This is a genomic window from Allobosea sp. CS1GBMeth4 (assembly GCF_900185715.1).
Classification (GTDB): domain Bacteria; phylum Pseudomonadota; class Alphaproteobacteria; order Rhizobiales; family Beijerinckiaceae; genus Allobosea.
Map to the genome: position 1 here is coordinate 112445 of NZ_FYAS01000014.1, position 54392 is coordinate 166836.

Consider the following 54392-nt stretch of genomic DNA (forward strand, 5'->3'; position numbering starts at 1 on the left):
CGGCGGCAGGGTGACCACGGCGGCCGGCGCCGAGGCGCGCGACGAGGATCTGGAGAAGATCGCCAGCAACGGCCTGATCCACGAGGAACTGCTCGCGGCGATCCGCGCGGCCTGACCGGCTCAGCGCAGGGCGAGCACGGCGGCCGCCGCCTGCTCGTCGGTGATCAGCACCGTGGCGAGCCCACCCCTCAGCGCGGCGGCGATGACCGCGGCCTTGTTGGCGCCGCCGGACGCCAGGATCGTCGTCGGAATGCGCGCGAGCGCCTCCAGCGGCAACGCGATGGCGCGGCGGTTGATCGGGTGGTCGAGCGGTTCGCCGCCGGCGTCGATGAACTGCCCGAGCAGATCGCCGACGGCGCCGCGCGCCGTCAGTTCGGCGATGTCGACATCGCGCGGCAGGCCATAGCGCACCAGCAGCGAGCGCTCGCTCATGTCGCCGGCGCTCAGAATGGAGACGTCGGTGGCGCGGATGCGGGCGAAGGCGGCCTCGAACACGTCCTGCGCCAGGATGGTGTCGCGCGATTGCGGCGTGCCGGCATAGATCGGCGCGGCGAGATAGTGGCACTGCGCCTGCCAGAGCCGCGCGAACTGGCTGGCGATCTCGAAGGTGTTGATCTCGATGCCGTAGGTCAGCCCGCCCATCATCGCGGTGACGGCGAGGTCGCGGAACTGCCCCGGCCTGACATGCCGGATCGTCTCGCGCAGCGTGCTGCCCCAGCCGACGCCGAAGACGCCGGAGGGCCGCTCCTCGACGATGCGCGAGACGAACTCGCCGGCGGCCCGGCCGATCTGGGCCGGCACCTGGGCCGGGTCGTCGGGCGTCGGCACCACCATGGCGGCCTGGAGCCCGAATCTGTCGGCGAGGGCATGCTCCAGCCGCACGCAGCTTTCGAGCCGGGAATTGATCGTGATGTTGACCAGCCCGCTGCTGCGGGCCTCGACCAGGAGGCGGTTGACCCTGAGCCGCGTCATCTTCAGCCGGTCGGCGATCTCCGCCTGGGTCAGCCCTTCCATATAGTACAGCCAGGCGGCTCTGACCTGGGTCTGGGCATCTTCCGGCATCGCGGATCCTTCAATCGGCTGCCGAGCGTTATATCGCGCCGGCCGGCCCCTACAACCGAAGGCTGTCGGCTCGCCGTTTTCGCCTTGACCGTAACTGATGTAAATAAGAGAATACATTTGTTGAGATGAGTGCTGGCCGAGCCGGAGCGCCGCCCCGATATGTCCCATGCCGTGTTCCTGCATGCCGCGGGCGATGCCCGCGTCGCGCCCTTCAACCTGCGCGAGGGCGCGCCCGGCGAAACGCTGATCGACGTCGCCGCCGTCGGGCTCTGCGGCAGCGACCTGCACTATTACAAGGATGGCGGCATCGGCTCCGCGGTGATCGCCGAGCCCTTCGTTCCCGGGCACGAGTTCAGCGGCTGGCTGACCGAGGACCTGCCGGAGCTCGGGCTGGCGCGCGGCGCGCTCGTCGCGGTCGATCCGAACCAGGCCTGCGGCCATTGCCGGCATTGCCGCGCGGGGCATCCCAATCTCTGTCCCGAGGTCGTCTTCATCGGGGCGCCTCCGAACGACGGCGCCATGACCGAACGGATCTGGGTGCCGAAATCGCAGATCGTGCCGGTACCCGGGGATTTCACCCCGAGCGATGCGGTGATGCTGGAGCCGCTCGGCGTCGCGATCCACGCCGTCGACCTCGCGAGGCCGCGCCTGCTCGAGCGCGTCGCGCTGCTCGGCTGCGGGCCGATCGGCCTGTTGATCCTGCAGGTGCTGCGGACGGTCGGCGCCGGCGAGATCCTGGCATGCGATCCGCAGCCGCACCGGCGGGCCCTGGCGCTGAAGCTCGGCGCCAGCAAGGCCGGCGAGAGCGTCGCCGATATCGCCGCGTGGACGGAGGGCGAGGGCCTGCCTCTCGTCATCGAGGCGACCAATGCCCCGGAAGGCTTCCGCGACGCGGTGCGCGCCGCGCGCATCGGCGGCCGCGTCGTGCTGGTCGGGATCCCCGACGGCGACAGCTATGTCGTGCCGGCGGCGGAGGCGCGCCGGCGCGGCCTGACGATCAAGTTCTCGCGCCGCATGGGCCATGTCTATCCGCGCGCCATCGAATTGGTGGCGCTGGGCAAGGTCGATGTCGAGGCCGTGGTCAGCCATCGCTTCGCACTGGCCGAGGGGCCCGACGCCTTCCGCCGCCACGCCGCCAACGAGGCCGGCATGGTCAAGAGCCTGATCTATCCCGGAGGGGCCGAAGCGCGCCGGCGCTGAGCACCTCGCCGCGACCAGGGGCTGATGCGTTTGACAGGATTCCGAGCAGATGCTCTCTATCGGAGCATCTGACCACAATCCTGTTGCGCCAATGACCCGCTCGTCCCCGCATTTCGATCTCGTGATCCTCGATTGCGACGGGGTCCTCGTCGACAGCGAGACGATCAGCTGCCGGATCCTGGTCGAGCTTCTCTCGCCTTTCGATCCCGCCTACGATCTGCGTCACGTGATGCGGCGCTTTCTCGGGCGGCCGGCGAGCGCGGTGATCGAGGACTATGAGCGGATGAGCGGCGGCCCCGCCCCGGACGGCTTCACGCGGGACTGGCGCGCCAGGCTGTTCGCTGCGTTCTGCGCCGAGCTGCGTCCGATCGCGGGCGTGCGCGAGGCGGTCGAGGCCTTCGCCGCCGATTACTGCGTCGCCTCCTCCAGCGACGAGGAGCGGATCGAGCTGAGCCTGCGCCAGGCCGGCCTGTGGGACCTGTTCGACGGGCGGATCTTCAGCACGACGCGGGTGGCGCGCGGCAAGCCGGCGCCCGATCTGTTCCTGCTGGCGGCGGCCGAGCGCGGCGCGGCGCCGGAGCGCTGCCTCGTCGTCGAGGACAGCGTCAGCGGCGTGAAGGCGGCCAGGGCCGCGGGGATGACCGCCTTCGGCCTGGCGGCCGGCAGCCATTTTTCCGTGCTCGACCAGCGCGACGCCCTGGCCGAGGCCGGCGCCGAGCGGGTGTTCGGCTCCTGGCGCGAACTCGCTCTGCAGGAGGCCGGCTGAGCATGGCGGAGAACGACAGCGCCCGCCTCGACGATGCCGCCCGCGCCGGCTGGCTCTACTACATCGCCGGCCGCACCCAGGAGGACATCGCCCAGATCCTGAACATCTCGCGGCCGGCGGCGCAGCGGCTCGTCTCGCTCTGCCGGACGGAGGGGCTGATCAGCTTCCGGATGAATCATCCGATCGCCGACTGCATGGACCTGGCGGCGCGCCTGCGCGATCGCTTCGAATTGCAGCATTGCGACATCGCGCCGGCCGATGGCTCGGACGAGACGGCGGCCTCCGGCGTCGCCTCGCTGGGCGGGTTGCTGATCGAGCGCTGGCTGCGCTCGCGCAAGTCGCTGGTGATGGCGCTCGGCACCGGCCGCTCGATGCGCGCCAGCATCGAGCGGGTCTCGCCGATGTCCTGCCCGCTGCACCGGCTGGTCTCGCTCGTCGGCACGATCTCCCCGGACGGCTCGGCGAGCCGGTTCGATACGCTGGTCAAGCTGGCCGAGCTCACCAAGGCCCAGCATTTCCCGATGCCGCTGCCGCTTTACGTCTCGAGCCCGGAGGAGCGGGCGCAACTGATCGAGATCGAGTCGGTCCGGCGGATCCGCGCCATCGCCGGCGAGGCCGATCTCTGGCTGATGGGCATCAGCCAGATCGGCGACGACGCCGTGCTCTATCGCGACGGCTTCATGACCCGCAGCGAACTGCTCGAACTGGTCCGTCACGGCGCCGTCGGCGAGGTGACCGGCTGGGCGTTCGACGGCGAGGGCAGGGTGCTCGACCGCGGCCTGAACCTGCGTGTCACCAGCGTGCCGCCGGAGCCTGGCAGCAACCGCCTGCGCATCTGCATCGCGCACGGCGCCGCGAAGGTGGCGCCGCTGCGGGCCGCCCTCGCCGGGCGCATCGTCAACGGCCTGATCATCGACGAGGACACGGCGCGCGCCCTGCTCGCCGGCTGAGCGCGGCAGTCTCCGATCCGCTCGGCGGCCGTCCCTGGCGCGCCGTCATCGCCCTGTCACGGGCGGTTGACATAAGGAGGCGATGTGCGAGCATATGCTTCAATAAAGAGCATATGCTCGCATAACGTCATGACGGGAGGCTTCGATGCGACCTATCCATGCGGTGTTGGCGGGCGTGGGTGCCCTGGTGCTGGCCGGCCTGTCGCCGGCCCGGGCGGCGACCGAGATCGAGTTCTGGCACGCGATGAGCGGCGCGCTCGGCGAGCGCGTCGAGGAGATCGTCAGGAAGTTCAACGACTCGCAGAAGGACTATGTGGTCAAGGCGATCGCCAAGGGCAGCTATGACGAGGTGCTGAACGGCACGATCGCGGCCTACCGGGCCAAGCGGCAGCCGGAGATCGTGCAGTCGAACGAGCGCTCCTTCCTGACCATGGTCAATTCGGGCGCGATCATCCCCACGGCCGAGCTGATGGCGCAGCAGGGCTACAAGGTCGACTGGTCGAACTTCATCAAGCCGGTGGTCAGCTACTACGCGGTCGACGGCAAGCTGCAGGCGATGCCGTTCAACTCGTCGACGCCGATCCTGTTCTACAACCGCGACCATTTCAAAGCCGCGGGCTTCGACAAGCCGGGCGCGACCTGGCAGGAGCTCGAGCCGCAGCTCGACGCGATCAAGGCCAAGGGCGTCTCGAAATGCGCGATGGTTCTGCCCGGGGACTACGAATGGAGCTTCCTCGAGAACTACAGCGCCGTGAACGACATCCCGTATGCGACCAAGCGCAACGGCATGGACGGGCTCGATACGTCCTTCGTCTTCAACAAGGGCAAGCTCGTCGGCCAGGTCGAGCGCATGAAGCGGCTGGTCGGCTCCGGCGTGATGCAGATCGCCGGGCAGGGCGTGATCCCCGTGCAACTCTTCACCTCCGGCGAATGCTCGACGATCATCGCCTCGACGGCGGCCCATGCGGCGGTGGTCGCCGCGGCCAGGTTCGAGTGGAGTGCGGCCGAACTGCCCTATGAGCAGGGCGTTTCGCCGAAGAACAGCGTGATCGGCGGCGCGGCGCTCTGGACCCTGAAGGGGCATACGCCGGAGAAGTACAAGGCGGTCGCCGCCTTCTACAATTTCCTGGCGCAGACCGACACGCAGGTCTGGTGGCATCAGGCGACCGGCTATGTGCCGGTGACCGTCGCCGCCTATGAGGCGGCCAAGGCGCAGGGCTATTACGACAAGAACCCGACGCGGGCGCTCGCCGTGCTGCAGCTGATGCGCGGCACGCCCAGCGACAATTCGCTCGGCTTCCGCATCGGCAACAGCAACCAGATCAATGTGGCGATCATGGAGGAGGTCTCGGCCGCCTTCCTCGGCCGCAAGCCGGTGCAGCAGGCGCTCGACGAGGCGGTCAACCGCGGCAACGAGGCTCTGCGCCGCTACGAGCAGCTCAATGCCGGCAAGAAATAGCGGCAGCCTGGCGGTACCGGCCGGCGCCGGAGCCCTGGCTCCGCGCCGGCCTGCGACCCGCCGGCCTCTGCCCGCGGCGGGGACGGGCGAGGCGGAGAGCGGCCTGAAGCGCGCCCATTTCGACGATTGGCGCCTGCCGTTCTGGCTGCTGGCGCCGCAGCTCTTCATCCTGCTGCTGTTCTTCTTCATCCCGTCGGTGCGGGCGCTGCTCCAGGCCTTCCAGCTCACCGACCCGTTCGGCGCGACGACACAGTGGGTCGGTCTCCAGAATTTCGAGCGGCTGTTCCGCAGCGGGGTCTACTGGTCCTCGGTGCAGGTGACGCTGGCCTTCACCCTGGCGCAGAACATCCTGACGCTGTCGGCCGCGCTCGTGCTCGCCTTCGCCACCAACCATATCGCGCGCGGCCGCGGCGCCTATCGCACCATCCTGCTGCTGCCCTACGCCATCGCTCCGGCGATCGCCGGCATCATGCTCGCCTTCCTGTTCAATCCGCGGGTCGGGCCGGTCGCGCATCTGCTGCAGGGGCTGGGCCTCGACTGGGACCCGAACCGCAATTCCGGCCATGCGCTGGCGCTGATCGTCATGGCCGCGTCGTGGAATCACATCTGCTACAATTACATTTTCCTGGTCGCGGCGCTGCTGTCGGTGCCGCAATCGATCCTTGAGTCGGCCTATCTCGACGGGGCGGGGCCGATCCAGCGCTTCCTGCGCATCTCGCTTCCCATGATCGCGCCGACCCTGTTCTTCCTGGTGGTGATCAACTTCGTCTACGGCCTGTTCGAGACCTTCGCGATCGTCGACGCGACGACCCGGGGCGGCCCGGCCGGCGCGACCTCGATCCTGGTCTACAAGGTCTATCAGGACGGCTTCGTCACGCTCGACCTCGGCTCCTCGGCGGCGCAGTCGGTGGTGCTGATGGCGCTGGCGCTCGCGCTCACCTTCGCGCAGTTCCGCTTCATCGAGCGGCGCGTGAACTACAGCGTCTAGGGGCGGGGATGAACGAGCGCACGCCGGTCCTCGACCTCGCCTGCCACGCCATCCTGGTGCTCGGGGCGGCGATCGTCTGCCTGCCGATCTATTTCGTCCTGGTCATCGGCTCGCAGTCGCAGCAGGAGATCATGCAGGTGCCGCTCTCCTGGCTGCCGGGCGACCAGTTCCTGGCGAACATGCAGAGCGTGCTGAGCAGCGCGAAATTTGGCCGGCTCCTGCTCAACTCCTTCATCGTCGCCTGCGGCATCACCTTCGGCAAGCTCGCGGTCTCGCTGATCGCGGCCTTCGCCGTCACCTATTTCCGCTTCCCGTTCCGGCTCACCGCCTTCTGGCTGATCTTCATGTCGCTGATGCTGCCGATCGAGGTGCGGATCGTGCCGACCTATGAATCGGCGGCCAATGTGGCGCTGCCGCTCAACATTCTCGGCGGCTGGCTCGGCTGGCAGGCGCTGGTCGATCTCGACTGGAACCTGGTCAACAGCTATTCCGGCCTGATCCTGCCGCTGATCGCCTCGGCGACGGCGACCTTCCTGTTCCGGCAGTTCTTCCTGACCGTTCCGGACGAGCTCTGCGAGGCGGCGCGCATCGACGGCGCCAGCCCCTGGCAGTTCTTCCGGCTGGTCCTGCTGCCGCTGTCGCGCTCCAACATCGTGGCGCTGGCGATCATCCTCTTCCTGATGGGCTGGAACCAGTATCTCTGGCCGCTGCTGCTCACCACCGATCCCGACATGGCGACCGCCGTGATCGGGCTGAAGAAGCTGATGCCGCAGAGCGACTCGCTGCCGACCTGGCACGTGCTGATGAACGCGGCCTTCCTCACCATGCTGCCGCCGACCATCGTCATCCTCCTGCTCCAGCGCTGGTTCGTGAAGGGGCTGGTCGACAGCGGCAAATAGGTCATCGCACTCGGATAACGGGACTTCCCTCATGCGGATCATCGGGCATCGCGGCGCACGCAACCTCTGGGCCGAGAACAGCATCTCCGGCTTCCGGAATCTCTGCGGCCTCAAGGTCGATGCGGTCGAGCTCGACGTGCACCTCTCCAGCGACGGCGAGATCATGGTGATCCACGACCCGCTGCTCGAGCGCACCACCGATCACAGGGGGCCGGTCGGCGGGCTCGACCGCGAGGCGCTGCGCCGGGTGAAGCTCAACGACACGCTCGGCGAGACGATCCCGACGCTGCCGGCCGTGCTCGACGTCTTCGGCCCGACCGGGATCGAGCTCGAGATCGAGATGAAGATGGACGCTTTCGGCAGCCCCTATCCCGGCCTGCTCGACAAGGTGATCGCCCTGGTCGAGGAGCGCGGGCTGTCCGCGCGCGTCGTGCTGACCTGCTTCGTGCCGGAGGTGATCGAGGAGATCCGGACCAAGGCGCCGCGGCTGCGCCGCCTCGCCTCGGTCGACCGGCGCTCCTGCGAAGCGTATGGCGGCGTCGAGCGGACGCTGAAGCGCTTCGCCGATCTCGGCTGCATCGTCGCGGTGGAGCAGTCGCTGCTGCGCCTTACGCTCGACCGGGCGCTCGCCATCGTCGGGCGCGAGCGCCTCGGCGTCTGGGTGCCGAACACGGTCCGCGACATCGCCTTCTGGCTCGGCCAGCCGGTCTCGCAGATCACCAGCGACCGGCCCGACCTCGTCATCCAGCTCGCGGCGGCGCGGGCGAAGTGACGCCGATGGCGGTCAGGCTTTCGCGCGCGACTCTGGCCGCCGTCGCCGGCTCCGCTGCCGTCCCGCAATACCGGCCGCAGCTTCTCTCGCCCGGCATCGTCCATATCGGCGTCGGCAATTTCCACCGCGCGCATCAGGCGGTCTATCTCGACGAGCTCTTCGAACGGGGGCTCGACCGCGACTGGGCGCTGATCGGCACCGGCATCCGCGAGGACGACGCCAGGATGCGGAGCGATCTCGCGGCGCAGGACTTCCTCACCACGGTGGTGACGCAGGAAGCCGGTTTCTCGCAAGCCCGCATCATCGCGCCGATGCTCGATTTCATCGCCCCGGGAGAGAGCGAAACCGTGCTCGCGCGCCTGGCCGACCCGCGCATCCGCATCGTCTCGCTGACCGTCACCGAAGGCGGCTACCATGTCGACCCGGCGACCCAGGCCTTCGCTGGCGACGATCCCGACATCGCCGCCGATGCCGCCGACCGGCTGCGACGCCCGAAGACCGCCTTCGGGCTGATCGCCGCGGCACTGCTGCGGCGCCGGGCGGCCGGCGTCGCGCCCTTCACGGTGATGTCCTGCGACAATCTCCCCGGCAACGGCCATGTCGCGCGGGAGACGGTCGCCGGCCTGGTCGAGCTGGTCGACCGTTCGGACGCCGCCTGGATCCGCGAGACCGTCGCGTTCCCCAACGGGATGGTCGACCGGATCACGCCGGCGACGACGCAGCGCGAGCGCGAGCGGCTGCTGGCGGATTTCGGCATCGACGATCGCCGCCCGGTCTTCTGCGAGGATTTCCGGCAATGGGTGCTGGAGGATCGGTTTCCGGCCGGCCGCCCGCGGCTGGAGGAGGTCGGCGTCCAGTTCGTCGCCGATGTCGCCCCGTTCGAGCTGATGAAGATCCGGATCCTGAATGGCGGGCACGCCGCGATCGCCTATCCGGCCGGCCTGCTCGGCATCCGCTTCGTCCACGAGGCGATGCAGGACCCGCTGATCGCCCGTTTCCTGTCACGCCTGCTCGCCGAGGAGGTGGTGCCGCTGGTGCCGCCTGTGCCGGGGACCGATCTGCGCGCCTACAGGCGGACGGTGGAGCGGCGGCTCGCCAATCCGACGATCGCCGACACGATCGGGCGCCTGTGCCGCGACGGCTCCGACCGCCAGCCGAAATTCATCCTGCCGACGCTCCGCGACGCGCTCGCGACCGGGCGCGGGATCGACGGGCTCGCGCTCGTCTGCGCCTTCTGGTGCCGCTATTGTCATGGCGAGAGCGAGAGCGGCGCGCCGGTGACGGCCGAGGACCCGATCTGGCCCCGGCTGCGCGAGCGGGCCCGGATGGCGAAGGCCGAGCCGGCCGCCTGGCTCGGGATGCGCGACATCTACGGCTCGCTCGCGCAGGAGCCGCGTTTCAGCGCCGCGTTCGGCGCGGCGCTGCGCGCCATCTGGGCCGAGGGGACGAGAGCGGTGCTGGAGCGCTACTGCGCGGCGGAGAGCACGCCGCCGTGAGGCCAAGGCCAGCGCCCAGCGCCGGAGCCTCGACAGGTCGGCCAAGACGCGCGCCACAGCGCCCAAAAAGCAAAAAGCGCCGGGAAACCCGACGCTTACGTGCCTCTCAAACCTTGAGAAATGTCTGGAGCGGGCGAAGGGATTCGAACCCTCGACCCCAACCTTGGCAAGGTTGTGCTCTACCCCTGAGCTACACCCGCATCCGAGACAGTCGCGCCGGTGGCGCGGCCGGGTTATTGCCCCAAAGCGACGGGAAGCGCAAGCGCCTTGTTGCAATTTTCTGATGGTGGCGTGTCGGCCCGGCGAAACCGGCGTGAAAACCGCGTTGCGAGCGGGATGCCGGCCCGCCTCCCGCCGGGAGCGTGGCACGACGGGGAGAGGCCGGGCGCCAGAGCCCGTGGGTCGCGCTCCGAGTCGGGGCATGCCGGGGCCGGCTCGCCGCCGGCCGGGCCGCCAGCGAGCGGCTCGATCGCCGGCCGCCTCGCCTGCGGCGCTTGCCTGCGCCGGCCGGCGGGCTTAGAGCCGAACCGATCGGGCTCAGCCGGCCCGATCGGTGAACCCGTCCCGCCTCCCGCGCCCGGGGCCGTCCTGCCGATCGGCTTGCGATGCAGGCGGGCCGGGCGGCTTCGTTTCGCGCGTCCTGCCTGCTCCGGTCGACCATGCCGACACCGCTCTCTCCCGACGCTCTCATCGCCAAGCTCGAAGGGCTCGGCATCGCGACGACGCGCCTCGACCATGTCGCGGTGTTCACGGTCGCCGAATCGAAGGAACTGCGCGGCAAGGTGCCGGGCCATCACACCAAGAACCTGTTCCTCAAGGACAAGAAGGGGCGGCTCTTCCTGGTCTCGGCGCTGGAGAGCACGCGCATCGACCTGAAGCGGCTGCACGAGCGGCTCGGCGCCAGCGGCCGGCTCTCCTTCGGCTCGGCCGAGCTGCTGATGGAGAAGCTCGGCGTGACGCCGGGCTCGGTGACGGCCTTCGCCGTTGCCAACGACCATGCGGGGGAGGTGACCATGGTGCTCGATGCCGCGCTGATGGACGGCGAGCGCCTGAACTTCCACCCGCTGGTCAACACGGCGACGCTCGGCATCGCACGCGACGACATGCTGGCCTTCCTGCGCGCGACCGGGCACGAGCCGATGATCGTCGCGCTGCCGGCGCCGCCGGACGATGGACAGAACGGCTGAAGCCACCCATGTAAGAGGCGGCGCGCTGCGGCGGCCATCCGGTTTCCAGATTTCCAAGACCGACAGATTGCTAGGTGAAGGACGAGCCATGCTGGTCAACGGCGACGCGGCCCCGGCCAAGGGCCTGATCAAGGACACGACGACGCAGGGCTTCCGCCAGGACGTCATCGCCGAATCGATGAACCAGCCGGTGCTGGTCGATTTCTGGGCGCCCTGGTGCGGCCCGTGCAAGCAATTGACCCCGGTGATCGAGAAGGTGGTCGGCGAGGCCGGCGGCAAGGTCAAGCTGGTCAAGATGAACATCGACGAGCATCCGGCCATTCCGGGCCAGCTCGGCATCCAGTCGATCCCGGCGGTGATCGCCTTCCAGCGCGGCCAGCCGGTCGACGGCTTCATGGGCGCGCAGCCGGAGAGCCAGGTGAAGGCCTTCATCGAGCGCCTGGTCGGGCCGATGGGGCCGGGGCCGGTCGAGGAGGTGCTGGCCGCGGCGGCAGAGGCGCTGGAGGCGGGCGACGCCGCCGGCGCGAGCGAGCTCTATGCGCAGGTGCTGGCGGCCGAGCCGGAGAATGTCGCGGCGATCGCCGGCATGGCGCGGCTGCATCTCGACGCCGCCGACATCGAGGGCGCCAAGGGCTTCCTCGCCATGGTGCCGGCGGCAAAGGCGCAGGATCCGGCGGTGGCGGCGGTCAGGGCCGCGGTCGAGCTCGCCGAGCAGGCCGCCTCGCTCGGCGACACGGCCGAGCTCGAGGCCAGGGTCGCGGCCAATCCGCGGGATCATCAGGCCCGGTTCGACCTCGCTTTGGCGCTCAACGCGCGCGACAGGCGCGAGGAGGCGGTCGACCAGCTGATCGCGATCATCAAGGCCGATCGCGCCTGGAACGACGACGGCGCCCGCAAGCAATTGCTGCAGTTCTTCGAGGCCTGGGGGCCGATGGACGAGCACAGCGTCGCCGGGCGGCGCAAATTGTCGGGCCTGCTGTTTTCGTGAAGGGAGGCGCGCCATGGGCATGAACGCGGTCTATTCCGGGCCGGAGGACTGCCCGGCGGTGATTCCGCTGTTCCCGCTCGCCGGCGCGCTGCTGCTGCCGCGCGGCCAGATGCCGCTCAACATCTTCGAGCCGCGTTACCTCAGCATGATCGACGACGCGCTGCGCTCGCACCGCGTCATCGGCATGATCCAGCCGGAGCCGGAGACCGGGCGCCAGTCGCAGGTGCCGGCGCTGCTCCAGGTCGGCTGCCTCGGCCGGATCACCCAGTTCGCCGAGACCGGCGACGACCGCTACATCGTCACGCTGACCGGGATCTCGCGGTTCCGCCTGGAGGAGGAGCTCTCCGTCGCGACCCCCTATCGACAGGGGCGCGTCGCCTATGACGGCTTCGCGACCGATTTCCAGGCGCGCGCCGGCGAGGAGGAGGTCGACCGCGCCGGCCTGCTCAAGGCGCTGCGCAGCTTCGCCAAGGCGAACGAGCTCAAGATCGACTGGAAGGGCGTCAACGAGGCGCCGAACGAGGCGCTGGTCAACGCACTCTCGATGATGTGCCCGTTCGGCCCGCGCGAGAAGCAGGCGCTGCTCGAGGCCCCCAGCCTGAAGAGCCGGGCCGAGGTCCTGGTCGCGATCACCGAGATCGAGCTCGCCCGCGGCGGCTCCGACCCGGACACCACGCTGCAGTGAGCGCGGTTTCCCCGCCTGCCGCCGGCGACCAGCCGGCGAGCTATCCGCCGCGGCGCTCGGTCGTCGCCTGGATCTTCTTCGACTGGGCGGCGCAGCCCTTCTTCACCCTCGTCACCACCTTCGTCTTCGCGCCCTTCTTCGCCGCGGCGCTGGCCCGCGACCCGGCGCAGGGCCAGGCGCTGTGGGGTTACGCGACCGGCCTCGCCGGGCTCGCCATCGCGCTGCTCTCGCCCCTGCTGGGCGGCATCGCCGACAGGACCGGCCCGCGCAAGCCCTGGATCGCGGTGTTCGGCGCGATGCTGGTCGCCGGCTCGGCGATGCTCTGGTACGCCAGGCCGGGCTCACCCTGGGCGGTGCCGATCGCGCTCGCCGGCTTCGTCGTCGGCACGATCGGCGCGGAATTCGCGACGATCTTCAACAATGCGATGATGACGCGGCTGGTGCCGCCGGAGCGGCTCGGGCGCCTGTCGGGCACCGGCTGGGCGGTCGGCTATCTCGGCGGGCTGGTCTCGCTGGCGCTGACCCTCGGCTTCCTCGCGGCCGATCCGCATACCGGCAGGACCCTGGCGGGGCTTGCGCCGCTGTTCGGGCTCGACGCGGCCGCGCGCGAGGGCGACCGCTTCTCGGGGCCGCTCACCGCGCTGTGGTTCGTGATCTTCGTCACGCCGATGTTCCTGCTGACGCCGGATTCGCCGCGAACCGGCATCCCGCTCAGGCGGGCGGCGGCCGGCGGCTTCGCGCATCTCAGGGCGACGCTGGCCGAACTGCCCTCGCTGCCGGGGCTCGGCCGCTTCCTCCTCGCCAACATGATCTATCAGGACGGGCTCGTCGCGCTCTTCGCCTTCGGCGGCATCTACGGCGCCGGCGTCTTCGGCTGGCAGACGATCGAGCTCGGGGTGTTCGGCATCCTGCTCACCGTCACCGGCACGCTCGGCGCCTGGGCGGGCGGCAAGCTCGACGACGCGATCGGCGGCAAGCGGGTGATCCTCGGAGCGATCGCCTGCCTGCTCTTCGCCTGCGTCGGCATTCTCTCGCTCGGGCCGGACCGCGTCGCCTTCGTCGTCGCGGCGGCGCCGGCCGTGCCGGGCGACGGGCTCTTCGCCTCGCTGCCGGAGCAGGTCTATCTCGGATTGGGGCTGCTGATCGGCCTGGTGGCAGGCCCCCTGCAGGCGTCCTCGCGCAGCCTGCTCGCCCGCATCGCGCCGCCGGCCAGGATCGGCGAGTTCTTCGGCCTGTTCGCGCTCGCCGGCAAGGTGACGTCGTTCCTGGGGCCGACCCTGGTCGCGCTGGCGACGAGCCTGTTCGCCAGCCAGCGCGCCGGGCTCGCGGTGCTGATCGGATTCTTCCTGACCGGGGCCTGGCTGATCGCCGGGGTGAAGGTGAAGCGGGGCGGTTGATCGAGGGCGCGGGGAACCCTCTCCTGTAAGGAGAGGGCAGGGTGAGGTGTAGGCCATCCGACCAGTTCCGCGAGCGCTGACCGCGCGTCCAGGTTCAGGCCAACGTTTCCAGTCCGAACACCTCACCCCTGCCCCTCTCCTTCCAGGAGAGGGGTTCTACGTCGCGCCCTAAGGCAGCGCCTTCAGATACCGCACCGGCCGGCCCGGCGCGGCCGCCTGCGCCGCATGGACGATGGCGTTCGCGTCGATGCCGAAATGGCGGTAGAGGTCGGCGACCGTGCCGGTCTGGCCGAAATGCTCGACGCCGAGCGCCTTCTGGCGGTGGCCGTGGACGCTGCCGAGCCAGGCGAGCGTCGCCGGGTGGCCGTCCAGCACCGAGACGATGCCGCAATCGCGCGAGAGCTCGCCGAGCAGGCGCTCGACATGGCTGGTCGCCGCGTGGTTGCCGCGCTGGCGCGCCCGCTCGGCCGCCTGCCAGCCGGCATTGAGCCGGTCGGCCGAGGTGATGGCGAGCAGGCCGACATCGCGCCGGTCCTCGGCGAGCAGGCCGACGGCCTCGATCGCCTCGGGCGCGACCGCGCCGGTATAGGCGATGACGACCGAGGCGTTCGGGCCGGGTCTGCGCAGCCAATAGGCGCCGTCGATGATGTCGCGCTCCAGCTCCGGCGTCATCGGGCGCTTGGGCTGCTCGACCTGGCGGGTGGAGAGGCGCAGATAGACCGAGCCGCCGGTCTCGTCGCGCAGCCAGGTGCGCTCGTCCGGGTCGCCCTCGCCATCCTTCTGCAGGTAGTCGAACGACCAGCGCATCATCACCGCGAGCTCGTCGACGAAGGCCGGCTCGAAGGCGCAGAGCCCGTCCTGGCTCATGCCGATCAATGGCGTCGCGATCGACTGGTGCGCGCCGCCCTCGGGCGCCAGCGTGACGCCGGCCGGCGTCGCGACGACCATGAAGCGGGCGTCCTGGTAGCAGGCATAGTTCAGCGCGTCCAAGCCGCGCGAGATGAAGGGGTCGTAGAGCGTGCCGATCGGGATCAGCCGCTCGCCGAAGACCGAATGCGACAGGCCGAGCGCCGAGAGGTTGATGAACAGGTTCATCTCGGCGATGCCGAGCTCGATATGCTGGCCCTTCGGCGAGAACTCCCATTTCTGCATCGAGGGGATGCGCTCGTCCTTGAAGGTGTCGGCCAGCGAGGCGCGCGCGAACAGGCCGCGCCGGTTGACCCAGGGGCCGAGATTGGTCGAGACGGTGACGTCGGGCGCGGTGGTGACGATGCGGTCGGCCAGCGGCCCGCCGGTTTTCGCCAGCTCGTCGAGCACCTTGCCGAAGCCCATCTGCGTCGACATCACCGGCTGGATGCCGGCCTCGAGCTTGGCCGGGACGGGCAGGGCGGGCGCGGAATGGCGCCGGCGGCCCCGCGAGAAGAAGGGCACCTCGTCGAGGAAGGCGCGGATCTCGCTCTCGGGCAGCGTCAACCCCTCGAACAAATCCCATTCATGGCCGGGCCGGATGCGGTTGGCGGCCTTGAAGCCCTCCATCTGCTCCTTCGTCATCAGGCCGGCATGGTTGTCCTTGTGGCCGGCGAGCGGCAGGCCGAAGCCCTTGACCGTATAGGCGAGGAAGCAGACCGGCCGGTCATGCCCGATGCCCTCGAAGGCTTCGAGCAGCGAGGGCAAATCGTGGCCGCCGAGGTTGCACATCAGCGCCGAGAGCTCGGCGTCGGAGCGGCTTTCGATCAGCTTCGTCACCGGGCCCTGGTCGCCGAGATCGTCCATCAGCCGCTTGCGCCAGGCGGCGCCGCCCTGAAAGGTCAGGGCCGAATAGAGCTGGTTCGGGCAGGAATCGATCCAGGCCTTCAGCCGCTCGCCGCCCTTCTCCTTGAACGCCGCCTGCTGGAGCGAGCCGTATTTCAGCGTGACGACGTCCCAGCCGAAAGCGCGGAACATCTGCTCGATCCGGTCGTAGAGGCCTTCGCGCACGACGGCGTCGAGCGACTGGCGGTTATAGTCGATCACCCACCAGGTGTTGCGCACGCCGTGCTTCCAGCCCTCCATCAGGGCCTCGAAGATGTTGCCCTCGTCGAGCTCGGCATCGCCGATCAGCGCGACCATGCGCCCTTCCGGCCGATCCTTGGCCCAGCCATGCGCCTTCACATAGTCCTGGACCAGCGAGGAGAACAGCGTCTGCGCCACGCCGAGGCCGACCGAGCCGGTCGAGAAATCGACGTCGTCGATGTCCTTGGTGCGCGATGGGTAGCTCTGCGCGCCCTTGTAGCCGCGGAAGCTCTCGAGCTTCTCGCGCGTCTGCAGCCCCATCAGGTAGTTGATGGCGTGGAAGATCGGCGAGGCGTGCGGCTTCACCGCGACGCGATCCTGCGGCTTCAGCGCGGCCATGTAGAGCGCCGTCATGATGGTGGCGAGGGAGGCCGAGGAGGCCTGATGGCCGCCGACCTTCATGCCGTCCTCGTTCGGGCGGATATGATTGGCGTTGTGGATCGTCCACGAGGCGAGCCAGAGGATCTTCTTCTCCAGCTCGGCGAGGATGGGCAGACGGGGATCGGACATGAAAAGCCTCCAGCGCAGGCCATCATGCATGGTTCGCGTGGCGAAGGCAGCTAAAGATCGGCTGCCACGTCGGCGGTTTTAGCGGAAACCGCCAAGATCGGGGGCGATCCCTATTGAGGCTGCTGCTGTGGCAAGAGCCAGTCCCTGAACTCCATGGCGAAGTTGACCGTGAGCCGGTCGATCGGCTCGGCGAGGAAGGCCGCGTCGATCAAGGTGCCGCCGATGCCCTCGCCAGCGCGCGCGATCACCCGCAGTCCGGTGCGGACCAGGACCGGCGCGCCACTCTTTGCATCGACGATCGTCACGTCCGCCGTCATCTCATGCGGGCCGCCGACCAGGATGCGCTGAATGACCGACGTCAGACGGAGATTGCGCAGCGTCACCAGGATCTTCACCGGCCGCTGGCCGGCGAGGAGCGGCCTGAGCTCGTGTTCGAGCGCCTTGGAGATCTTGTCCGAGGCGGCCTTGGCGATGAAGGCGCGCGCCTCGGGCGTCTTCGAGAGCTCCTCCGCGTCCTGCTCCGGCAGGCCCTTGCTGCGGGCATAGGCCCGATCGCCATCGCCCCACCACAGGACCGCCGCCGGATCGACCTCGACGGCGACCGCCGTCAGGCGGAGCGCCTCGACCTGCTGCGGCGTGAGCGGGTTCGGGACGGTGACGCAGCCGGAGAGGGCTGCCGCGAGCAGGCAGAGCGAGAACAGGCGGTTGAGCATGGCGGGATCCGGAAGGCGGGAGCCCGACTAGACCTGAGTCGAGCCCGCAAGCCAGCGCGCGCCAATGCCGAAAGCTGAGCAAATCTGCAACCGTGGCGGGAATGTCACGATCGTGGCCCCAGCTCTTCCGCTTTTGGAGGCTTCCGCTAAGTTCGGCGGATCGGGTGAGGGAAAATGCCGGAATTCAAGCTCGACGACATCGACCGCCGCATCGTCCAGATCCTGCAGGCGGACGGGCGCATCAGCGTGCAGGAGCTGGCCGGCAAGGTCGGGCTCTCGCCGAGCCCCTGCGCCCGGCGGGTGCGCCTCATGGAGGAGGCCGGGATCATCGAGGGCTACGTCGCCATCGTCAGCCAGGAGAAGCTCGGCCTGCCGGTCTCGGTCTTCGCCTCGATCAAGCTGGAACGCCAGCGCGAGGAGGAGCTCGACCGTTTCGCCGCCGCGGTCTCGCGCTGGCCCGAGGTCGCCGACTGCTATCTGATGACCGGACAGCGCGACTATCTCCTGCGCATCATCGTCAGCGACCTCGCCGCCTATGAGCGTTTCCTCAAGGACAAGCTGACCCGGCTCGACAATGTCGCCTCGATCGAATCGAGCTTCGCGCTGGGGCGGGTGAAGCGCTCCTATTCCGTGCCGGTCGCGCTCGGGCGGGGCTGAACGCTCGCGCTGTCCCGAGGACCGGCGCGGCGGCTCCCGAGCCGGCCGGGACGTCAGTGCTTGCGTTCCAGGCTCCGGCTCCAGCGCGAGAGCGCGAAGCAGATCAGCCAATAGAGGCCGCCGGCAAAGGCATAGGCCTCCATGTTCATGCCGACCCAGTTCGGATCGGCGAGCGAGGCCTGGGCGATGCCGAGCAGATCGAGGATCGAGACCACGAGCACCAGCGTGGTGTTCTTGACCAGGGCGATGAACTCGTTGGTCATCGCCGGCAGCGAGATGCGCAGCGCCTGCGGCAGGATGATGAACCAGGTCGCCTTCCAATAGGAGAGGCCGAGCGCGGTCGCTGCCTCGCGCTGGCCCTTCGGCAGCGCCTGCAGGCCGCCGCGCACCGCCTCCGCCATATAGGCGGCGATGCAGAAGCCGAGGCCGATCACGGCGCGGGCCAGCCGGTCGACACCGATGCCGGCCGGCATGATCAGCGGCAGCAGCAGCGAGGCCAGGAAGATCACCGCGATGATCGGCACGCCGCGCCAGAACTCGATGAACAGCACCGAGACCAGCTTGACCACCTTGAGCTCGGATTGCCGCCCGAGCGCGAGCAGGATGCCGAGCGGGATCGCGATCAGGCTGGCGTAGATCGAGATGAAGACGGTCAGCATCAGCCCGCCCCATTCGCGCGTCTCGATGGCGCGCAGGCCGAAACCGCCGCCGAGCAGCCAGATTCCGAGCGGCGGCAGGATCACGAGCGCGGCGAGGCCGAGGCCGAGCTTCAGCCGTTGTGGCGCCAGGACGATTGCGGCGCCGGAGAGCGCGAAGACGAGTCCGGCGAGGTTCGGCCGCCAGCGCTCCTCGGCCGGATAGAAGCCGTACATGAACTGGCCGAAGCGCGCCTTGACGAAGACCCAGCAGGCGCCGGTGCCGGTGCAGTCGTTGCGGGTCTGGCCGCTCCAGCTCGCGTCGATCAGGGCCCAGCGGATGATCGGGACGGCGATCCAGGCGATCAACGCCGCGAGCACCAGCGTCACCACGGCGATGGTCGGAGTGCCGAACAGGCGCTCGCGCCAGCTGTTGGGGAGGGCGGCGGCGCTCATCGGGTCACCAGCGCGATGCGGGCGTTGTACCAGTTCATGAAGGCCGAGACGGCGAGGCCGATGACGAGATAGACCGCGAGCGTCATGGCGATGATCTCGATCGCCTGGCCGGTGTTGTTGAGCGCCGAGCCCATGAACAGGCTGACCACGTCGGGATAGGCGATGGCGGCGCCGAAGGACGAGTTCTTCAGCACGTTGAGGTACTGGTTGGTCATCGGCGGCGTCATCACCCTGAGCGCCTGCGGGATGGTGACGAGCCGCAGCGTCTGGCCGGGCCGGAGCCCCAGGGCCGACGAGGCCTCGATCTGCCCGTGCGGGACCGACTGGATGCCGCCGCGCACGATCTCGGCGATGAAGCCGGCGGTGTAGGTGACGAGCGCCGCCAGCAGCGCCACGAATTCCGGGATGACGACGAAGCCGCCGCGATAGTTGAAGCCGCGCAGCACGGGGATGTCCCAGCGGGTCGCCAGCGTCGCCCAGGCCAGGGCGAGGGCCGGGACGAGCAACAGCAGGACGAGCCCGACGCGCAGCACCGGCGCGTCGCGCCCGGTCGCTTCCTTGCGCCGCCTGGCCCAGCGCAGGAAGAGCCAGTGCAGCAGGACGGCGACCGCGATCGCGATGACCGCGCATTTGAAATTGGCGCCCGCATCGGGCAGCGGGATGGTCAGGCCGCGATTGTTGAGGAAGGCGACGCCGAAGACCGAGAGGCTCTCGCGCGGGGCGGGCAGCGCGGCGATGACGCCGAAATACCAGAACAGCACGAAGAACAGCAGCGGGATGTTGCGGACGAACTCGACATAGGCGCCGGCGATCGCCTGCACGAGCCAGATCGAGGAGAGCCGGGCGATGCCGATCAGGAAGCCGAGCAGCGTCGAGAGCACCAGCGCGATGGCGGTGACGAGCAGCGTGTTGGCGACGCCGGCCCAGAACAGGGCGAGGATGTTGTCGGACTGGGTATAGTTCGTCAGGACGAAGGGCACCTCGATGCCGGAGGTGCGCCAGAGGAAGTCGAAGCCGGAGGCGATGCCGGCCTGGACCATGTTCTGCGAGGCGTTGCGGATGAAATAGACCAGCAGCGCCACGAGCCCGATCAGCAGCGCGCCCTGGTAGAACACGTCGCGGACGCGCTTGTCGTTGATGAAGGCGAGGGCCCTGGCCACGATGCTCGATCTCTTAAGCGCTGAAAACGCGGCCGTCATTCCGGCCGAAGCGAAGCGGAGGGCCGGAATCCATCGTAGGGGACTGCGCTCCACGATGGATTCCGGAGCTGCGCGGCTTCGCCGCTTGTCCGGAATGACGGCGGTTCAGGTGCCGAGGCGGAACCGCCGTAGTGCTCTCACTGGAACGGCGGGGTGAAGAGCAGGCCGCCCTTGGTCCAGAGCTGGTTCTGGCCGCGCTCGAGCTTCAGCGGCGAAGCCATGCCGACGGTGCGCTCATAGCTCTCGCCATAGTTCCCGACCTGCTTGATCGCCTTGTACATCCAGTCGTCGGGCAGGCCCATCATGGCGCCGAAGCCGCCCTCGGCGCCGAGCAGGCGGCGGACTTCCGAGTTCTTCGAGCTCGCCTTCATCTCGTCGACGTTCTTGGAGGTGACGCCGAGCGCCTCCGCTGCGATGGTGCCGTTCAGCACCCAGCGCACGATCAGCTGCCAGCGTTCGTCGCCCCAGCGCGTCACCGGCCCCTGCGGGTCGTTCGAGATCGGCTTGGTCAGGATGATGTGGTCGTCCGGGACCTTGAGCTTGACGCGCTGGCCGGCGAGCGCGCCGACGCCGGCGGTGTAGGCGTCGCAGCGGCCGCTGTCATAGGCGGTGATGGCGTCGTCGTTCTTCTGGAAATTGGTGATGGTGACCTTGAGGTTGCGCTCGCGGAACCAGTCGGCGGCGTTCTTCTCCTCGGTCGAGCCGGCGGCGACGCAGACCGAGGCGCCGTCGAGCTCCTCGGCCGACTTCACATTGGCCTTCTTGCGGACGATGAAGGTCTGGCCCTCGTAGAAGTTGATGCCCTGGAAGTTGAGTCCGAGCGTGGCGTTGCGCGAGAAGGTGATGGTCGAGTTGCGCGAGAGCACGTCGACCTGGCCCGATTGCAGGATCGGCCAGCGCTGCTGCACCGAGGTCGGCGTGAACTTGACCTTGGTGGCGTCGCCGAGGATGGCGGCGGCGAGCGCCCGGCAATAATCGACGTCGAGCCCGCTCCACTCGCCCTTGTCGTTGGCGAAGGAGAAACCCGGCAGGCCGAGATGCACGCCGCATTCGAGATGGCCGCGCGCCTTGATCGCATCGAGCGTCGGGCTCGGCGCGAGCTGCTGCGCCGAAACGGCGAGGGTGCCGGCGGCGACGAGCGCCGCGGCGAGAGCAAAGGTCTTCATGTCCGTTCCCCAGTCTTGCGGCGCCGTGACGCCGCGTCGCGGCGACTATGCAACAGCGGAGCGGGGGAAGGTAAGGGGGGTGCCGCGCTTTCCTGGCGGGCCCCCGTCCGCCGTCAGGCACAGGCTCTGCCGCTTCTCGCGGAATCGGGCCCGGCCGGAGCGATTCAATCTCGCTGATCGGCGCGGGGCGAATGGCTGCAGCGGAAGGGCTTGATGTCGAGGAGCGGCGTGCCGTCGAGGCAGTCGAGCCCGCGCACCAGCAGGGTGCCGTCCGCGACGCCCTCCAGCTTCACCCGCGACAGCGCGATCGGGTTGGGCCGCACCGGCGAGCGCAGCGCGAAGGTGCCGAGCGTGCCGCCGCCGCGCGGGCTCTGCGTCAGCAGATCGCGCCTGGCCTCGTGCATCCAGTAGAGCAGGTCGAGCTCGTCGAAGGCCTCGATGCCGGCGAGCGCCGGCCGCCAGAGCGGGTCGACCTCGACGCGGCAGAGCGGGCCGTCCCGCCGGCCCTGGCGCGGGCAGTCGTCGCGCGTCGCGAAGGGCGTGCGGATACGGCCGATGAAGACGAGGCGGGCATCGCTCCGCTCGGGCAGCGGCGCTTCCGTCTCGCCCGGCCGGGCCGCCTGCCAGTCCATCGTCTCGCGCGTCATCGGATTCTCCGGAGATCGGAGCCATCCCCATGCGGCGGGGAGGGCAGGCTCATGGTTCCGTCCGCGGCAGGCCGGGCGCGGCGAAACCATGGCTCGCGAGGATCGCCTGCCCGCGCGGCGAGAGGATGAACATGGCGAGCCGGTAGCCGTTCGGCGAGGCCCGGTCCAGCACGCTCAGACCGTAATCGGCGCCGACGGCGAGCCGGTCGGGCAGGCGCAGCATCGCGATGCCCGGCTGCTCCTTCGCCAGCGGCCGGGCATTGGTGCAATAGGCCAGGAAGATGTCGGCCTCGCCGTTCGCGAGCTTGTGGCCGTAGACGTTGAGCCCGTCCGGCGCCGGCGTGCTGTCCGGCCCGCCGGTGAGCTTCAGCGCCTTGGCTTCGAGCGCCGCCCTCGCGCCGGGCTTCATCGCGTCGGCCCTGGCGAAGACGGCGAAGGCGTAATCGCCCGAAGGGTCGGCTTTGGGCGTCGAGGTGCCGAGCCTGACTTTCGGATCGAGCATCAGGTCGAGCAGGGTCGCGCCAGTCGCCGCCATGCCGGGCCGCAGGAAGGCGCAGAGCTCGTTGCGGGCGAAGAGCACGGTCGGCCCGGCGAGGCCGGCGCGCCCGAGCGCCTGCGGATGCTCCATGTTGGCGGAGGCGAAGACCTCTCCGGTCTCGCCGCCGGCGAGGCGGTCCCTGAGCAGGCCGGAGGCGCCGAAGCTCGGCTTGACCGGCAGCCTCGTCTCGCCTTCGAAGGCTTGCGCAATCTCGGTGAGGGCCGCGCGCAGGCTGCCGGCCGCATGCAGCAGCACCGGTTCATGCGCTGCGCCGAGCCCCGGCATCAGCGCGGCCAGCGCGGCGAGGAGGAGGCGGCGCATGGCATTACGCCCCGGCCTGCCCGGCATTGGGGAAGAAGAGCTGCTGGCCGTCGATCCTGTAGTCGGCGATCGCCTTCTGCCCCTCCGGGCTGGTCAGCCAGTCGGCGAAGCGCTTGCCGTCGTCGAATTTCACATGCGGGTGCTTGGCGGGGCTGACCGACATCACCCCGTACTGGTTGAACAGGCGCTTGTCGCCCTCGACGGATATGACGAGATCGCCGCGATTCCTGAACGAGATCCAGGTGGCGCGGTCGGAGAGAACATAGGCGCCCATCGCGGCGGCGGTGTTGAGCGCGGCGCCCATGCCCTGGCCGATCTCGCGATACCAGGGCCCCTTCTGCGCGGCGATGTCGATTCCGGCCACCTTCCAGAGGTTGAGCTCGGCGGCATGGGTGCCCGACTTGTCGCCGCGCGAGACGAAGGGGGTGGCCTTCTCCTGGATCGTCTTCAGCGCCGCGACGATGTCCTTGCTGCCGGAAACGCCGGCCGGGTCGCTCTTGGGCCCGATCAGGACGAAGTCGTTGTACATCACCGGCCGCCGCTCGTCGGCGAAGCCGTCGGCGACGAATTTCAGCTCCTGCGCCCTGGCATGGACGAAGACGACGTCGGCGTCGCCGCGCCGGCCGGTGTCGAGCGCCTGGCCGGTGCCTTGCGAGATGACGCGGACCTCGATGCCCGTCCTCGCCTTGAACAGCGGCAGGATGTGGTTGAACAGGCCGGAATCCTGGGTCGAGGTGGTCGAGGCGACGGTGATGAAACGCTCGCTGCTCGGCGCGGCGGGCGCCTGGGCGAGAGCGAAGCCGCCGAGCCCGAGGAACAGGCCTGTGGCGAGGAGGGAGCGGCGGGGCAGACAGGTCATCGGGCGTTTCTCCATCTCGTCTTTATGGTTCACCAGAGCAGTTCCCCGGCGAGGAAGGCGCGTGCCTCGGCCGAATGGGGGCCGGAGAAGAAAGCCGCGGCGGGTGCGTCCTCGACGAGGCGGCCGCGATGCAGGAAGAGCACGCGGTCGGCGAGGCGGCGGGCCTGGCCGAGGTCGTGGGTCGACATCATCACGGTGATGCCTTCGGCGACGAGGCCGGAGAGCAGGCCCTCGATCTGGCGCGTCGCCGCATGGTCGAGCTGCGAGGTCGGCTCGTCGAGGAAGAGCAGTTCGGGCCGCAGCGCCCAGGCGCGGGCGATGGCGAGGCGCTGCTGCTCGCCGCCGGAGAGCAGGCGGGCCGGCTGGCTGGCGCGTTGGTCCAGGCCGAAGCGCCGCAGGGCCTGTGCGGTGCGGGCCCGGCGTTCCTGTCCGCCCGCGCCGGCGGCGGCGAGGGCGTGGGCGATGTTGGCCTCGACCGAGCGGCGCAGCATGATCGGCTTCTGGAAGACCATGGCGTGGCGCTTGGCCCGGCCGTCGGCCGCGGCGGCCCAGCGCACGGCGCCGCGGCTCGGCGTCAGCAGGCCGTGGCAGAGGCGCAGCGTCAGCGACTTGCCGGCACCGTTTGGCCCGAGCAGCACGGTGAGGCCGCCGGCCGGGATGGTGAAGCTGTTCGGCTCGACCAGCAGGCGCCCGTCCCCGGCGAAGGCGGCGGCCTCGACAGTCAGCGGCAGGATCGAGGTCGCGCTCAGCATGACGGCCAAGAGCTCCTAACCGGCATAGCGCGCGCCGATGCGGCTGGCGCCGAAGGCGATGGCGTTGATCATCAGCGTCAGCGAGAGCAGGACGAGGCCGAGCCCGAGCGCCAGCGGCAGGTCGCCCTTCGAGGTCTCGAGCGTGATCGTGGTGGTCATGGTGCGGGTGTAGCCGGCGATGTTGCCGCCGACGATGAGCACCGCGCCGACCTCGGCGCTGGCGCGGCCGAAGCCGGCGAGCAGCGCCGTCGCCAGGGCGAAGCGCCCGTCGAAGAGCAGGGTCGGGATGGCGCGCATGCCGTCGAGGCCGACCGAGCGCAGATGGTCGCGGTATTCGCTCCACAGATCCTCGATCACCTGGCGCGTCAGCGCGATCACGATCGGCAGCACGAGGATGACCTGGGCGAGGATCATCGCGCTCGGCGTGAACAGCAGGCCGAGCGGCCCGAGCGGGCCGGAGCGCGAGAGCAACAGGAAGACGGCGAGGCCGGCGACGACCGGCGGCAGTCCCATCAGCGCGTTCAGGCAGACTATCACCGCGGCACGGCCGGGAAAGCGCGCCAGCGCCAGCGCGGCGCCGAGCGGCAGGCCGATCAGCGCCGCGACCAGGACGGCCGTCAGGGTGACGCGCAGCGACAGGGCGACGATGCCGAGGAAGCCGGGATCGAGCCCGACGACCAGCGCGAACGCCGCCTGAAAGATCGCGCCGACCTCCACGTTCCTCTCCCGAGACGCTCTATCGAATTGCAAGCATTTGCAATTTGTAGAGTTCAATGCGACAAAATGCCAATCCCGTAATGGATGCAGGCAAGCGCAGTCAGATGCAGGAGCAGCTCTGGCTCACCACCGAGGAAGCCGCCTCCTATCTGCGTCTCAAGGAGCGCAAGCTCTACGAACTGGTCGGGCAGGGCGCGGTGCCGTGCACGAAGGTCTCCGGCAAATGGCTGTTCCCGCGGGCCGGGCTCGACCGCTGGCTCGAGGCCGGGCTGTCGCGTCCGGCCGGGCTGGAGGCGGTGGCGCCGCCGCCGATCGTCGGCGGCAGCCAGGATTCGCTGCTCGAGCTCGCCATCCGCGAATCCGGCTGCGGGCTGGCGCTGCTGGCCGAGGGCTCGCAGGCCGGGCTCGACCGGCTCCTGCGCAACGAGGTGGCGATCGCGGCGGTGCATCTGCACGCGACGCCGGACGACGACGCGGCCAATCTCGCCGCGGTCACGGCCGAGCCCTCGCTGCACGACGCGGTGGTGATCAACTTCGCCCGGCGCGAGCAGGGCCTGCTCCTGGCGCCGGGCGATCCGCTCGGCATCGACGGGCTCGGCGCGGCGGTCGCGAAGGGAGCGCGCTTCGCCCAGCGCCAGCGTGGTGCCGGGGCGCAGTTGCTGCTGCTGAGTCTCTTGGAGCGCACCGGCGTTCCACCCGGCCGGATGATCGTCGCCGACGGAGTCTGCGCCACCGGCCAGGATCTGGCGCTGGCGATCCGCTCCGGCCGGGCCGATTGCGGCGTCGCCGCGCGCGCCATCGCCATGGCGTTCGGCCTGCCGTTCCTGCCGCTGGTCTGGGAGCATGTCGACCTGGTGATGCGCCGGCGGAGCTATTTCGAACCGGCGACGCAGACGCTGCTCGCCTGGATGCGCGGCCCCGACATGGCGGCGCGGGCGGCGGAGTTCGGCGGCTATGACCTCTCGCTCAGCGGCAGCGTGCGGCTGAACCGCTGAAGCGCGGTCTCCCGTGCTCCGTGCCGAGGAGGTTCTATCCACTCGAGCACGAAACAAGCTTGCAGATCGGGCCGGCAATTGCAGCGCCTCTTGCGCCGGCGTCGACATAATCTTCCGGCCGAGTGAAGCAGGCGAGGGCAGCCCGTGCCGATCGATCTCGACATGCTCATGCGGGAGATGAGCGGCTGGCGGCGCGAGCTGCACGCCCATCCCGAATTCGGCTTCGAAGAGAGGCGCACCAGCGCCTTCGTCGCGGCGAAGCTGCGCGAATTCGGGCTCGGCGAGGTCGTCGAGGGCATCGGCGGCACCGGCGTGGTCGGGACCTTGACGCGCGGCGGCGGCAACCGGGCGATCGCGCTGCGGGCCGACATGGATGCGCTGCGCATCGCCGAGCAGAGCGAGCTGCCTTATCGCTCTCGGAACCCTGGAATCATGCACGCCTGCGGCCATGACGGCCACACCGCCATGCTGCTCGGCGCCGCCAAGCTGCTGGCGGAGGAGGGCGGCTTCGACGGCACGGTGCGCTTCGTCTTCCAGCCGGCCGAGGAATGGGGACGCGGCGCGCTCGCCATGCTCGACGACGGGCTGCTGGAGCGCTTCCCCTTCGAGGAGATCTACGGGCTGCACAATGCACCGGGGCTGCCGATCGGCCAGTTCCAGACCCGCAGCGGCCCGATCATGTCGGCCGAGGACAATTTCGAGATCGTCCTCAGCGGCGTCGGCGGCCATGCCGCCCGTCCGCATGTCGGCAGCGAGACCCTGGTCGCCGCCTGCGCCCTGGTCACCAGCCTGCAGACCATCGTCTCGCGCCGGCTCAGCCCGGCTGAGATCGCCGTGGTCTCCGTGACCGAGCTGATCACCGACGGCACCCGCAACGCCCTGCCGGGGCAGGCGCGCATCCTCGGCGACGCCCGCAGCTTCCATCCCGAGGTCAGCGCCGGGATCGAGGCGCAGATGCGCGTGATCGCTGAGGGCATCGCGCGCGCCTATAATGTCGAGCAGTCGGTCATCTACACCCGAGAATTCGTGCCGCTGGTGAATCAGCCGGTCCAGACGGAGGCTGCGCTGGAGGCGGCGCGCGCCGTGCTCGGCGCGGAGTACGTCTCGGTCGTGTCGGAGCCCTTCACCGGCTCGGAGGATTTTGCCCGCTTCCTCGCGCATGTTCCCGGCTGCTTCTCCTTCCTCGGCAACGGCGCCAGCGCGCCGCTGCACAATCCGCGCTATGATTTCAACGACGAGGGCCTGATCCACGGCGCGCGTTTCCATGCGGAGATCGTCAGGCGGCGGCTGGCTGTGGGGTGAAGCTGCTCATGCGGGGATCAAGCTGAAATCGATCCCCGCCGCTGGAAGCTGTCCTATGCTTCGTCCCGTTCCGCCCGACCGAGGGGGCTGTCGCGAGGCATCGTGCGGCCGGGCGGGAGAGCGGTGTCCGTTCTGAACGACCGTTGCGGGTCGCACATGGCGGAGGGGCTTCGTCCCGGCGAAGCCGGGTCCTGCCCGACCCGATGGCTCGGCGAGGCACCATCAGAGAACCGCGCGCGGGGTTCGGCTCGCGGCCTCCCAGCCGCTTCGACACTTCGACATCGACATTCGACATGGCGGCGAAGGCTGCCGCATCCCGGACCCCGCGCTCCCTTCGGGATTGCGCATGCTTCAGACCCTCGCGGCGCAGGCCGGCGGGGCTTCTGGTATGTGCGTGATCGCGCGGGCTGCTGCAGGTGTACTTTGCGAAAGCCGAAACCTGCTTGTTTTGCAGCATGGCCTGAGGGAGTAACGTCCGATGACATGGTCGATCATCGCGCGGGACGAGCAAACAGGCGCGTTCGCTATCTTATGTGCCTCGAAGGCGCTGGCGGTTGGGGCTGTCGTGCCCTACGGCGCTGGTCGAACCGGCGTGATCGCGACCCAGGCTTTCGCGAATCCATTTTTTGGCGTCGATGGGCTGCGAATGCTTCAGGAGGGATGCTCGGCACACGATATCGTAGCGGCCTTGTCGGCCTCCGATGGAGGCCGCGATCATCGCCAACTCCATCTGATCGATCGCGAAGGACGCGTTGCCGCCTACACGGGCTCGGCGTGCATCGAGTGGAGCGGAAGCGTCACTGGCCCGCAGGTCTCCGTCGCAGGCAATATGCTTGCGGGCCCGCAGGTCGTCGAGGCGACGCTGAACGCCTATGTTTCTGCTTCCGGGCGCGATTCGACGAGCGTCTGATCCTCGCTATGGAGGCGGGCGAACGCGCGGGAGGCGACAAACGCGGCCGTCAGTCATGCGCCATTCGCATTTGGACCGAAGCCTCATTCCCGCGCTTCGATCTGCGTGTCGATGATCATACCGACCCCTTGAAGGAGCTTCGCCGCCTCTGGCGGCTGGCTCATCAGGGCTATGTGCCGTTTCAAGCCGCTCTCCCGTCGCGTGCGCGACCGGCAGGCCATACGGATCGCGATGCGGTGTATCGGATGTGCGCCGAATATGCCGAGGCATGGAACGCAAGGCATCCCGAGTAGCCGATGCGGGGTTTTCACCCCCTGGCCGTATGCATTTGCGGTCGCGCTAGCCGAACCTCCGCCACGCGCAGACCTTGTGCACATATTCCCGGTCTCGCTCGGCCTCGCCGAAGGGCGCGACCGGCCAGAGCCAGCTCTCGTCCGCTTCCGGCAGGGCGACGCCGTACATCAGGTCGAGCCGGTCATGGATCGCCCCGTCCCGGTCGCGCTCGACCATCTCGACATCGCTGATCAGGCAGACATGGCCCCTGAAGCGAGCGAGGTCGTCGAGATGCCAGGCGATGCAGCGGGCCGGAAGATCGGCGGGGAGGGCGGCGGCGCGGACAGGATTGGCCTCGAGCCAGTCGGCCACCGGCCAGGCGAGCTGCGAGAGCAGGTTGGCCGAGACGACGAGATCGACGCTCTCGTCGGCGGCGAGGTCGGCGAGCGGGTCCTGCCGCCCCTCCGCCTCGCCGGCGAGCCAGGCCATCGCGCCGGTGAGGTCGCGGCTGAGCAGGCCGACCTTGGGCTGGCGCCAGAGCTTCAGGCGGACCAGCGGCAGATGGACGATGTCGACGAGCACGACCTGGTCGAAGCCCGCGCAGAGCGCGTCCAGCGGGATGTCGCGGACGGGGCCGGAGCCGAGCACCACCGCCTTGCGGCGGCGCGGCAGGGCGGCCGCGACCTCGGCGATGACGGCGCGGCAGCGGGCCTGATGCGGCTGCCAGGCCTCGCGCTGGCGAAGGCCGCGCGACCAGAGCGCGACGCCTTCCTGCAGCAGGCCGAAGCGGCGCGCCAGCGGCGCCGCCGGGGTCAGGGCGCGCAGCGCGAGCTCGGCTAGCACGGTTAGCTGAGCGCCCCGCGCCCGGCGACCGGCCAGACCGCCTCGACATGGGCGTCCGGGCCGGCAAGGCCGCGCACGCAGACATACCAGTCGTGCAGGTTGACCGTCGGGTCGCAATGGCCGGGCACGAGCAGCACGCGGTCGCCGCGATGCGGCACGGCGACGGGGTCGCCGGTCAGGATGCCGTGCTCGTCGGACGGCTTGGTGTAGATCACGCCCTCGCGCTGCCAGGGCACCGGCATGCCGGAATCGACCGCCGCGGCCTTGTGGCCGGCGTCGAGGATGGCGCGGTCGGGCACCGGCTTGCTCATCACCCCGGCGAGGACGAACAGCGCGTGCTGGAAGGTGTGGAAGGGCGTGCCGTCGGCCATGCGGTTCCTGGCGTAATCGGCATCCATGAAGATGTAGGAGCCGCATTGCAGCTCGTTCCAGATGCCGGAGCGGCTTTCCAGCTCGAAGGTGCCGGTGCCGGCGCCGCCGACGGTGTCGCAGGCGAGCCCGGCCTGGGCGAGGCGCTCGACCGTGTTGCGGGTGAGCAGGCCGGCGCGCTCGATCGCCTCGCTGCGCTCGTCGACCGAGCGCATGTGCTGGGCGGAGCCGTGATAGGCCTGCACGCCGCGGAAGCGCAGCGTGTTGCTGCGCGCCACCGCCTCGGCGAGCCGGACCGCCGCCTCGCCGGGGGCGACGCCGCAGCGCCGCCCGCCGATGTCGAGCTCGACCAGCACGTCGAGCACCACGTCGTTGCGCGCCGCGGCCTCGGCCGCCTCGCGCACGCCGTCGACATGGTCGACGCAGAGCCCGATGCGGGCCTCGCGAGCGAGCCTCGCCAGCCGGTCGAGCTTGGCGGCGCCGGCGATCTCGTTGGTGACGAGCACGTCGGTGACGCCGCCGGCGACGAGGATTTCCGCCTCGCTGACCTTCTGGCAGCATTGCCCGACCGCACCATGGGCGATCTGGCGCATGGCGATCTCGGGGCTCTTATGCGTCTTGGCATGCGGACGCAGGCGCACGCCCGTCGCCTCGGCGAAGGCCGCCATGGTGACGAGATTGCGCTCGAAGGCGTCGAGATCGATGATCAGGGCCGGGGTGTCGATCTCGGCGAAGGATTGTCCGGGCCGGGCCGGCGGGGAAAGGGGCATGGGCGCTCGATAGCTGGGGAATCAATCTCATGGCCATCGGACGTCAGCTTCGTGTCCGGAGCAAGACCGGCAGTGGCGCTCGCATGGCGGCCATGTTAGGCCCCGCGCCATGAAGATCGGCCGCGTCACCGACGACACCCTTGCGCTCTTCGCCCGAGTCTGGCGCGAGCGGGGGCGGCACTACCTGCCGCAAATGCTCACCATCCTCGGCCTCGTCGTGATCATCGCGGCGACGACGAGCTTCTATCCGCTGCTGATCAAGGCGGCCTTCGACGCCTTCGCCGATCCGATCGGAGCCGAGGCGACCGGCTTCGTGCGCCGGATGGAGCGGCTGGTCTCGAAGTCGATCGATTTCGAGATCGGCGTGGTCAACGCCGTCGCCGTCGTCGTGGTCATCGTCACCGCGATCAAGGGCTTCTCGCTGCTGACCCAGACGGTGATGACCAACAGCGTCGTCAGCCGGATCGAGGCGGACATGCAGAGCGCGCTCTACGACCATCTGATCGATGCCGATCTGGCGCAGCTGCAGCGGGAGAACCCGGCCTCGCTCACCCAGCGCTTCACCACCGACTTCACCTTCGTCAAGGAGGCGCTGACGCGGCTGGTCAACATCGCGATCCGCGACGTGATGACGGCGATCGCGCTGGTCGGCGCGATGCTCTGGATCGACTGGAAGATGACCGCGGTCGTGCTCCTGATCGCGCCCGTCGTCGCCAGGCCGATCGGCCGGATCGGCAAGAAGCTGCGCCGGATGGCGGCCTCGCAGCAGGAGCAGACCGGCATCATGGCGAGCCTCGTCACCGAGAGCCTGCAGGGCGCGCGCGTCGCCAAGACGGATTCGCTCGAGCCCTATCTGAAGGAGCGCGCCGCCGCGGCCTTCGAGAGGATCCGGGCGCTGAAGATGAAGGCGGCGAATGCGCGCGGCCGGCTCGACCCGCTGCTCGAGGTCGGCGGCGGCATCGCCGTCGCCGGGGTGCTCGCCGCGATCGGCGTGCGCATCACCTCGGGCGGCTCCACGGTCGGCGATTTCACCGGCTATGTCTCGGCGCTGCTGCTCGCGGCGCAGCCGATGCGCTCGCTCGGCAATCTCAACGCCATCGTCCAGGAGGCCGGCGCCTCGCTGAAGCGCTATTATGCGCTGATCGACGAGAAGCCGCTGATCGCCGAGCGGCCCGATGCCAGGCCGCTGGCGGTGAGCGCCGGCGAGATCGCCTTCCGCGACCTGCGCTTCCGCTATCGCGACGACCAGCGCGGGCTCGAGGGTATCGACCTCGTGGTCGAGGCCGGCAAGACCACGGCCCTGGTCGGCCGCTCCGGCTCGGGCAAGTCGACCATGCTGGCGCTGGTGCCGCGGCTCTACGACCCCAATGAGGGGCGGGTCGAGATCGACGGGCAGGACATCCGCGACGTCACCCTGCGCAGCCTGCGCGGCCAGATCGGCGTGGTCAGCCAGGACGTCGTGCTGTTCGACGATACGGTGCGCGCCAATATCGGCTTCGGCCGGCCCGGTGCGAGCGAGGCCGAGATCGTCGCGGCCGCCAGGGCGGCGGCGGCGCACGACTTCATCATGGCGATGCCGGACGGCTACGACACCCGGGTCGGCGAGCGCGGCTCCCGGCTCTCCGGCGGCGAGCGCCAGCGCCTCGCCATCGCCCGCGCCGTCCTCAAGGACGCGCCGATCCTGCTGCTCGACGAGGCGACCTCGGCGCTCGACACGCAGTCGGAGCGGCTGGTGCAGCAGGCGCTGGCGGAGCTGACCCGGGGCCGGACGACGCTCGTCATCGCGCACCGGCTCTCGACCGTGCGCGAGGCCGACCGGATCGTCGTGCTCGACGAGGGCAAGGTGATCGAGACCGGCGACCACGATACGCTGATCGCCCGGGACGGCGCCTATGCGCGGCTCTACCGGCTGCAATTCGCGGAAGGATAGAGCCATTCGCCTGGAGACCGAGCGCCTCGTCCTCGACCTGCACGGCCTCGGGCATTTCGAGCCGCTCTGCCGGCTATGGGCCGATGCGGCGGTGGTGCGCCATATCGGCCAGCCGTCGACGCCGCAGGAGGTCTGGATGCGGCTGCTGCGCTATCGCGGGCTCTGGCCGCTGCTCGGCTACGGCTACTGGGCACTGACCGAGAAGGCGAGCGGGCGTTTCGTCGGCGATCTCGGCTTCGCCGATTTCCACCGGGCGGTCGAGCCGCCGATCCGCGGCATACCGGAGGCCGGCTGGGTGCTGGCGGGCTGGGCGCAGGGCCGCGGCTTCGCGAGCGAAGCGCTCGCCGCGGCGCTCGCCTGGCTCGACGGACAGGACGCGCATGAAGGTTCGGTCTGCCTGATCGCGCCGGAGAACGCGCCCTCGCTCCGGCTCGCCCGGCGCTTCGGCTTCCGGGAGGAGCGCGTCGTCGGCTTTTCGGGGCACGACACGCTGCTGCTCCGGCGCGAGCGGCGGGCGCCGCGCTGAGATGGCGCGCATGCCCGGCCGCAAGCATGCCGGGCATGCGCGCGCGGTGCGCCCGTGCTGACAAGAGCTGCCACATTCGGCTGGCAGTGTCGCGGCCCGAGACCGACGAGACCGACACCGTGACGACTTCCCCGACAGCCGGCGACGAGCGGCGCAAGGCGACACGCCGCGAATGGCTGGGCCTGATCGCCATCGCCGTGCCCTGCATGATCTATTCGATGGACCTGACGGTGCTGAACCTCGCGGTGCCGACGCTGGCGCGCGAGCTGAAGCCCTCGGCCGGGCAGCTGCTCTGGATCATCGACATCTACGGCTTCATGGTCGCCGGCTTCCTGATGACCATGGGCACGCTCGGCGACCGGATCGGCCGGCGCAAGCTCCTGCTGATCGGCGCGGCGGCCTTCGGCGTCGCCTCGACCGTCGCCGCCTTCTCGACCAGCGCCGAGATGCTGATCGTGACGCGGGCGCTGCTCGGCATCGCCGGGGCGACGCTGGCGCCCTCGACGCTCTCGCTGATCGCGGTGATGTTCGAGGACGAGACCGAGCGCACCTTCGCGATCTCGATGTGGATCGCGAGCTTCTCGGCCGGCGCCGTGATCGGTCCGCTGATCGGCGGCGTGCTGATCGAGTATTTCTGGTGGGGCTCGGTCTTCCTGATCGCCGTTCCGCCGATGCTGGTGCTGCTGGCGATCGGCCCGGTCCTGCTGCCGGAGTACAAGGCGCCGCATGCGGGGCGGCTCGACCTCGCCAGTGCGCTGCTCTCGCTGGCGGCGATCCTGCCGGTGATCTACGGGGTGAAGCACGGGGCCGAGTTCGGGCTCTCCGCCTATGCCGCCGCCTTCGTCGTCGTCGGGGTCGTGCTCGGCGTCGTCTTCGCGCGCCGGCAGAGGCGCCTCGCCGATCCGATGGTCGACCTCGCGCTGTTCGGCATCCCCGCCTTCCGCGCCGCGCTGGCGATCAACCTCGCGGGCATCATGGTGATGTTCGGCAGCTTCATCTTCCTGGCGCAGTATTTCCAGCTCGTCGCCGGGCTGACGCCGCTGGAGGCGGGCATCTGGTCGCTGCCGTCGGCGCTCGCCTTCACGCTCGCCTCCTTCGGCGTGACGCCGCTGACGGTGCGCTTCAGGCCGGCGGCGCTGATGGCGGCCGGCATGGTGCTGTCGGCGCTCGGCTTCGTCTGGCTCGCCCTGGCGCCGAGCCTCGTCCAGATCGTCGCCTCCTCAATCGTGTTCTCGATCGGCTTCACGCCGGTGATCACGCTGACCACCGGAATCGTGGTCGGCTCGGCGCCGCAGGAGCGGGCCGGCGCGGCCTCGGCCATGTCGGAGACCAGCGCAGAGCTCGGTGGGGCGCTCGGCATCGCGACGCTCGGCAGCCTCGGCACGGCGCTCTATCGCCACGGCATGGCCGATCTCTCGGTCGCCGGCGTCGACGGCGCGGTGCTGGCGCCGGCGCGCGCGACCCTGGGCGGCGCGCTCGCGGCAGCAGAGCAACTGGCTCCGGACCAGTCGGCGCATCTGCTGCAGGCGGCGCGCGACGCGTTCATGACCGGCTTCCACGCGGTCGCGCTGATCGCGATCGCCGGGATGCTGTTCTGCATCGCGGTGGCGCTGACGACGCTGCGCGATGCACGACCTTCAGGAGCGCATTGACGCCTGCCGATTACGGCTCGCGCTGCAGGGCCTCGGCCGCGGCCGGAAAGCCGCGGAAGGAGAGCGGCAACGTCACCTCGCGGCGGCCGGCGTCGAGATAGCGCATCTGCCCGGCCTCACTGAGCCCGCGCCAGCGCTTGAAGGCGTCGTCGCCGAGGCTGGCCTCGGCGAAGCAGCCGACCGGCAGGCAGCGCTGGAAGATCGCGACCGCCTCCTCCTTGTCGGCGACCGTCACGCGCACGCTCGCCTTTTCGCCGAGCGAGAGATTGGGCGGCACCTGGATCACGAGCTTGATCGGCTCGCTCTTGACCGGTCGCCCGATCGCCACCAGCGCGATCGGGCCGCGCTGGCCCTGCTGCTCGATGGTCTGGACGATCTCGCAGATGCGGGCGGCGACGCTCTGCTGGCAGCGCAGCACCCAGTCGCCATAGGTCGCCGTGGTGTTGTCGGGCTGGGAAACGGCACCGGGCGCCGGCGTCGCCTGCGCCTGGGCCGGCCGCTGCTGGGCCGGGCGCTGCGCCGGCGCCTGGGCGGAGGCCGATCCGGCGAGGAGGGCGGCGAAGAGGGCGAGGGCGGTCTGTCGTCTCAGCATGGTCGCAAAGATCCGGAAGCAGGCGGAGAGGGCATTCTCCCGCAAAACGGGTACCGGCCCACGCGAAAAAAAGCGATCACAAAAAAGCAGGGGATGGTTCCGCGATCGGCAGACATGCGGATAGCGCTGCGCCAAGGCCGGGATCGCCAGCGGGTAGTGCCGGGCAGGCCCGCACCCCCGCGACCGGCATCAGGGGTGCCAGCCGGTCTCCTCGGCGGGGGCCTCGTCCTTGGCCTCCTGCGCGCGCGCTTCCTCGACGACGGCGAAGACCGCGCGCAGCGCCGCCTCGACGCCTTCGCCCGACGCGGCCGAGAGCGCGATCGGCGTGCGGCCGCAGGCGCGCTTCAGGCGGGCGAGCTGCTCCTTGCGCGCCTCCGGCGTCAGCGCGTCGACCTTGGAGAGCGCGACGATCTCGGGCTTCTCGTCGAGATCGGCGCCGTAGGCGGCGAGTTCCTTGCGCACGGTCTTGTAGGCCTTGCCGGCGTGCTCGCTGGTGCCCTCGACCAGATGCAGCAGCACGCGGCAGCGTTCGATATGGCCGAGGAAGCGGTCGCCGAGACCGTGGCCCTCATGCGCGCCCTCGATCAGGCCCGGAATGTCGGCGAGCACCATCTCGCGCCCGTCGACGCGAACGACGCCGAGGCCGGGATGGAGCGTGGTGAAGGGATAGTCGGCGATCTTGGGCTTCGCCGCGGTGACGGTGGCGAGAAAGGTCGACTTGCCGGCATTGGGCAGGCCGACCAGGCCGGCATCGGCGATCAGCTTGAGGCGCAGCCAGACCCAGCGTTCCTCGCCGGGCAGGCCGGGATTGGCGTGGCGCGGCGCCTGGTTGGTGGCGGTCTTGAAATAGGCGTTGCCGAAGCCGCCATTGCCGCCCTTGCACAGGGTGAAGCGCTGGCCCGGCTCGGTCAGGTCGGCGATCAGCGTCTCGCCGTCCTCGTCGAGGATCTCGGTCCCAGGCGGCACCTTCAGGACGACCGGCGCGCCATTGGCGCCGTGCCGGTCCTTGCCCATGCCGTGCTCGCCGGTCTTCGCCTTGAAATGCTGCTGGAAGCGGAAGTCGATCAGCGTGTTCAGCCCCTGCACGCATTCGACGACGACATCGCCGCCGCGCCCGCCGTCGCCGCCATTGGGCCCGCCGAACTCGATGAACTTCTCGCGCCGGAACGAGACGCAGCCGGCGCCGCCGTCGCCGGCCTTCACATAGATCTTGGCTTGGTCGAGGAATTTCATGACGACTTGGTAGTCGGATGCGCGGGGCAGGGCAATGCGCCGCGACGCTGCGCCCGCCGACATTGTCGAAGCCGGCACGAAATTATGTTGCAGTGCAGCAACGAATGCCCATCTCAGGCGTTGTCACCTGCCAGCGCCACTCCGGCGGCTGACGGAGCAAGGGCATGACGATGCGAAATCTTTCCGACACGATCGCCCGCCTCTCGGCCTATCGCAAGCAGCTCGGAGCGGAGCCGGCCGCCGACGCCCCGGGACGGCTGGCGTCGCTGGCGGATTTCGGCAGCAATCCTGGCGCCCTGCTCGCCCGGACCCATATCCCGGACGACCTTCCGGCCGGGGCGCCTCTCGTCGTGGTCCTTCATGGCTGCACGCAAACGGCGGCGGGCTATAACCGCGGCGCGGGCTGGTCGGCCCTGGCCGATCGCGCCGGCTTCGCCTTGCTCTTTCCCGAGCAGCGGCGCACCAACAACGCCAATCTCTGCTTCAACTGGTTCGAGCCTGGCGATACGCAGCGCGGCCGGGGAGAAGCGCTTTCGATCAGCCAGATGATCGAGGCCGTGGTCGCGCGCCATGGCCTCGACCGCGGCCGCGTCTTCGTCACGGGGCTGTCCGCCGGCGGCGCCATGGCCGGCGTGATGCTGGCGACCTATCCCGAGCTCTTCGCCGGCGGCGCCATCATTGCCGGCCTGCCCTATGGCTGCGCCGCCACCATCCCCGAGGCATTCGATCGCATGCGGGCGCATGGCCTGCCGAACGAGCTGCGGCTTCAGGCCTTGCTGCGCGGCGCCTCGCAGCATGACGGACCCTGGCCCCGGCTTTCGATCTGGCATGGCGGCGCCGACCGCACCGTGCACCCGGCCAATGCCGCCGCCATCGTGGGGCAATGGCGCGGGGTTCACGCCATGCCGGCCGAACCGTCCGCGAGCGAGCAGGTCGACGGCCATAGTCGCAGGATCTGGCGCAATGACGAGGGCCGGGAGCTGATCGAAGAATACCGCATCGCCGGAATGGGGCATGGCACGCCGATCGCCGGTGACGGCCAGGCCGGGCCGTTCATGCTCGCCGCGGGCATTTCCTCGACCCAGAGGATAGCCCGGTTCTGGGGAGTGGCACCCGGCGAGGCGGAGGCGACCGCGCCGCGCCTCGCTGTCGCCGCTGCCGTGCCGGAGCGCCCGAACCCGACTGCCTCAGCCGGCGCGACGCGAGCACGAGGCGAGCCGTCGCACGAGTCGCCGATGGCCGCCGCGGGCGGCGTGCGCAAGATCATCGAGGACGCGCTCCGTTCCGCCGGGCTGATGCGCTGAACGGCGGGCTCGGGGTTCCGCACTGCCGCGGAACCCCGCCGCTCACGCCATGCAGGGCTCCTCGCTGCGGTTCTCGGCCTGCTGCTCGTCCGCCGGGAGCGGTGCCCAGCCGGAGGCGCTCCAGCTCTTCAGCGCCGCCCAGGTCGAGCGGTCGAGCCGGAACTGCTCGCAGGGGAAGAGGCCGCCGCGCGCCGGCAGCGACTTCAGGAAGGAGCCCTCCTGCCGGAAGCCGCTCTTCTCCAGCACCCGGCGCGAGGCCGGGTTGATGACGCGGGTGTCGGCCTCGATCGCCTCGATCTCGACCAGCGAGAACAGCGTGTCGATCAAGGCCTGGACCGCCTCGGTGGCGTAGCCCTTGTTCCAGTAGGGCGTGCCGAGCCAGTAGCCGATGAAGGGCCGGCCGCTCGCCTGCTTGTGCGCACCGATCATCCCGATCAGCTCGTTCGGCTTCTCGCGCGGCGTGATCGCCAGGACGAGATGGTCGCCGAGGGCGTTGCCCTTGCGCGTCGCGAAGATGAAGGGATCGGCCGCCTGGGTCGGATAGGGATGCGGGATCGAGGCCGTCATCTCGGCGACCGCCTTCTCGCCGGCGAGGTGCAGGATGGCGGTGGCGTCGGCGATCCGCGGCCAGCGCAGCCACAGCCGCCTGGTCTCGAGCCGGAAGACGTCGTCTCTCGTCAATTCGGGGAACATCTTGGTCTCTCCGTCGGCGCAAACGAGAAGGGGGAGATGAGACTTCAGGTCCCATCTCCCCCTCGCTTGACCTTCGGGAAACCCGTTCCGGGCTTTAGTCCCTTGATCCGTTCGGTTCGATGGAACCGGCGGATCGAGACAATTCCCTATCCGCCTTTTACTCTGCGGCCTCTTGGGCCGGAATCACGTTCACGAAAGCTCGGCCGAGTTTCGTCGTGAATCGGACGCGGCCGTTCGTCGTGGCAAAGAGGGTATGGTCTTTACCCATGCCGACATTGGCGCCGGCATGCCACTTCGTGCCGCGCTGACGTACGATGATGTTGCCGGCCACGACCGCCTGGTCGCCGAAACGCTTCACGCCGAGACGCTTGCTTTCGGAGTCGCGCCCATTGCGCGACGAGCCGCCTGCCTTTTTGTGAGCCATAACGCCCTACCTCAAAAACTCTTCAGTCCATGTAACCCGAATCGGCGGCAAAAGCCACCCCGCTCGGGCGTGAAGCTGCGCGGAGCCTGTCAGCGCCGGTCAGTAGTCTTCGCCGGAGGCGAGCTCGGCCTGGTCGGCCTTGGCCCGCGGCGGCTTGCCGGCGAGCAGCTCCCTGGCCTGCTCGACCCACTCCTCGCGGGTGGCGCGGCCACGCAGCTTGAGCTCCTCGTCCCACTTGGCGACGTCGGCCTCCGTCCAGGCGGCGATGTCGTTCCAGGAGGTGATGCCGGCGGCGCGCAGCTTCTTCTCGATGGTCGGGCCGACGCCCGAGATCAGCGAGAGGTTGGAGGCGTCGAGGCCCTCGGCCTTCGCCTCGGACTTGGCGGCCTTCGGCGCGGCCTTGCCCTTGACGGCTTCGCTGCCGGCCTTGAGCGCGACCGGGGCGGCGGCGCCCTTCTTCATCTCCGGCTTCTTGCCGCCGGTGAGGATCTCGGTGATGCGCACCACGGTCAATTCGGCGCGGAAGCCACGCTTGCGCTTGGAATTCTGGCGGCGGCGCTTCTTGAAGGCGATGACCTTCTCGCCGCGGGTCTGCTCGACGATCTCGCCGGCGACCGTGATGTCGCCGAGGAAGGGCGCGCCGATCGTCGACTTCTCGCCGTCGGTCAGCATCAGCACGGAGCCGAAGGCGACGGTGTCGCCCGGGTTGCCCTCGAGCTTGGCGATGGTGATCTCGTCGTTGGCGGCGACGCGGAACTGCTTGCCGCCGGTCTTGATGACTGCGAACATCTCAGTGTTCTCCAGGTTGAGCCCCGCCCTGTCATGAGCCCCCGATAGGGGCGCACGCGGGACGGCTTCTTGGCAGTCGGTTGCGTGGTCGGGTTCGCTCTCGAAGGCCGCTGCGTCCGCCGCGTCGAGGCGGGCTGGTCGGCGGCGGCCAAAAGAGATCAGGCGCGGGTTTCCCCACGCCGGACGCGGCTTCCTAGTCGCGCATGGGCGATCCGTCAAGGACAAGCAGCATGGCGGCGGCGAATTGCAGGGCCGTGACGGGTCCGTCGCCGACGCGCGCCGGAAAGGCTTGTGCACGGCGACCGCAATGTGTAGTAAGCACCCCGCTTCGACCAGAGCGACCGCGGACAGGTGGCAGAGTGGTTGAATGCACCGCACTCGAAATGCGGCATACCTGCAAGGGTATCGGGGGTTCAAATCCCTCCCTGTCCGCCATCATCCTGCTAATGGGATGATTTTATTGCGAAATAAAGATTCTCTTTCGCTCTGAACCCAACTATCACCCCAACTCGTGTTCCCGCTCGCAAGACTCTCGGATGGTGCGGGGCTCCCCCGCCACCAGTCATTTTGAAATTCGATTCCGGTTCGCCATCTAGACATTGGCTGATCGCCGAAAAGCAGACATTCGCTTCGAGCGTGTAGCGGAATGGCTTTCCTTCCCACTCGGACGGATACATTGAAGGGCCGATTCTAGGCGCGTTTGAACCGCTTGGGACAGCGAACCACCACGGCCTGATTGCACTGGGAGTTGTTCGACCCTGCGTGTTGCGGTGCTTCTTTCCGACCATATCTACGATCGATGATCCCGATCGCCTTTGACAATTCCTATGCGCGGTTGCCGCCCCGCTTCTTTGCAGCTGTCGCCCCCACCCCCGTTCGTGCGCCTCGTTTGATCCGGCTGAACGCCCCGCTCGCATCGCAGCTTGGGCTGGACCCCGACTGGCTGAAGGGCCCGGAGGGTGTGGCGATGCTATCCGGCAATGACGTGCCGGCCGGAGCAACTCCGATCGCAACTGCCTATGCCGGCCATCAGTTCGGCAGCTTTACCCCCCAGCTTGGCGATGGGCGTGCCATCTTGCTGGGAGAGCTGATCGATCGGCGCGGCAAGCGTCACGATCTCCAGCTCAAAGGCGCAGGCCCGACCCCGTTTTCACGTCGGGGCGATGGCCGGGCCGCTTTGGGGCAGGTCCTGCGCGAATATATCGTCAGCGAGGCCATGGCGGCGCTTGGCGTTCCGACAACGCGGGCGCTCGCTGCAGCTCTGACGGGCGAGACCGTCCGGCGGGAGACGCTGTTGCCCGGCGCCCTTCTGACTCGCGTCGCCTCCAGCCATGTCCGGATCGGCACTTTCCAGTTCTTCGCGGCGCGAGGCGATGTTGAGGCCCTGCGCCTGCTCGCCGACCACGTGATCGCGCGCCACTATCCGGATTGCGCCGGTGAAGACCGCTATCTCGCCTTGCTCGAGGCCGTGATCGCCGCGCAGGCCGGGCTCGTTGCGCAATGGCTGGCGATCGGCTTCATCCATGGCGTGATGAACACGGACAATATGTCGATCGCCGGCGAAACTATCGACTATGGGCCTTGCGCTTTCATGGATGCCTATCATCCGGCGACCGTGTTCAGCTCGATCGACGAGCATGGACGCTATGCCTTCGGCAACCAACCCCCGATTGCCCGCTGGAACCTCGCGCGGCTTGCCGAGGCGCTGCTGCCGCTACTGGCCGACGATCAGGACAAGGCCGTGTCGATCGCGCAGGACGCTCTCGACCGGTTCGATGCGGAGTTTCAAGCGCAATTGATCGAGAGGTTTCGCCGCAAGCTCGGTCTTGCCACGCAAGAAGCAGACGATTTCGAGCTCGTCAGGGCGCTTCTCGACACGATGCAGCGTGGCGAGGCCGATTTCACGCTCGTCTTCCAGCATCTGAGCGAGGAGGCCGGGCAGTCGGAAAGCGCAGACACCTGTCGGAATCTCTTTGCCGACCCCACCAAGTTCGACGTTTGGGAGAGCCGCTGGCGGCAGCGCCTGCTGAGGGAGCCCACATCGGCCGAGGCGCGCCGGGATGCGATGCTGCGGGTCAACCCGCTGTTCATCCCGCGAAACCACCGGGTCGAAGCGGCGATCGAGGCTGCCGTGGAACACGATGACCTCGCCCCGTTCGAACTCCTCCTGGAGGTCCTCGCCAAGCCTTTTGACGCGCAGCCGGGCCTTGAGGACTATGCGCGGCCTCCGGCCGTGCATGAGCGAGTGGTGGCGACGTTTTGCGGGACTTAGCTGCCCCGGATCGAATGACCGTCGCGACCGAGTTGCCATTGCCGTCATCGGCGACGCTTGGATCGTCCATGCGCGCCAAGGGGATCGAACGCGAGCTGCGGCGCCGCCTTCCCTGGGCACTCCGGAGCTGCGTCACGGTCGAGGCCGGGCGCGCCCTGTTACGCGCGTCTGAGGCCGAAGCGTTCCGCGCCGCCTCCGAGCGAATCCGAGAAGCGCTGGACAAGGTCGCCGATCTGCCCGTGTTTCCGCGCGAGGTCGAGGACATTCTCTCGATCTCTTCCCATGAACGGCACAAATGGTTGAAGGGCGGCCGCATCAAGAGCATCGGAACCCGCACTGTCAAATTGCGCGAACGCGCGAAGGCCGTGACGTTTCACATCTTCGATCCTCGGCACATTGAGGACGTCCTCGATGGCGACTTGCCGGCGCTCGGGAGAGACGAGGATGCACAGGCCCTCGCCGAAAGCCGTCGGCGCTCCGCCGCCAAGGCGGCGCTGGCCCGTGCCTGCAAAGGTAGGGAGAAGGCCGCTCACAAGCCGAGCGACGCGGGCAGGCGGCCGCCACTCCTCGGCTGGGAAGCCTTCGACGCAGAAGGCCTGCTGCGCTAGGCTGGCTCCCTGAGGGTAGCCAGGAACTGGGGGCTCGGCTCGTCGAGGCAGGGCACGCGATGTTTCTTTTTGATGGTTCCGATCGGGCCGACGTTACCATCCTCATGGCGCACGGGGCCGGAGCTCCAATGGACTCGCCGTCAATGAAGGCGAGTGCCGAGGCGCTGGCCGCAGCGGGTTTTCGCGTCGCCCGCTTCGAGTTCGACTATATGGCAGCCCGGCGGAGCGGGGCTGGTCGCATGCCGCCCCCGCGAGCTGAAAAGCTGAATGCGCAATACATCGCCGCAATCGATGCACTCGGCGCCACGGGAGCCCTCGTCATCGGCGGCAAATCGATGGGTGGCCGCGTCGCGAGCATGGTCGCTGATGCCGAGTTCGAACGGGGCCGGATTCGCGGTCTTCTTTGCCTCGGTTATCCCTTCCATCCGCCCGGCAAGCCGGAGCAGCTGCGAACCGGGCACCTTGCCGATATCAAGACCCCGACTCTCATCGCCCAGGGAACGCGGGACGAGTTCGGCACCCGGGAGGAGATATCGACCTATAGGCTTTCGCCGCTCATCGAGGTCCTGTGGTTGGAGGATGGCGATCATGATCTGAAACCGCGCAAGCGGGTTTCCGGCTTTTCAGCGGCCGACCACCTCAAGACCATGGCCGAGACAGCTTTCGCCTGGGCCGGGCGCCCCGATGCGCCACACGTCGCTCGGCGAACCGGCCGGTCGTAGGCTCGGTAAAGTTCAGGCGCGGATCGGTCGTCGCCGTCGAGCTTGCGCGAGCAGCGGGAGCAGCGCGCCAATCTGCGACAAGAGCTCGGCCGCTGCGGTTGTGGCGCGGAACCGCGCGAGGCCGAGCCGAGAATCGGCCCTTGAAAGGCGCAAATGTCCTCGGCTGCTGCGAAACAGCGAACGTGCCGGCGCCTTCGAAGCGCGGAAAGACGGCCATTTTGACCGGTTCTGCGCTGTAGGCTGAAGCTGGGAGACGAGCTGGCGGACAGGGCGGGATTGCCCTGGCCGCAGAAGCTCAAGTATTTCAACGGGCTAGCGTGTCGCGGTTGCGCAAGGTGTTGGACGTGTTGCCGTACGCTCCTTCAGCGTGGACCAGGCCTCATCTGCCAAGCGCGTCGATCATCTCCACAGCCGATTGCCACACTATCTGAATCCGAACAGCTTGGTCGGATTGTCGACGAGGATGCGGTTGCGCACGCGCTCATCGGGCGCGATCTCGCCGAGCAGGTCGACCAGCTCGCCGTCGTCTGGCATCGGGCCGTGCAGGTTCACATGCGGCCAGTCGCTGCCCCAGACGACGCGCTCGGGCGCGTGACGCACCAGGCTCGCGGGGATGGCGAGGGCGTCGCGATAGGGTGGCCCCTCGGCCGAGAGGCGGTCGGCGCCGCTGATTTTGACCCAGATATTGCCCTTGTCGAGCAGCCTGCGCAGCGCCGCGAGCGCCGGTCCGTCGGCGCCTTCCGCCACCGGCGGGCGGGCCATGTGGTCGATGACGACGGTAGCGTCGATCGAGCCGATGAAGTCGGCATAGCGGATGATGTCATGCCCGGTGACGTGGATGGCGACATGCCAGCCGAATGGGCTCACCTTGGCGATCACCTCCCGCACGGTTGAAAGATCCGGCGCGCCGCCGAGATGAGCGAGGAAGCTGAAGCGCGCGCCGCAGAAGCCGGCTGCATCGAATTCTGCGATCAACTCTTCGCTATCGGTGGGGCGGATGAGTGCGACGCCGCGATAGCGCCCGGGATTCTCGCGCAGCGCCGCCAGCACCGGCCGATGGTCGAAACCGTGCCCTTGGCTCTGGACGATCACAGCACGTGAGAACCCGAGACGATCATGCAGCGACCTCAAGGCTGTTTCGGGCGTTTCGTTCGGCGTGAAGCTGCGCCCCTCCGTCAGCGGAAAGCGTGCGAACGGACCGTAGATGTGGCAGTGGCTATCGCAGGCGCCGGCCGGCAGCGCGAAGCCGGGCTGGCGCGGGGAAGGGTTCGGCGGCGGGCCATCGGGCGTGTGAGTCATGGCGGTTGCCTTATTCAGTCGCAGCGCGCGGTCATGCCGCCGTCGACGACGAGTTCGGTGCCGGTGACGAAGCGGGCTTCGTCCGAGGCGAGGAAGAGGGCGGCATGGGCAGTGTCACGGCCATCGCCCATGAAGCCGAGCGGGATCCGCGCCTGGCGCGCCGCCAGCAGAGCCTCGATATCGCCGCCCGTGCGCTGCCCGGCGAGCCGGGTCTCGACCATCGGCGTGTGCATCTGACCGGGGACGACGGTGTTCACGCGGATGCGCTTGGGCGCGTATTCGACCGCCGTGACGCGCGAGAACTGGATGATCGCCGCCTTGGCCGAGGCATAGGCGACCTGGGCCGAGCCGGTCCAGCGCAGGCCGGAGGTCGAGGCGGTGTTGACGATCGCGCCGCCACCGGCGGCCTCCATCACCGGGATGACGTGCTTGCAGGTCAGGAAGACGCTGGTCAGGTTGAAATCGAGCTGGGCCTGCCAGCGCTCCTCGCTCAGCGCCACCGCGCCGCCAGCAGCCGAGCCGCCGACATTGTTGACGAGGATGTCGATCGTGCCGAAGCGCTCGACGCAGGCACGGACCGCCGCCTCGATCTGCGCGCTGTCGGTCGCGTCGCAGAGATGGGTGACGATCGTGCCGCCTTCCTCCTCGACCCGCGCGACCGTCTCCGTCATCGTCTCGGCCTTGAGATCGACCGCGAAGACCTTGGCACCCTCTCGGGCGAAGAGCACGGCGGCGGCGCGGCCATTGCCCCAGCCAGGGCCGACGCAGCCGGCGCCGGTGATGAAGGCGACCTTGCCGGCGAGCCGGCCTCTCCCCTGGGATCCGGTCATGGTTTCAGCTCCGGCAATTCGCCTTCCGGCAAGCCGATCTCGAAGGCGTTGAGGGTCATGGAAACGAGGGCGTAGTAGCCGAGCACGCCGACGAGCTCGACGGTGCCGGCCTCGCCGAGAGCGGCGACCGCCGCCTCGTGGATCGGCTTCGGCACGGCACGGGTCTCGATCAGCGCCGTGGCGTAGTCATAGACGGCCGCGGTGCGCGGATCGGCGAAGGCGGGCCTGCGCCGCTCGGCGATGGCGTCGATCACGGCTGGATCGAGCCCGGCCTTCAGCGCCTCGCGCTTGTGCACGGACCACTCATACTGCGAGGTCCAGTGCCGCGCCGTCACCAGGATGGCGAGCTCGGACAAGGCCGGGCCTAGGCAAGTGTCGTAGCGCAGGAACTCGCCGAGCCGCTGGGCACGAGCGCCGAATTCGGGGCTGTGAATCCAGGCCCTGAGCGGCGCCGGCATGCGCCCGCGCTTGCCGGAGGCCGCCTCTTCGGCGGTGCGCCTCTGCTCCGGCGTCATCGCTTCGGGCTCGACAGTGCTGATCCGCATGGGCGTGGTATCTCCTTGAGATCCGGTTACGCGCGCCGGTAAGGCGCATAGAGATTGGCGAGCGTCGGCTCTAAGCCGCCTGCCGACAGCAGCGAGGGCATGTCGGCCATACCGACCGGCCGCGAGAACGCCGCCAGCGCCCAACTGGACGTCCCATCGTCGAACAGCCGCAATTGGCGCAGCCCCTCGGTTCCGTCGGTGGCATCGCGCAGGGCGGGCAGGACGTCGCTCGGACGCGCCGGATAGCGTGCCAGGGCGAGACGGCAGATCGTCTCGGCGGCAGGGGCGAGCGCTTCGCCAGGATAGACCTGCTCCGCGACGATGCGCTGGCGCCCGAGCGTCCGTGACAGGATGCGGCGGCTCCACGGCGTGGAATGCGGACCGGATACCGCGACATAGGCGGCGTTCTGGAGCGCCGCGGTCGACGACAGGTCGTAGATCGCCAGCCAGCGCGGCCAGCCCGACAGGCAGACCCAGCGCGAGCCGGTCTCGAAGCCGGGCAGGCCGAGGCGCTGCGGCAGATGCTCGCCGTCATACCAGTCGTGGAACTCCTCCTCCAGCGTCGCCGGAGGCTCCATCATCACGAGCAACAGGCCCTTAGGCATGGGCTTGCTCCCGGCCCGGTCGTGGCAAGCTCCCGAAGAAGGCGAGCAGATGCTCGGCCATCTCGGCCGGCGCCTGCATCGGCATGATGTGCCCGCTATCGACCGCCGCGAACCGCGCGCCCGGCACGCTTCGCGAGAGCCGCTCGATCTCCGCCGGCGGCCGCAGCTCGTCATGCCGGCCGGCGAGGAACAGGCAGGGCTGCGTGACATCCGGCAGACGCTCGACGAGATGCGCCTCGCCCAGGGCGAGATTGGCCGCCGCATAGCTCGCTGGGTCGGTCGCGAGGAAGCGGCTCAGATAGCGCGCGAAGGCGGCTTCGTCCCGGCGCAGGGCAGGCGGATAGGAGCGCAGCAGGCTCGCCTCGGCGATCGCGGTCATCCCCTCTGCCCGTGCCCGCGCCGCTCGCTCCTTGAGGTACGTCCGGCGGTGGACGGCGACCTCGAGCGCCGGCGCGCAGAGGGCGAGCGCGGCGATGGCGTCGGGGCGGGCGAGGGCGGCCGTGATCGCGATGGCGGCCCCGGCGGCGACGCCGACGATCCGGCAGGGTTCGCCCTCGAACGTGTCGGCGATCAGCTCGAGGAGAAGATCGGCCTCGCCAGCCAGCCCGAGGGAGACCTTCGCCGGCGCGCTCATACCGCAGCCATTCTGATCGTAGCGCAGCACCTGGTGGGAGTCGGCCAGGTGAGGGACGATCAGCTCGAAGCTGTCGAGCGAGCCCCCCAATTCGTGGACGAGGACGAGCGGCTTGCCCGTGCCCTCGAGCCGGGCATGCACGGCCTTCGCCGTCGCGCCGAGCGGTAGCATCGGTTCAGTTCGGCTTGACGCCGGCGGTCTTCACGACCTCGGCCCATTTGTCGATCTCGCTGCGGATATAGGCGGCGAACTCGTCCGGTGTGTTGCCGACCACGACAGCGCCCTGAAGCGCGAGCTTCTCCTTCACCTCGGGGGACTGCAGCGAAGCGACCAGCGCCGCGTGCAGCTTGTCGACGATGGGTTGGGGAGTCTTCGGCGGCGCGACGACGCCGTACCAGTTGTCTGCGACGACCTGCGGAAGGCCGAGCTCAGCGGTGGTCGGCAGATCGGGCAGAGCGTCCGAGCGCCTGGCGGAGCCGATCGCGACGGCCCTGATCGTGCCGGCCTGGACATGCGGCAGCAGCACCGCGATGTCCATGAACATCAGGTCGACCTGCCCCGCCAGCAGGTCGGTGACCGCCGGCGCCGCGCCGCGATAGGGCACATGCGCCATCTCGACCTTGCCGTATTGCTTCAGCAGTTCGCCGGCCAGATGCGGCATGCTGCCGGCGCCGGAGGAGGCGTAGTTCAGGGAGTTCGGCTTGGCTTTCGCCAGGGCCAGCAGTTCCGGCAGGGTCTTCGCCGGCACGGTCTTGCCGACGACCAGTAGCTCGGGGACGCTGGCCGCCAGCGTCAGCGCCCGGAGGTCCTTGCGGGGATCGTAGCCGATCGCTTCCTGCATGCTCACGCTGATCGCCAGCGCGCCTGCCGTGCTGATTCCGATCGTATACCCGTCAGGCTCTGCCTGAGCGACGGCCCTGGTGCCTACGGCACCGCCGGCACCGGCGCGGTTGTCGATCACCACCGGCTGCTTGACGATGCCTTGCATCTTCTCCGCGACGGCGCGGGCGATCGTATCGGCGGGACCGCCTGCCGCGAAGGGGACGACGAGCTTGATCGGCTTGCTCGGAAACTCCTGCGCGGGAGCCGTTGTCGGTTGCAGCAAAGCTGTGGCGAGCAGGACTGTGGTCAGCAGCGTTCGCAAAGGGACCTCCCTGAAGCGCGAGCTTCTGGCTGCCCGCTTGCTCGGGTTATCGCCCCTTGGACCTCTTATGACAAAAACCGTCTTGCGATAGCCCGCGATGCCAAAACGGCCTAGCTTGTGCATGGGGAGGAGCGATGGACTCGCGCAAGCTCAGATATTTCGCGGTGACAGCGAGGCTCGGCAGCTTCAGCCGGGCCGCCGAAGAGCTGCGTGTGGCGCAGCCGGCTTTGAGCCGGCGCATCCGCGAGATCGAGGACGAGCTCGGCCAGCCGCTGTTCAGCCGCCATGGTCGCGGCGTCCGCCTGACCGCCTTCGGCGCCTCCGTGCTGCAGAAGGCCGAAGAGATCGAGCATCTGATCGGGCAGATCAGGCGCGAGGCCCGCGAGCCCCATCGACTGCAGGGCAAGGTCGCGCTTGGGATGCCGCCAGCGGCGGCGCTGCGCATCGGGCCGCCGCTGGCAGCGCGCATCCGCCAGTCCTGTCCCGAAGTGATGCTCAGTTTGCGCGACGGCGTGAGTTCCCTCATCCAGGAATGGTTGATTGGCGGCCGCATCGATCTTGGCGTCACCTACAATGCCACGCCGATGGACGGGCTGGAGATCGTGCCGCTCCTTCGCGAGCAGGCCGTGCTCGTCGGCCCGCCGGCTGGCGCTTTGGCCGATGGTGGCCGCGAGTCGATCCGGCTTCGTGATATCGCCGGCCTGCCGCTGATCATGCCGAGCCTGCCGCACAACAATCGTCGGGTCCTGGAGGAGGCCGCAGCCCGTCACGAGGTCCGGCTGGTGATCCGGGCCGAGGTCGACAGCGTTGCGCTGACCAAGGCTCTGGTGCGGGACGGGCAGGGCTACACCATCCTCTCCCACGCCTCGGTCGAGGACGAGGTCCGGCGTGGCGAATTGAGCCGGCGCGCGATCGACAGCCCGCCTGTCTTCGCCGATCTCTCGCTGGTCGCGACGAAGGCGGCGCTCGAAGCGCCGCTGAAGCGGCATGTCGCACTCGAGCTGCGCCGGCTGTTGACGGAGCTCTGCGAGAGCGGCGCCTGGCCCGGAGCGACATTGCCGAACCAGAAAGCTTGAGCGCGACCCCGATCAATCGTTCGAGCATCAACGGGAAGGCGAGCTACCGTCATCTCAAACGACCGGCCGAATTCACGGCGGCCTGGAATTCCACTTAGTGGAATAGTGGTGCTTATCGAACAACGCGGCTCGCCTAGGGTTCCGGCATGATCCGAGCCTGATCGACGCGCGCTCGCCGCCGCGCTCGGCTGGCCCAAGCAACTAAAGCCCTATCCGGGGAGGTCCCATGATCCAGGCATTTCAGGGCGTGCGCGTCATCGACGCGACCCATGTACTGGCGGGGCCTTTCGCCAGTTATCAGCTCGCCGTGCTGGGTGCCGACGTCATCAAGGTCGAATCGCCGCATTCGCCCGATCAGGCCAGGATGCAGGGCTCCGATCGCAAGCTCAACGACGCCCAGATGGGCACGGCCTACATGGCGCAGGCCTCCAACAAGCGCGCATTGGCCCTCGACTTCAAGACGGAAGGCGGCCGTGAAGCGTTCAGGCGGCTGGCGAAGACGGCCGACGTGCTGGTCCAGAACTACCGGCCGGGCGCGCTCGATGCGCTGGGCCTCGGCTACGACGCGTTGTCCGTGCTCAATCCGCGGCTGATCTATTGCGGGATCTCCGCCTTCGGGGCCAACGGCCCCAAGCGCGAGGAGACCGGCTACGACAACGTTCTGCAGGCCTATTCCGGCATCATGGCGATGACCGGCCACGGCGATGGGCGCCCGCTGAAGAGCGGCGCGCAGGTTGTCGACTACGCCACCGGCCTCGCCGCCGCCTTCGCGATCTCGGCGGCGCTCTATCAGCGCGAAAAGACGGGGCGAGGTCAGTTCATCGATCTGGCGATGCTGGATGTTTCGCTGATGCTGCTCACCTCGCATGTCGCCGGATACAGCTGGAACGGCGCGCATCCGGAGGCGAAGGGGAACCGCTTTCCGTTCGCAACGATCGGCTGCTACGCGGCGGCCGATACCGACCTGATGATATCGGCCTCGAACCTGGCGCAGCAGCGCCGGCTCTGGACTGCGCTCGGCCGAGAGGACCTGATCAAATCCGGCAATAATCAGCGTCTCGACGATCATGCTCGCGAAAGTGCCGCGCTGGCGGAGATCATCGCGACGCGTCCGGCCGCCGAATGGGAGGCGTTCTTCCGCCGGCACCGAATCCCGGCAGCACGCGTCCGGCGGATGGAAGAGGCGTTGGCCGATCCGCAGATCGCCGCGCGCGATGTCATCCAGCGGCCCGCTGCCGCCGGGGCCTTCGAAGCGCTCGGCGTGGCGGTCGCCCCGTTCAGTATGTCTGACAGTCCGGCGCGCGTCACGGCACCGCCCCCGGCCGTCGGCGAGCATAACGAGCTGCTGCTGGCCGAGCTCGGCTATGACGCCGCAGAGGTAGCAAGGCTGAGGGCCGAGGGCGCGATCGGCTGATTGCGCACGCAATCGCCCCGCTGATGGAGGCAACTCTGGAACGCCACCAACTGGAGATGACGGTGCTGATGACGCCGGACATGGCGAATTTCAGCGGCAAGGTGCACGGCGGCGCACTGCTCAACCTGCTCGACCGCGTCGCCTTCTCATGCGCTTCGCGCTATTCGGGCGCCTATGCCGTGACGCTCTCGGTCGACCAGGTCGTCTTCAAGGAGCCGATCCATGTCGGCGAGCTGGTGACGTTCCGCGCTGCGGTCAATCTGACTGGCCGCAGCTCGATGGAGATCGGCATCCGGGTCGAAGCCGAGAATATCCGGCTCGGGACGCGCCGGCACACGAACTCCTGCTATTTCACCATGGTCGCGGTCGACGATGACGGGCGCCCCGTCCCGGTGCCTCCGCTGCAGCCCGCCACTGTGCTGGACCGTCGCCGGTTCAGCGCGGCGCAGATCAGGCGCGAATTGCGCCGCGAGATCAGCCAGCGCCAGGAGCAGGCGACCTTGGCGAGGGCCGAGCCGCAGACGGGAGGAGATCGATGAGCAACCCGTTGGTGGAGCTCGCGCAGGCCGCGGCGCGCTGGCAGAGCGAGACGCTGCCCGAACCGATCCAGTGGGCGGCCCGCCGGGCCGTGCTCGACTGGTTCGCGACCATGCTGCCGGGCTGCCCGCTGCCACCGGCGACAATGCTCGTCCGTGCCCTCGCCGAGGAGCGTCCGGCCGGCGGCGCGGTCTGCTATGTCGATGGTGGCAGCTCTTCGCCCCGCCATGCGGCGCTGCTGAACGCGGTCGCCAGCCATATCGTCGAGTTCGACGATATCTTCCGCGATGGCGGCTATCATCCGGGCAGCGCGACCGTGGCGGCGGCGCTGGCCTTGGCGCAACACCGCGGTCTGTCCGCGCAGGCGCTGCATCGCGCCATCGTCGCAGGATATGAGGTCGGCTGCCGCATCTCGCTCGCGATCCAGCCGAGCCACTACGCCTTCTGGCACACGACCGCGACCGTCGGGGCGATCGGCGCGGCTGTCGCCGGTGCGGTCCTGCTCGGCTGCGACGCTGCCGGCATCGGCCATGCCATCGCGCTGGCCTCGAGCTTTGCAGGCGGCCATCAGCAGAACCTGCAGGGCGAAGGGATGGCGAAGGCGTTGCACCCGGGCCACGCGGCCGATGCCGGGCTGCTCGCTGCCTATGCCGCCGCCGCCGGCGTCACGGGCTCGCCGGAGAGCCTTCACGCCGCCAAGGGGTTCGCCGCGGCGACGAGCGCTTCGCCGGGCGACTGGAGCGCCGCCCTCGACGGCCTGGGCGAATGGACGCCGATCACCCGGATGACGGTGAAGGCGCATGGCTGCTGCGGCCACATCTTTCCGGCGCTCGACGGCCTCAAGGCCATGCGCGAGGCCACACCGTTCGGGCCCGAGCAGATCGCCTCGATCCATGTCGACGGTTATGGCGCCACGCGCGCGATGTGCGACCGGCCGCAAGCCGTATCGGCGCAGGACGCCCGCTTCAGTATCCAGTACTGCCTGGCGGCGCAGCTCGTGCTCGGCGGGGTCAGGCTGGACGCCTTCCGGCCGGAGGCGCTGGCCGACCCGCGCATCCGCGCGCTGATGCCGAAGATCAGCGTGGCCGAGGATGCGGAGCTCGCGGCCGCCTATCCGCGCCGGCGGCAGGCCCGGCTCACAGTCACGCTCGCGGACGGGACCCGGCTCGAACACTACCAGGGCGTCCGCAAGGGCGATCCCGAGGCGCCTTTGAGCGACGCCGAGCTGATCGCGAAATTCGAGGAACTCGCCGGCTCGGTCGCAGGCCCGGCGGACATCGCCGCGCTTCGGAAGACGATCCTGGAAAGCGACCGGCTGCCCGGCCGGCTTCCGCTGCTCCCATCGCACTAGGAGGATACCATGAGTCCGGTCAGGCTTTCGCGCGCCGGCGATGTCGGCGTGATCGAGATCGATAACCCGCCCGTCAACGCGACCTCTCAAGCTGTGCGCCAGGGCCTGCTCGATGCGATCCGCCAGGCGCGGGCCGAGCCCGGGATCGAGGCGATCGTCATCGCCGGCGCCGGCCGGACTTTCACTGCGGGCGGGGACATCACCGAATTCGGGCAGCCGCCGCGCGAGCCCCATCTGCCGGACGTGCTCGCCGAGATCGAAGCGAGCGACAGGCCTGTGGTGGCGGCCTGGCACGGCACGGCGCTGGGCGGCGGCTGCGAGATCGGTCTGGCCGCCCATGCCCGCATCATTGCGCAAGGCGGCTCGGTCGGCCTGCCGGAGGTGAAGCTCGGGCTCGTTCCCGGCGCCGGCGGCACGCAGCGCCTGCCGCGCCTCGTCGGGGCTGTGGCAGCGCTCGACCTGATCGCGACCGGCCGGATGGTCGGCGCCGACGAGGCGCTGCGCCTGGGCCTTGTCGGGCGCATCGCCGCCGGAGATCTCCGGGAGAAGGCCATCGCCTTCGCCCGCGAACATATCCGAAGACGTCCTTCGCGCGTCTCGCTCCAACCGGTGCAGACGCCGCCGGCTTCCGAATGGCAGGCTGCCACGGACAAGGTCCGGCGCGAGGCCAAGGGCCGTATCGCTCCGCTCAAGGCGATCGAGCTTGTCGAGGCGAGCATCGCGCTTCCGTTCGACGAGGGGCAGCCGATCGAGCGGAAAGCCTTCTTCGAGCTGATGGTCTCAGACCAGTCGCGGGCACTGCGCCATCTCTTCCTGGCCGAGCGCGAGGCGTCGAAACTGCCGGAGCTCGCTGGCGTCGCCCCGCGCGAGATCAGCCGGGTCGGAGTCATCGGTGGCGGAACGATGGGATCGGGCATCGCCGTCGCCTTTCTCGACGCCGGCTACCGCGTCATTCTGCTCGAGGCGAACGAGGCTGCCCTGGCCGCCGGGTGCGAGCGGATCGGGGGGCTGTATCAACGCTCCCTGAGTTCGGGCCGCATCTCCGAGGCTGCCAGGGACGAGCGCCTGTCGCGGCTCGAGACCGCCCTCGATCTTGCGGCACTGTCCTCCTGCGAGCTGGTGGTCGAAGCGGTGTTCGAGGACATGCAGGTCAAGCTGGACTTGCTGCAGCGTCTTGGCGCGACCTTGCCGGCGGAGACCCTGATCGCGACCAACACCTCCTATCTCGACATCGAGGCGATGGCCGATGTCCTGCCGGCGCCGGAGCGCTTCCTCGGCCTGCACTTCTTCTCGCCTGCCCATGTGATGAAGCTGCTCGAAATCGTGCGCGGCCGGCGCACCTCGCCGCAGGCGCTGGCGAGCGCCTTCGCGATCGGCCGCAAGCTGCGCAAGATCGCGGTCGTCTCGGGCGTCTGCGAAGGCTTCATCGGCAACCGCATCCTCGCGAAATTCCGGGCGCAATGCGAGTTCATGCTGGAGGAGGGCGCGTTGCCGCGGCAGGTCGATGCGGCGATGGAAGCCTTCGGCATGGCGATGGGGCCGTTCGCCGTGCAGGACCTCGCCGGGCTCGACATCGCCTTCGCGCGGCGCAAGCGCCTCGCCGCCAGCCGCTCCGCTGCTCAGCGCGACGTGCCGCTCATCGACCGGCTCTGCGAAAAAGGCCGTTTCGGGCAGAAGGC

Annotated in this window: 54 protein-coding genes and 2 tRNA genes (2 of these 56 running past the window's edge); 31 read left to right on the top strand and 25 right to left on the bottom strand. The window is 69.1% G+C overall.

Translation table 11 applies throughout. The features are described 5' to 3' along the window. Positions 1–115: the final stretch of an inositol monophosphatase gene (locus tag CS1GBM4_RS07905; RefSeq protein ID WP_186418156.1), read on the top strand. 677 nt of this gene lie to the left of the window's left edge; only the last 115 of its 792 coding nucleotides appear in the window; its start codon lies off the left edge, out of view; it ends in the stop codon at positions 113–115. A gap of 5 nt (positions 116–120) precedes the next feature. On the opposite strand, the gene CS1GBM4_RS07910 is transcribed toward CS1GBM4_RS07905, so the two are convergent. Next, complete coding sequence (locus CS1GBM4_RS07910) at positions 121–1062, bottom strand: sugar-binding transcriptional regulator (protein WP_186418157.1); 942 nt, start codon at positions 1060–1062, stop codon at positions 121–123. A gap of 159 nt (positions 1063–1221) precedes the next feature. Here CS1GBM4_RS07910 and CS1GBM4_RS07915 point away from each other — a divergent pair, with 159 nt between their 5' ends. From CS1GBM4_RS07915 to CS1GBM4_RS07950, 8 genes are all read left to right on the top strand, one after another. Then, entirely contained in the window at positions 1222–2262 is a 1041-nt protein-coding gene (locus CS1GBM4_RS07915) for an alcohol dehydrogenase catalytic domain-containing protein (protein ID WP_186418158.1), read from the top strand. Positions 2263–2353: 91 nt separating this feature from the next. Continuing rightward, positions 2354–3028, top strand: a complete 675-nt coding sequence (locus CS1GBM4_RS07920; RefSeq protein WP_186418159.1) for an HAD family hydrolase — start codon at positions 2354–2356, stop codon at positions 3026–3028. A 2-nt stretch (positions 3029–3030) separates the two neighbouring features. After that, positions 3031–3978, top strand: coding sequence for a sugar-binding transcriptional regulator (locus CS1GBM4_RS07925; RefSeq protein ID WP_186418160.1), 948 nt, complete (start codon positions 3031–3033; stop codon positions 3976–3978). 145 nt (positions 3979–4123) lie between these two features. Next, complete coding sequence (locus CS1GBM4_RS07930) at positions 4124–5437, top strand: extracellular solute-binding protein (RefSeq protein ID WP_186418161.1); 1314 nt, start codon at positions 4124–4126, stop codon at positions 5435–5437. After that, on the top strand, positions 5421–6425 hold the full coding sequence (locus CS1GBM4_RS07935) for an ABC transporter permease subunit (protein WP_186418162.1): 1005 nt from the start codon (positions 5421–5423) through the stop codon (positions 6423–6425). Before CS1GBM4_RS07930 ends, CS1GBM4_RS07935 begins: the two co-directional genes overlap by 17 nt. An 8-nt stretch (positions 6426–6433) precedes the next feature. Beyond that, positions 6434–7324, top strand: coding sequence for an ABC transporter permease subunit (locus tag CS1GBM4_RS07940; RefSeq protein ID WP_186418163.1), 891 nt, complete (start codon positions 6434–6436; stop codon positions 7322–7324). A gap of 31 nt (positions 7325–7355) precedes the next feature. Further along, positions 7356–8096, top strand: coding sequence for a glycerophosphodiester phosphodiesterase family protein (locus tag CS1GBM4_RS07945; RefSeq protein ID WP_186418164.1), 741 nt, complete (start codon positions 7356–7358; stop codon positions 8094–8096). A gap of 5 nt (positions 8097–8101) precedes the next feature. Next, complete coding sequence (locus CS1GBM4_RS07950) at positions 8102–9592, top strand: mannitol dehydrogenase family protein (protein ID WP_186418165.1); 1491 nt, start codon at positions 8102–8104, stop codon at positions 9590–9592. 125 nt (positions 9593–9717) lie between these two features. Here CS1GBM4_RS07950 and CS1GBM4_RS07955 read toward each other — a convergent pair. Next, positions 9718–9792, bottom strand: a tRNA-Gly gene (locus tag CS1GBM4_RS07955). 459 nt (positions 9793–10251) lie between these two features. Here CS1GBM4_RS07955 and CS1GBM4_RS07960 point away from each other — a divergent pair. The 4 genes from CS1GBM4_RS07960 (at position 10252) to CS1GBM4_RS07975 (ending at position 13849) form a co-directional block, all read left to right on the top strand. Further along, positions 10252–10779: a prolyl-tRNA synthetase associated domain-containing protein gene (locus CS1GBM4_RS07960; protein ID WP_186418166.1), complete on the top strand. Its 528-nt coding sequence runs from the start codon at positions 10252–10254 to the stop codon at positions 10777–10779. Positions 10780–10867: 88 nt separating this feature from the next. After that, on the top strand, positions 10868–11767 hold the full coding sequence (gene trxA / locus CS1GBM4_RS07965; RefSeq protein ID WP_186418167.1) for a thioredoxin: 900 nt from the start codon (positions 10868–10870) through the stop codon (positions 11765–11767). 13 nt (positions 11768–11780) lie between these two features. Beyond that, on the top strand, positions 11781–12452 hold the full coding sequence (locus tag CS1GBM4_RS07970; RefSeq protein ID WP_186418168.1) for an LON peptidase substrate-binding domain-containing protein: 672 nt from the start codon (positions 11781–11783) through the stop codon (positions 12450–12452). Further along, on the top strand, positions 12449–13849 hold the full coding sequence (locus CS1GBM4_RS07975) for an MFS transporter (protein WP_186418169.1): 1401 nt from the start codon (positions 12449–12451) through the stop codon (positions 13847–13849). The genes CS1GBM4_RS07970 and CS1GBM4_RS07975 overlap by 4 nt, the downstream gene beginning before the upstream one ends. Before the next feature lie 168 nt (positions 13850–14017). On the opposite strand, the gene CS1GBM4_RS07980 is transcribed toward CS1GBM4_RS07975, so the two are convergent. Both CS1GBM4_RS07980 and CS1GBM4_RS07985 read right to left on the bottom strand, forming a co-directional pair. Then, positions 14018–16411 carry a transketolase gene (locus tag CS1GBM4_RS07980; RefSeq protein WP_186418170.1) on the bottom strand — a complete coding sequence of 798 codons (2394 nt, stop codon included), beginning with the start codon at positions 16409–16411 and terminating at the stop codon, positions 14018–14020. 110 nt (positions 16412–16521) lie between these two features. Then, on the bottom strand, positions 16522–17124 hold the full coding sequence (locus tag CS1GBM4_RS07985; RefSeq protein ID WP_186418171.1) for a hypothetical protein: 603 nt from the start codon (positions 17122–17124) through the stop codon (positions 16522–16524). 174 nt (positions 17125–17298) lie between these two features. Between CS1GBM4_RS07985 and CS1GBM4_RS07990 the strand changes: the two genes are divergently transcribed. Next, positions 17299–17781: an Lrp/AsnC family transcriptional regulator gene (locus tag CS1GBM4_RS07990; protein WP_186418172.1), complete on the top strand. Its 483-nt coding sequence runs from the start codon at positions 17299–17301 to the stop codon at positions 17779–17781. Between the two features lie 53 nt (positions 17782–17834). Here CS1GBM4_RS07990 and CS1GBM4_RS07995 read toward each other — a convergent pair whose 3' ends face one another. The 8 genes from CS1GBM4_RS07995 to CS1GBM4_RS08030 all read right to left on the bottom strand — a co-directional run bounded on the left by CS1GBM4_RS07995 (position 17835) and on the right by CS1GBM4_RS08030 (position 25056). Beyond that, positions 17835–18872 carry an amino acid ABC transporter permease gene (locus CS1GBM4_RS07995; protein ID WP_186418173.1) on the bottom strand — a complete coding sequence of 346 codons (1038 nt, stop codon included), beginning with the start codon at positions 18870–18872 and terminating at the stop codon, positions 17835–17837. Then, positions 18869–20032, bottom strand: a complete 1164-nt coding sequence (locus CS1GBM4_RS08000; protein ID WP_244607117.1) for an ABC transporter permease subunit — start codon at positions 20030–20032, stop codon at positions 18869–18871. The genes CS1GBM4_RS07995 and CS1GBM4_RS08000 overlap by 4 nt, the downstream gene beginning before the upstream one ends. Before the next feature lie 176 nt (positions 20033–20208). Then, the gene (locus CS1GBM4_RS08005) at positions 20209–21237 is read right to left on the bottom strand and encodes an amino acid ABC transporter substrate-binding protein (RefSeq protein WP_186418175.1); all 1029 of its coding nucleotides are present in this window, start codon (positions 21235–21237) and stop codon (positions 20209–20211) included. A 164-nt stretch (positions 21238–21401) separates the two neighbouring features. Next, positions 21402–21884 carry a tRNA (N6-threonylcarbamoyladenosine(37)-N6)-methyltransferase TrmO gene (gene tsaA, locus CS1GBM4_RS08010; RefSeq protein WP_244607118.1) on the bottom strand — a complete coding sequence of 161 codons (483 nt, stop codon included), beginning with the start codon at positions 21882–21884 and terminating at the stop codon, positions 21402–21404. Between the two features lie 49 nt (positions 21885–21933). After that, positions 21934–22743 carry a molybdate ABC transporter substrate-binding protein gene (locus CS1GBM4_RS08015; protein WP_186418176.1) on the bottom strand — a complete coding sequence of 270 codons (810 nt, stop codon included), beginning with the start codon at positions 22741–22743 and terminating at the stop codon, positions 21934–21936. A gap of 4 nt (positions 22744–22747) precedes the next feature. After that, positions 22748–23602, bottom strand: coding sequence for an extracellular solute-binding protein (locus CS1GBM4_RS08020; RefSeq protein ID WP_186418177.1), 855 nt, complete (start codon positions 23600–23602; stop codon positions 22748–22750). A gap of 29 nt (positions 23603–23631) precedes the next feature. Beyond that, positions 23632–24354, bottom strand: a complete 723-nt coding sequence (locus CS1GBM4_RS08025) for an ATP-binding cassette domain-containing protein (RefSeq protein ID WP_186418178.1) — start codon at positions 24352–24354, stop codon at positions 23632–23634. A gap of 15 nt (positions 24355–24369) precedes the next feature. Continuing rightward, on the bottom strand, positions 24370–25056 hold the full coding sequence (locus tag CS1GBM4_RS08030) for an ABC transporter permease (RefSeq protein ID WP_186418251.1): 687 nt from the start codon (positions 25054–25056) through the stop codon (positions 24370–24372). Positions 25057–25175: 119 nt separating this feature from the next. On the opposite strand from CS1GBM4_RS08030, the gene CS1GBM4_RS08035 reads away from it, so the two are divergent. The 4 genes from CS1GBM4_RS08035 to CS1GBM4_RS24745 all read left to right on the top strand — a co-directional run bounded on the left by CS1GBM4_RS08035 (position 25176) and on the right by CS1GBM4_RS24745 (position 28571). Further along, positions 25176–26066: a helix-turn-helix transcriptional regulator gene (locus tag CS1GBM4_RS08035; protein WP_186418179.1), complete on the top strand. Its 891-nt coding sequence runs from the start codon at positions 25176–25178 to the stop codon at positions 26064–26066. A gap of 162 nt (positions 26067–26228) precedes the next feature. Continuing rightward, entirely contained in the window at positions 26229–27368 is a 1140-nt protein-coding gene (locus tag CS1GBM4_RS08040) for a M20 aminoacylase family protein (protein ID WP_186418252.1), read from the top strand. Positions 27369–27846: 478 nt separating this feature from the next. Then, positions 27847–28278 carry a DUF1028 domain-containing protein gene (locus CS1GBM4_RS24740; RefSeq protein ID WP_280177687.1) on the top strand — a complete coding sequence of 144 codons (432 nt, stop codon included), beginning with the start codon at positions 27847–27849 and terminating at the stop codon, positions 28276–28278. Between the two features lie 8 nt (positions 28279–28286). Beyond that, complete coding sequence (locus CS1GBM4_RS24745; RefSeq protein ID WP_280177688.1) at positions 28287–28571, top strand: DUF1028 domain-containing protein; 285 nt, start codon at positions 28287–28289, stop codon at positions 28569–28571. Positions 28572–28617: 46 nt separating this feature from the next. Here the strand turns inward: CS1GBM4_RS24745 and CS1GBM4_RS08050 are convergent, their stop codons facing one another. Then, positions 28618–29394 (bottom strand): hypothetical protein, encoded by a 777-nt coding sequence (locus CS1GBM4_RS08050; protein WP_186418180.1) that lies wholly within the window; start codon positions 29392–29394, stop codon positions 28618–28620. Positions 29395–29396: 2 nt separating this feature from the next. Beyond that, the gene (locus CS1GBM4_RS08055; protein WP_186418181.1) at positions 29397–30533 is read right to left on the bottom strand and encodes a DSD1 family PLP-dependent enzyme; all 1137 of its coding nucleotides are present in this window, start codon (positions 30531–30533) and stop codon (positions 29397–29399) included. Between the two features lie 109 nt (positions 30534–30642). On the opposite strand from CS1GBM4_RS08055, the gene CS1GBM4_RS08060 reads away from it, so the two are divergent. The 3 genes from CS1GBM4_RS08060 to CS1GBM4_RS08070 all read left to right on the top strand — a co-directional run bounded on the left by CS1GBM4_RS08060 (position 30643) and on the right by CS1GBM4_RS08070 (position 34641). Next, entirely contained in the window at positions 30643–32463 is a 1821-nt protein-coding gene (locus CS1GBM4_RS08060) for an ABC transporter ATP-binding protein (RefSeq protein WP_186418182.1), read from the top strand. Continuing rightward, positions 32426–32989, top strand: coding sequence for a GNAT family N-acetyltransferase (locus tag CS1GBM4_RS08065; RefSeq protein WP_186418183.1), 564 nt, complete (start codon positions 32426–32428; stop codon positions 32987–32989). Before CS1GBM4_RS08060 ends, CS1GBM4_RS08065 begins: the two co-directional genes overlap by 38 nt. A 119-nt stretch (positions 32990–33108) precedes the next feature. Next, positions 33109–34641: an MFS transporter gene (locus CS1GBM4_RS08070; RefSeq protein ID WP_244607119.1), complete on the top strand. Its 1533-nt coding sequence runs from the start codon at positions 33109–33111 to the stop codon at positions 34639–34641. A gap of 10 nt (positions 34642–34651) precedes the next feature. Here CS1GBM4_RS08070 and CS1GBM4_RS08075 read toward each other — a convergent pair whose 3' ends face one another. Both CS1GBM4_RS08075 and obgE read right to left on the bottom strand, forming a co-directional pair. Next, positions 34652–35233 carry an invasion associated locus B family protein gene (locus tag CS1GBM4_RS08075; RefSeq protein ID WP_186418185.1) on the bottom strand — a complete coding sequence of 194 codons (582 nt, stop codon included), beginning with the start codon at positions 35231–35233 and terminating at the stop codon, positions 34652–34654. A gap of 189 nt (positions 35234–35422) precedes the next feature. Beyond that, the gene (gene obgE, locus CS1GBM4_RS08080) at positions 35423–36466 is read right to left on the bottom strand and encodes a GTPase ObgE (protein ID WP_186418186.1); all 1044 of its coding nucleotides are present in this window, start codon (positions 36464–36466) and stop codon (positions 35423–35425) included. A gap of 170 nt (positions 36467–36636) precedes the next feature. On the opposite strand from obgE, the gene CS1GBM4_RS08085 reads away from it, so the two are divergent. After that, positions 36637–37770 (top strand): PHB depolymerase family esterase, encoded by a 1134-nt coding sequence (locus CS1GBM4_RS08085; RefSeq protein ID WP_186418253.1) that lies wholly within the window; start codon positions 36637–36639, stop codon positions 37768–37770. Positions 37771–37812: 42 nt separating this feature from the next. Here the strand turns inward: CS1GBM4_RS08085 and CS1GBM4_RS08090 are convergent, their stop codons facing one another. The 3 genes from CS1GBM4_RS08090 to CS1GBM4_RS08100 all read right to left on the bottom strand — a co-directional run bounded on the left by CS1GBM4_RS08090 (position 37813) and on the right by CS1GBM4_RS08100 (position 39676). Next, positions 37813–38463, bottom strand: coding sequence for a GNAT family N-acetyltransferase (locus tag CS1GBM4_RS08090; RefSeq protein WP_186418187.1), 651 nt, complete (start codon positions 38461–38463; stop codon positions 37813–37815). A 157-nt stretch (positions 38464–38620) separates the two neighbouring features. Next, a complete protein-coding gene (gene rpmA, locus CS1GBM4_RS08095; protein WP_186418188.1) occupies positions 38621–38887 on the bottom strand; it encodes a 50S ribosomal protein L27 in 267 nt (88 codons plus the stop codon). A gap of 99 nt (positions 38888–38986) precedes the next feature. Next, the gene (locus CS1GBM4_RS08100) at positions 38987–39676 is read right to left on the bottom strand and encodes a 50S ribosomal protein L21 (protein WP_186418189.1); all 690 of its coding nucleotides are present in this window, start codon (positions 39674–39676) and stop codon (positions 38987–38989) included. 345 nt (positions 39677–40021) lie between these two features. On the opposite strand from CS1GBM4_RS08100, the gene CS1GBM4_RS08105 reads away from it, so the two are divergent. The 4 genes from CS1GBM4_RS08105 (at position 40022) to CS1GBM4_RS08120 (ending at position 43278) form a co-directional block, all read left to right on the top strand. Then, a tRNA-Ser gene (locus tag CS1GBM4_RS08105) sits at positions 40022–40111 on the top strand. 364 nt (positions 40112–40475) lie between these two features. After that, the gene (locus CS1GBM4_RS08110; protein ID WP_186418190.1) at positions 40476–41948 is read left to right on the top strand and encodes a protein adenylyltransferase SelO; all 1473 of its coding nucleotides are present in this window, start codon (positions 40476–40478) and stop codon (positions 41946–41948) included. 14 nt (positions 41949–41962) lie between these two features. After that, positions 41963–42556 (top strand): hypothetical protein, encoded by a 594-nt coding sequence (locus CS1GBM4_RS08115; RefSeq protein WP_186418191.1) that lies wholly within the window; start codon positions 41963–41965, stop codon positions 42554–42556. 59 nt (positions 42557–42615) lie between these two features. Next, on the top strand, positions 42616–43278 hold the full coding sequence (locus CS1GBM4_RS08120) for an alpha/beta family hydrolase (RefSeq protein WP_186418192.1): 663 nt from the start codon (positions 42616–42618) through the stop codon (positions 43276–43278). Between the two features lie 423 nt (positions 43279–43701). Here the strand turns inward: CS1GBM4_RS08120 and CS1GBM4_RS08125 are convergent, their stop codons facing one another. Genes CS1GBM4_RS08125 through CS1GBM4_RS08150 form a run of 6 tightly spaced genes read right to left on the bottom strand, consistent with a single transcriptional unit; the run spans position 43702 to position 48335 of the window. Then, complete coding sequence (locus CS1GBM4_RS08125) at positions 43702–44577, bottom strand: amidohydrolase family protein (RefSeq protein WP_186418193.1); 876 nt, start codon at positions 44575–44577, stop codon at positions 43702–43704. Positions 44578–44591: 14 nt separating this feature from the next. After that, the gene (locus CS1GBM4_RS08130) at positions 44592–45407 is read right to left on the bottom strand and encodes an SDR family oxidoreductase (protein ID WP_186418194.1); all 816 of its coding nucleotides are present in this window, start codon (positions 45405–45407) and stop codon (positions 44592–44594) included. Then, on the bottom strand, positions 45404–45952 hold the full coding sequence (locus CS1GBM4_RS08135; RefSeq protein WP_186418195.1) for a carboxymuconolactone decarboxylase family protein: 549 nt from the start codon (positions 45950–45952) through the stop codon (positions 45404–45406). Before CS1GBM4_RS08135 ends, CS1GBM4_RS08130 begins: the two co-directional genes overlap by 4 nt. Before the next feature lie 26 nt (positions 45953–45978). After that, positions 45979–46557 (bottom strand): hypothetical protein, encoded by a 579-nt coding sequence (locus CS1GBM4_RS08140; protein ID WP_186418196.1) that lies wholly within the window; start codon positions 46555–46557, stop codon positions 45979–45981. After that, positions 46550–47362, bottom strand: coding sequence for an alpha/beta hydrolase (locus CS1GBM4_RS08145; RefSeq protein ID WP_186418197.1), 813 nt, complete (start codon positions 47360–47362; stop codon positions 46550–46552). Before CS1GBM4_RS08145 ends, CS1GBM4_RS08140 begins: the two co-directional genes overlap by 8 nt. 4 nt (positions 47363–47366) lie before the next feature. Continuing rightward, positions 47367–48335, bottom strand: a complete 969-nt coding sequence (locus tag CS1GBM4_RS08150; protein WP_244607120.1) for a tripartite tricarboxylate transporter substrate binding protein — start codon at positions 48333–48335, stop codon at positions 47367–47369. 134 nt (positions 48336–48469) lie between these two features. On the opposite strand from CS1GBM4_RS08150, the gene CS1GBM4_RS08155 reads away from it, so the two are divergent. The 5 genes from CS1GBM4_RS08155 to CS1GBM4_RS08175 form a co-directional block, all read left to right on the top strand. After that, positions 48470–49411 carry a LysR family transcriptional regulator gene (locus tag CS1GBM4_RS08155; RefSeq protein WP_186418199.1) on the top strand — a complete coding sequence of 314 codons (942 nt, stop codon included), beginning with the start codon at positions 48470–48472 and terminating at the stop codon, positions 49409–49411. A 226-nt stretch (positions 49412–49637) separates the two neighbouring features. After that, positions 49638–50825: a CoA transferase gene (locus CS1GBM4_RS08160; RefSeq protein WP_186418200.1), complete on the top strand. Its 1188-nt coding sequence runs from the start codon at positions 49638–49640 to the stop codon at positions 50823–50825. Between the two features lie 23 nt (positions 50826–50848). Continuing rightward, entirely contained in the window at positions 50849–51364 is a 516-nt protein-coding gene (locus CS1GBM4_RS08165; protein WP_186418201.1) for an acyl-CoA thioesterase, read from the top strand. Further along, positions 51361–52713, top strand: coding sequence for an MmgE/PrpD family protein (locus tag CS1GBM4_RS08170; protein WP_186418202.1), 1353 nt, complete (start codon positions 51361–51363; stop codon positions 52711–52713). Before CS1GBM4_RS08165 ends, CS1GBM4_RS08170 begins: the two co-directional genes overlap by 4 nt. Positions 52714–52722: 9 nt before the next feature. Continuing rightward, positions 52723–54392, top strand: partial view of a 3-hydroxyacyl-CoA dehydrogenase NAD-binding domain-containing protein gene (locus CS1GBM4_RS08175; protein ID WP_186418203.1) — the 5' portion only. Its footprint extends 403 nt past the window's final position; only the first 1670 of its 2073 coding nucleotides appear in the window; the start codon lies at positions 52723–52725; the stop codon falls past the right edge of the window.

Coding starts and splice junctions, on each gene's coding strand:
- CS1GBM4_RS08005 (WP_186418175.1), bottom strand. CDS start 21,237: ATGAAGACCTTTGCTCTCGCCGCGGCGCTCGTCGCCGCCGGCACCCTC.
- CS1GBM4_RS08040 (WP_186418252.1), top strand. CDS start 26,229: ATGCTCATGCGGGAGATGAGCGGCTGGCGGCGCGAGCTGCACGCCCAT.
- CS1GBM4_RS08100 (WP_186418189.1), bottom strand. CDS start 39,676: ATGTTCGCAGTCATCAAGACCGGCGGCAAGCAGTTCCGCGTCGCCGCC.
- CS1GBM4_RS08085 (WP_186418253.1), top strand. CDS start 36,637: ATGCGAAATCTTTCCGACACGATCGCCCGCCTCTCGGCCTATCGCAAG.
- CS1GBM4_RS07990 (WP_186418172.1), top strand. CDS start 17,299: ATGCCGGAATTCAAGCTCGACGACATCGACCGCCGCATCGTCCAGATC.
- CS1GBM4_RS08125 (WP_186418193.1), bottom strand. CDS start 44,577: ATGACTCACACGCCCGATGGCCCGCCGCCGAACCCTTCCCCGCGCCAG.
- CS1GBM4_RS24740 (WP_280177687.1), top strand. CDS start 27,847: ATGACATGGTCGATCATCGCGCGGGACGAGCAAACAGGCGCGTTCGCT.
- CS1GBM4_RS24745 (WP_280177688.1), top strand. CDS start 28,287: ATGGAGGCGGGCGAACGCGCGGGAGGCGACAAACGCGGCCGTCAGTCA.
- CS1GBM4_RS07925 (WP_186418160.1), top strand. CDS start 3,031: ATGGCGGAGAACGACAGCGCCCGCCTCGACGATGCCGCCCGCGCCGGC.
- CS1GBM4_RS08055 (WP_186418181.1), bottom strand. CDS start 30,533: ATGCCCCTTTCCCCGCCGGCCCGGCCCGGACAATCCTTCGCCGAGATC.
- obgE (WP_186418186.1), bottom strand. CDS start 36,466: ATGAAATTCCTCGACCAAGCCAAGATCTATGTGAAGGCCGGCGACGGC.
- CS1GBM4_RS08160 (WP_186418200.1), top strand. CDS start 49,638: ATGATCCAGGCATTTCAGGGCGTGCGCGTCATCGACGCGACCCATGTA.
- CS1GBM4_RS08020 (WP_186418177.1), bottom strand. CDS start 23,602: ATGACCTGTCTGCCCCGCCGCTCCCTCCTCGCCACAGGCCTGTTCCTC.
- CS1GBM4_RS08110 (WP_186418190.1), top strand. CDS start 40,476: ATGATCCCGATCGCCTTTGACAATTCCTATGCGCGGTTGCCGCCCCGC.
- CS1GBM4_RS07945 (WP_186418164.1), top strand. CDS start 7,356: ATGCGGATCATCGGGCATCGCGGCGCACGCAACCTCTGGGCCGAGAAC.
- CS1GBM4_RS07935 (WP_186418162.1), top strand. CDS start 5,421: ATGCCGGCAAGAAATAGCGGCAGCCTGGCGGTACCGGCCGGCGCCGGA.
- CS1GBM4_RS07985 (WP_186418171.1), bottom strand. CDS start 17,124: ATGCTCAACCGCCTGTTCTCGCTCTGCCTGCTCGCGGCAGCCCTCTCC.
- CS1GBM4_RS08060 (WP_186418182.1), top strand. CDS start 30,643: ATGAAGATCGGCCGCGTCACCGACGACACCCTTGCGCTCTTCGCCCGA.
- CS1GBM4_RS08145 (WP_186418197.1), bottom strand. CDS start 47,362: ATGCTACCGCTCGGCGCGACGGCGAAGGCCGTGCATGCCCGGCTCGAG.
- CS1GBM4_RS08135 (WP_186418195.1), bottom strand. CDS start 45,952: ATGCGGATCAGCACTGTCGAGCCCGAAGCGATGACGCCGGAGCAGAGG.
- CS1GBM4_RS08120 (WP_186418192.1), top strand. CDS start 42,616: ATGTTTCTTTTTGATGGTTCCGATCGGGCCGACGTTACCATCCTCATG.
- trxA (WP_186418167.1), top strand. CDS start 10,868: ATGCTGGTCAACGGCGACGCGGCCCCGGCCAAGGGCCTGATCAAGGAC.
- CS1GBM4_RS08165 (WP_186418201.1), top strand. CDS start 50,849: ATGGAGGCAACTCTGGAACGCCACCAACTGGAGATGACGGTGCTGATG.
- CS1GBM4_RS08115 (WP_186418191.1), top strand. CDS start 41,963: ATGACCGTCGCGACCGAGTTGCCATTGCCGTCATCGGCGACGCTTGGA.
- CS1GBM4_RS07950 (WP_186418165.1), top strand. CDS start 8,102: ATGGCGGTCAGGCTTTCGCGCGCGACTCTGGCCGCCGTCGCCGGCTCC.
- CS1GBM4_RS08075 (WP_186418185.1), bottom strand. CDS start 35,233: ATGCTGAGACGACAGACCGCCCTCGCCCTCTTCGCCGCCCTCCTCGCC.
- CS1GBM4_RS08170 (WP_186418202.1), top strand. CDS start 51,361: ATGAGCAACCCGTTGGTGGAGCTCGCGCAGGCCGCGGCGCGCTGGCAG.
- CS1GBM4_RS07940 (WP_186418163.1), top strand. CDS start 6,434: ATGAACGAGCGCACGCCGGTCCTCGACCTCGCCTGCCACGCCATCCTG.
- CS1GBM4_RS07970 (WP_186418168.1), top strand. CDS start 11,781: ATGGGCATGAACGCGGTCTATTCCGGGCCGGAGGACTGCCCGGCGGTG.
- CS1GBM4_RS08140 (WP_186418196.1), bottom strand. CDS start 46,557: ATGCCTAAGGGCCTGTTGCTCGTGATGATGGAGCCTCCGGCGACGCTG.
- CS1GBM4_RS07915 (WP_186418158.1), top strand. CDS start 1,222: ATGTCCCATGCCGTGTTCCTGCATGCCGCGGGCGATGCCCGCGTCGCG.
- CS1GBM4_RS08035 (WP_186418179.1), top strand. CDS start 25,176: ATGCAGGAGCAGCTCTGGCTCACCACCGAGGAAGCCGCCTCCTATCTG.
- CS1GBM4_RS07930 (WP_186418161.1), top strand. CDS start 4,124: ATGCGACCTATCCATGCGGTGTTGGCGGGCGTGGGTGCCCTGGTGCTG.
- CS1GBM4_RS08090 (WP_186418187.1), bottom strand. CDS start 38,463: ATGTTCCCCGAATTGACGAGAGACGACGTCTTCCGGCTCGAGACCAGG.
- CS1GBM4_RS08065 (WP_186418183.1), top strand. CDS start 32,426: ATGCGCGGCTCTACCGGCTGCAATTCGCGGAAGGATAGAGCCATTCGC.
- tsaA (WP_244607118.1), bottom strand. CDS start 21,884: ATGACGCGCGAGACGATGGACTGGCAGGCGGCCCGGCCGGGCGAGACG.
- CS1GBM4_RS07960 (WP_186418166.1), top strand. CDS start 10,252: ATGCCGACACCGCTCTCTCCCGACGCTCTCATCGCCAAGCTCGAAGGG.
- CS1GBM4_RS08155 (WP_186418199.1), top strand. CDS start 48,470: ATGGACTCGCGCAAGCTCAGATATTTCGCGGTGACAGCGAGGCTCGGC.
- CS1GBM4_RS07910 (WP_186418157.1), bottom strand. CDS start 1,062: ATGCCGGAAGATGCCCAGACCCAGGTCAGAGCCGCCTGGCTGTACTAT.
- CS1GBM4_RS08130 (WP_186418194.1), bottom strand. CDS start 45,407: ATGACCGGATCCCAGGGGAGAGGCCGGCTCGCCGGCAAGGTCGCCTTC.
- CS1GBM4_RS07980 (WP_186418170.1), bottom strand. CDS start 16,411: ATGTCCGATCCCCGTCTGCCCATCCTCGCCGAGCTGGAGAAGAAGATC.
- CS1GBM4_RS07995 (WP_186418173.1), bottom strand. CDS start 18,872: ATGAGCGCCGCCGCCCTCCCCAACAGCTGGCGCGAGCGCCTGTTCGGC.
- CS1GBM4_RS08015 (WP_186418176.1), bottom strand. CDS start 22,743: ATGCGCCGCCTCCTCCTCGCCGCGCTGGCCGCGCTGATGCCGGGGCTC.
- CS1GBM4_RS08025 (WP_186418178.1), bottom strand. CDS start 24,354: ATGCTGAGCGCGACCTCGATCCTGCCGCTGACTGTCGAGGCCGCCGCC.
- CS1GBM4_RS07920 (WP_186418159.1), top strand. CDS start 2,354: ATGACCCGCTCGTCCCCGCATTTCGATCTCGTGATCCTCGATTGCGAC.
- rpmA (WP_186418188.1), bottom strand. CDS start 38,887: ATGGCTCACAAAAAGGCAGGCGGCTCGTCGCGCAATGGGCGCGACTCC.